Below are 57515 nucleotides of genomic sequence, written 5' to 3'. Positions count from 1 at the left end.
GAACAAGGGAACGCCGTCGCGAACCATCGGATGCGCGCGAATGAGCGTTGCGTGCCCGCCGCCGAACTGCGCGATGAGGCGGCGCACGGCCTCCGCTTCCGGATAGGCCTCCATGCGCAGCCAGATCAGGCCGCCCTGCCAGTCGTAAAAGGCATCGACGGCTGCTTCCATGCGCAGCGCCATCACCATGCGGTGGCCTTCCGACGGCGTCATCGACACCCGCCAGACAGGGCGCGGGGTGCCGTCGGCGAAGGGCCGGCAGTCGCGGATCTCGCGCCAGAGTTTTCGCGACTCATCACCATCGATGCGCCCTTGCGTGCCCCTGCCCTGCAGGAGGGCGGCCAGGCGCTCGAAACGGTAGTCGACCGAGGGGCCAAAGCCTTCGAGGCGCAGCAGGGTCGAGCCCTTGCCGCGCAAGGCGCCGTCGAGCACGCGGCCGGTGACGCTTTCGGGCAGATGCGCGACGGACGCGACCTCGCCGCTCGAGCCCATCGCGATCGACATCGCTTCCGCCGCCTGTTCTTCGGCCAGGCCGCGCAGGACGAGCGTTGCTTCCGTCTCCGCGCGAGGCATGACCTTGAAGGTGACGTCGGTGACGACGGCAAGCGTGCCCCAGGAACCTGCCATGGCCTTGGAAAGATCATAGCCGGTGACGTTCTTGACGACGCGCCCGCCCGACTTGAACGCTTCGCCTCGACCGGAGACGGCATGAATGCCGAGGATGTGGTCGCGCGCGGCACCCGCCTTCAGCCGGCGCGGGCCGGAAAGGTTGGCCGCCAGCACGCCACCGATCGTACCGCGGCCCTCAGCCTCGCCGAGCAGCGGGCCGTAGTCGAGCGGCTCGAACTGGAGCTCCTGGTTGTGCTCGGCCAGCAGCGCCTCGATCTCGGCGAGCGGCGTTCCGGCGCGCGCCGAAAGCACCAGTTCCTCCGGCTCATAGAGCGTGACACCTGTCAGCTTCGACAGGTCGATCTGGTGCTCGGTCTGGGTGACATGGCCGATCCCGCGCTTCGACCCGTGCCCCAGCACCTCGACGGGTGTTTCCTCTGCGGCCGCCCAGCGGACGGTCTCGAGCACTTCTTCCGGTGTGGTTGGCGTGAAACGGGTCATCAGAATCTCGGAATGTCCGGAAAGGCGATCTGGCCGCGATGCACGTGCATGCGGCCAAGCTCGGCGCAGCGGTGCAGCTGCGGGAACACCTTGCCGGGGTTGAGCAGATGGTTGGGGTCGAAGGCGCACTTGACCCGGATCTGCTGGTTGAGGTCGTCCTCGGAAAACATTTCTGGCATCAGGTCGCGCTTTTCGACGCCAACGCCGTGCTCGCCAGTCAGAACACCGCCGACCTTCACGCAGAGCCGCAGGATGTCGGCGCCAAACGCCTCGGCACGCTCCAACTCGTCGTCCTTGTTGGCGTCGTAGAGGATCAGCGGATGCAGATTGCCATCGCCGGCGTGGAAGACGTTGGCGACGCGCAGGCGATGCTTTTCCGAGAGCTCGCGCATACCAGCCAGCACCTTCGGCAGTTCCTTGCGCGGAATGGTGCCGTCCATGCAGAGATAATCGGGCGAGATGCGGCCGACTGCCGGGAACGCGGCCTTGCGGCCGGCCCAGAAGGTCATGCGCTCGGCTTCGGAATTCGAGACGAGACAGGTGGTCGAGCCGTTCGCTCTGGCAAGCGTTTCGACGCGCTGGATCAGGTGGTCGACCTCGGCCGCCGGGCCGTCGAGCTCGACGATCAGCAGCGCCTCGACATCGAGCGGATAGCCGGCGTGAACAAAGTCTTCGGCCGCGTGGATCGCGGGCCGGTCCATCATCTCCATGCCGCCGGGAATGATGCCCGCGCCGATGATGTCGGCAACGCACTGGCCGGCCTGCTCACTCGACGGAAAGCCGAGCAGCACGGCGCGCGCCGTCTCCGGCTTCTTGAGGATACGGACCGTGACCTCGGTGACGACGCCAAGCAGGCCTTCCGAGCCGGTCATGATGCCGAGAAGGTCATAGCCCTCCGCGTCGAGATGCTTGCCGCCAATGCGCACCACCTCGCCGTTCATCAACACCATCTCAATGCCGAGCACGTTGTTGGCGGTGAGGCCGTATTTCAGCGAGTGCACGCCGCCGGAATTTTCGGCGATGTTGCCGCCGATCGAGCAGGCGATCTGCGACGACGGGTCCGGCGCGTAGTAGAAGCCCTCGTGCTGGACGGAATTGGTGATGCCGAGATTGGTCACGCCCGGCTGCGCGGTCACCGTGCGGTTGGCGTAGTCGATGTCGAGGATGCGGTTGAAGCGGGTCATCACCAGCAGCACCGCGTCGCCCAGCGGCAGCGCACCGCCCGACAGCGACGTGCCCGAGCCGCGCGGCACGACGCGGATATTGCGGTCGTGGCAATATTTCAGGATGCGCGAGACCTGCTGTACCGTCTCCGGCAGGACAACGACCAGCGGCATCTGGCGGTAAGCGGTCAGCGCGTCCGTCTCGAACGGGCGCATGCCGTTCTCGGTGTGAACGACGCCCTCGCCCGGGACGATGATCTTCATGTCGGCGATGATTTCATCGCGGCGGGCGATTGTCTGCGCGTTGAGCGCGGGCATGACGAGACCGGACATCGGCAAACTCCGAAAGTGGTAAAATCTCTTTACCAGTGTGCGCCGCAGACGGCAATCCACGAACGCATTCATGCACCGCGACGCCGTGACGCTTCGCCAACCGGATAATAAATTTGACCGGTCGGCACCCACTTCTTATACTTGGCCACAAAGAACGGGCCTCATAAGCCGTGAACGAGATATTCTCCCGCGTTACCCACTCCCGCACCGCCGACGACGTGATCGGCCAGGTCGAGATGCTGATTCTCGAGGGCGTCGTGCGCCCCGGCGACAAGCTGCCGGGCGAGCGCGAGCTGGCGCGGCAGTTTGACGTGTCGCGGCCCATTGTACGCGATGCGCTCAAGGAACTCGAACAACGCGGGCTGGTTGTGACGCGGCCGGGCGGCGGCACCCACGTCGCTGACGTCATCGGCGAGGTGTTCGCGCCGCCGGTGATGGACCTCATTGCCGGCAATCGCAAGGCCGCGGCCGATTATCTCGAATACCGCCGGGAAATCGAAGGCGTCGCAGCCGAGTTCGCCGCGCGCCGTGCAACCGAGGACGACCGTGCCCTGCTTGCACGCATCATGCAGCGGATGGAGGAGGCCAACGCCAGCGGCAATTTCGAGGACGAGGTTGCCATCGACGTCGAGTTCCACAACGCGGTCGGCGAGTGCGCGCACAACATCATTCTCCTCCACACGCTGCGCTCCTGCTACCGGCTGCTGGCCGACGGCGTCTTTCTCAGCCGCACCTTGATCTACAAGACCCCGGCGACGCAGGAGGTGCTGCTTGCCCAGCACCGAGCGATCTACGACGCCATCGTCGCCGGCGATCCCGATGCCGCGCGCGCGGCGGCGCGGGCGCATATCGACTATGTCGAGCGGGCAATGAATGAAGCCGAGCGGAGTGGCGAATGGCAGCGCGTCTCGCGCCTGCGCCTTCGCCAGCGCGGCGGTTAGGCGAGCGGCAATGGGGCTATCAGAAAACCTTCGTCCGCGCGTGGGCCTGTTCACCACGTGCCTGGTCGAGTCGTTCCGGCCGGCCGTTGGCTACGCCGCGATCAGGCTGTTGCAAGAGGCCGGTTGCCGGGTTGAAGTGCCAGAGGCGCAGCACTGCTGCGGCCGCCCTGCCCTGCGAGCGGATGACCTCGACGATTTGCGTGGCCATGCCGAACGGGTGATCGACACCTTCGACGGCTATGATTTCGTCGTTGCGCCTTCCCCCTCCTGCGCGAGCGTTTTGAAGCGCTATGCCGCGCTCCTTGCCGATGAGCCGGAATGGGCGGAACGCGCCGCACGCTTCTCCGAAAAGGCCTATGAGCTGACGGCGTTCCTCGCCGACGTGATGCAGGCTGAACCCGGCTCGACACGCGTCGATGCAAGCATTGCGCTGCACGACAGCTGCACGGCACTCGGAGAACTCGGCATCCGCGAACAACCGCGCGCGCTGCTTTCGGCAGTCGAGGGCGTCGCGCTCCGGGAGCTTCCCGGCGCCGCAAAATGCTGCGGCTTCGGCGCCAGCGCCTGCTCATCCTCTTCCGCCGCGCTCACCGACGACATTCGTGACGCAGGCGCCGGCATGCTGGTTTCCAGCGAACTCGGCTGCCTGCTTGGCATTGCCCGCAAGCTCAAGCGGGATGGTTCGGCAATCGAGGTTCGGCACATTGCCGAAGTTCTTGCCGGCATGAACGAGACACCGCCGATCGGCGGCGCGACCAGACAAATCCGAACATGAATGAGGCAAGGATGGACAAGTACCTGACTATCGCCGACCTGAAGGAGTGCGCGCGCCGCCGTGTGCCGAAGATGTTCTTCGACTACGCCGACTCGGGCGCATGGACGGAAGGCACCTACCGGGCCAACGAGGAAGATTTTCAGAAGATCAAGCTGCGTCAGCGCGTACTGGTCGACATGACCAACCGCTCGCTGAAGACGACCATGGTCGGCCAGGAAGTTTCGATGCCGGTCGCGCTCGCGCCGACGGGCCTCACAGGCATGCAGCACGCCGACGGTGAGATGCTCGCGGCCCGGGCCGCTGAGGAGTTCGGCGTGCCGTTCACGCTGTCGACCATGAGCATCTGCTCGATCGAAGACGTCGCCTCGGTCACGAAGAAGCCGTTCTGGTTCCAGCTCTACGTGATGCGCGACCGCGACTTCGTGGCCGACCTGATCGACCGCGCCAAGGCGGCGAAATGCTCTGCGCTGGTGCTCACCGCCGACCTGCAGATCCTCGGCCAGCGCCACAAGGATTTGCGCAACGGCCTGTCCGCGCCGCCCAAGTTCACGCCCAGGCACATCTGGCAGATGGCGACCCGCCCAGCCTGGTGCATGGGCATGCTCGGCACCAGCCGCCGCACCTTCCGCAACATCGCCGGCCACGTGAAGAACGTGACGGACCTGTCCTCTCTTTCATCGTGGACCGCCGAGCAGTTCGATCCGCAGCTGTCGTGGAAGGACGTTGCCTGGATCAAGGAACGCTGGGGCGGCAAGCTGATCATCAAGGGCATCCTCGACGTCGAGGACGCGAAGATGGCGGCCAACACGGGCGCCGACGCGATCATCGTCTCCAACCATGGCGGCCGCCAGCTGGACGGCGCGCCGTCGTCGATCTCGGTGCTGCCGGAGATCGTCGATGCGGTCGGCGACCGCATCGAGGTCCATATCGACGGCGGTATTCGCTCCGGCCAGGACGTGCTCAAGGCGCTGTGCCTCGGCGCGAAGGGCACTTTCATCGGCCGCCCGTTCCTCTATGGCCTCGGCGCCGGGGGCAAGGCGGGCGTCACGCGCGCGCTCGAGATCATCCGTCGCGAGCTCGACATCACGCTGGCACTCTGTGGCAAACGCGACATCCGCGATGCAGGACCAGACATGCTCTACAAGCCGAGGGAACGCGGCTAGACTGGGGGCATGAACCTCGGCAAGGGCATCGACTATACGAACGCGACAGGTCCCGATGGCATACGCATCTATGCCATCGGCGACGTGCATGGCCGCTTCGATTGCCTGAGCCGGATGCACGAGATGATCGCGGACGAGATCGCCCGCGATCACATCGCTGACTGGCGCATCATCCATCTTGGCGACTATGCGGACCGTGGGCCGCAGTCACGCGAAGTGCTGGATTTCCTGGCGAGGGCTTCAGCGCGCGACGAGCGGATCATTGCCCTCTGCGGCAATCACGATGAGGGCTTCCTCGACTTCCTCGCCAATCCGCAGGACGCCTATCTCTTCATCGACTATGGCGGATTCGACACGGCCGCGTCCTACGGCGTGGAGCTAAGAACGATGCGGCGCGACGAGCTCTTCGAGAGCCATTGCCAGCTTCTTTCGGCGATGCCGGACTCGCACCTGCAGTTCCTGCGCGACCTGAAGCACTCCGTCACGTTCGGCGACTTCTTCTTCTGCCATGCGGGTGTGCGGCCGGGCGTCGCGCTCGACTCGCAGTCGACGCACGATCTGTGCTGGATCCGGGGCGAGTTCCACAACCACCGCGGCCTGTACGACAAGGTCATCGTGCACGGGCACACGCCGTGCCGCGAGCCGGAGGTGCTGCCCAGCCGCGTCAACGTCGACACGAAGGCATTCGCCACCGGCAGGCTGACGGCACTGGTGATAGACGGAAAGGAAAAGCGCTTTATCGCGACCGATCTCGGCCGCTAGCCAGGCTCAGCGATCAGCGGGCTTCCGCGACCCCGTAGCCATCGACCACGCGGTGGCCGCTTGCGGCATCTGCGGAATAAATGGCTGCGCCCCACATCAGAATGCCGGACAGCATGAACACGGACAAAAATGCGGCTTTCACGGGGGTCATCTCGGTTGCTTCTCAGCGGAGTTTTAGGGCGCCTTGGTTACGATCCGGTTAGGACGTGGCGCGAGGTTGGGGGGCTCATAATCCTGCTTTGAGGCAAACTCCATAGCCCCCGCTTTGGTTTCATCTGGATATTTTGCAGAGTTGCTGAAATGCAACTGCGTCCTCTCCTTGCCGCTCTTCCTCTTATCGGGTAGGAAACCGGCGCTCATTCGGCACAAGATCTCCAACACAGAACGGACGGAATACGGCGATGGCTGAGAAGGCGGAAAAGATGAAGGCGCGGCTCCCGCGGGGCTTCGTCGATCGCCATTCGGCCGACATCCGCGCGGTCGACGCCATGACCGCGAAAATCCGTGCGGTCTACGAGCTCTACGGCTTCGAGCCGATCGAGCAGCCGATGATCGAATACACCGACGCGCTCGGCAAGTTCCTGCCCGACCAGGACCGCCCCAACGAAGGCGTCTTCTCTTTCCAGGACGATGACGAGCAGTGGCTGTCGCTGCGCTACGACCTGACCGCGCCGATGGCGCGCTTCGTCGCCGAAAACTTCGAGTCGATCCCGAAGCCGTTCCGCTCCTACCGCTCCGGCTACGTGTTCCGCAACGAGAAGCCGGGCCCGGGCCGCTTCCGCCAGTTCATGCAGTTCGACGCCGACATCGTCGGAACGCCGGGCCTCGCCGCTGACGCCGAAATGGCGATGATGATGGCAGACACGCTCGAGGCGGTCGGCATCAAGCGCGGCGACTACGTGATCCGCATCAACAACCGCAAGGTGCTCGACGGCGTGCTCGAGTCGATTGGCCTCGGCGGCGACGAGAACGCAGGCCGCCGCCTGACCGTCCTGCGCGCCATCGACAAGCTCGACAAGTTCGGGCCGGAAGGCGTGCGCCTGCTCCTCGGCAAGGGCCGCCTCGACGAAAGCGGCGACTTTACCAAGGGCGCCCAGCTCGACGACGACGCCATCTCCAAGGTGCTCGCCTATATCGAAACCGGCGAGGTTGCCGGCAACGAGGGCGTTGAGGAACTCGCCCAGATCCGCGAGCTGATCGCGGCTGCCGGCTATGATGACGGCCGCATCAAGATCGACCCGTCGGTCGTGCGCGGCCTCGAATACTACACCGGCCCGGTCTACGAGGCCGAGCTGCTGTTCGAGGTGCCGAACGACCAGGGCGAGATCGTCCGCTTCGGCTCGGTCGCCGGCGGCGGCCGCTATGACGGCCTCGTCTCGCGCTTCCGCGGCGAGCCCGTCCCGGCCACCGGTTTCTCGATCGGCGTGTCGCGCCTGACGGCCGCGCTCAAGAACCTCGGCAAGCTCGAAAACACCGATGTGACCGCTCCGGTCGTTGTCCTCGTCATGGACAAGGACACCGAGTCGCTTGGCCGCTACCAGAAGATGGTGTCGGCGCTGCGCCAGGCGGGCATCCGCGCCGAGATGTATCTCGGCGGCTCGGGTATGAAGGCGCAGATGAAGTACGCCGACCGTCGCGGCGCGCCGTGCGTCGTCATCCAGGGCGGCGACGAGCGCGCAAATGGCGAAGTGCAGATCAAGGACCTTGTTGCCGGCGCCAAGGCCGCGGCCAAAATCACCGACAACACCGAATGGCGCGCCAGCCGCCCGGCCCAGTTCTCCGTCAAGGAAGAGGAGCTGGTCGCCGCAGTCCGGGGCGTTCTCGAAGCGCAGAAGGCCGAGCAAAGCGGGGCGCAATGATCCAGCGCCTGCCACCCTTTGCCGCCGACATCCTCGCTCTGTTCGATGAACGCGGCGCGACCCGCACCGAGGTCGCCGTGCTGCAGCCGGCAGACCCCTTTCTCGACATGGCGGGCGAGGACCTGCGCCGCCGCATCTTCCTGACCGAAAGCGAGACCGGGCAGACGCTCTGCCTGCGTCCGGAATTCACCATTCCGGTCTGCCTCGACCACATTGCCTCGCAGGCCGGCACCCCGCGCCGTTATGCCTATCTCGGCAACGTGTTCCGCCAGCGCCGCGACGGCGAGGCGGAATTCCTGCAGGCCGGGATCGAGGATCTCGGCGAGACGGACATTGCCAAAGCAGACGCCCGTTCCGTTGCCGACGCGCACGCGCTGATCTCGCGCACGCTTCCCGGCGTGCCGCTGAAGATCACGCTTGGCGACCAGCGCGTGTTCGAAGCGGTGCTTGCTGCTCTTGGGCTGCCGCGCGGCTGGCAGAAGCGCCTTGCGCGCGCCTTCGGTTCGGCACCGCAGCTTGCCAGCGCGCTCGAAGACCTTGCGAACCCGTCGCACTCGGCGACCACCGACCAGAAGGCGGCGGAACTGATCGCCATGGGCGACCACGACGGGCTGGTGCGCTATGTGACCGAGCGAATGGAGGAAGCAGGGCTTTCCGCCTCCGCCGGCCGCACGCCGCAGGAAATCGCCCAGCGCCTCACCGAAAAGCAGCAGCTGCGCAGCGTGCGCCTGTCGAAGGAAGCGCTCGACGCGCTGAAGACCTTCCTCGCCATCCGCGCGCCGCTGGAGCAGGCGACCGACGCGCTCGAAGCCTTCGCGAAGGACACCGGCGTGTCGCTGGGCTCGGCGATGGAGCTGTTCTGCGCCCGCGCGGCGGCGATCGCCGCGCATGAGTTGCCGCAAGGGCTGGTCGTCTACGACGCCGCCTTCGGCCGCCCGCTCGACTACTACACCGGCCTCGTCTTCGAGATCACCTCGGGCGACGGACGCCCGCTGATCGGCGGCGGCCGCTACGACCGCCTGCTCACCATGCTGGGCGCGAAGGAGCCGATCCCCGGCGTCGGCTTCTCGGTGTGGCTCGACCGCATCGCCAACCTCAGGGGAGACGCGGCATGACGATCACGATCGCCCTCCCCTCCAAGGGCCGCCTCAAGGACGAGTCGATCGCCTCGCTCGAACGTGCGGGGCTGAAGGTCAACGCGCCGACCGATGCACGCAGCTACCGCGCCACGGTCGAGGGCCGCAGCGACGTTGAGATCGCCTTCATGTCGGCCTCGGAGATCGCGCGCGAGCTTGGCGCCGGCACGATCGACCTCGGCGTTACCGGCGAGGACCTGGTGCAGGAAACCATCGCCGACTGGGAGAACCGCGTCGCCATCGGCGCACGGCTCGGTTTTGGCCGTGCCGACGTCATCGTTGCGGTGCCGGAAGCCTGGCTCGACGTCGACACAATGGCCGACCTCGATGACGTGGCAGCAGAATTCCGCCAGCGGCATGGCCGCCGGCTGCGGATTGCGACGAAGTACTGGCGGCTGACGCAAAGGTTTTTCTCCAGCCAGCACGGAATCCAGGTCTATCGCATCGTCGAAAGCCTCGGCGCGACCGAGGGCGCCCCGGCGGCAGGCTCGGCAGACGTCATCGTCGACATCACCTCGACCGGCTCGACGCTGCGCGCGAACAAGCTGAAGATTCTCGAGGATGGCGTCATTCTGCGCTCGGAAGCCTGCCTGGTGCAGTCGCTCAAGCCGCGCAACGCCGAGGACGAGGCAACGATCACCTCGGTCTTCGCGGCGCTGAACGGCAGGTAGTCTCCACCGCTTCGTTCTACGGCAAACGTTCCGGCATGGATCCTCGGCTCAAGGCCGAGGATGACGAAGGCTGAGATCTGGCGCGCAAAAGCCGTGAGATGAGCGCACCCCTCTCCACTACCGACCTTCACGCCTGCCTCTCCTTCTTCGTCATGCCCCGGCTCGACCGGGGCATCCAGGCCTGAACCTCTCCACTCGCAACGCGTCCGAAGCCAGGCGCAAATCAGACCCGCGCCCACAGACAAAAAAGGCCCGGATCGCTCCGGGCCTTTCGTGTTCAGTGCTGCAGCCGCCTAGCGCTTGTCGACCGACAGCGCGCCGGGGCCTGCGGCGATAAGGGCGAGGAAGCCGCCGGCAACGGCAATGTTCTTCCAGAACACCGTCATTTCCGCCGGGAAGTGGCCGATGAAGGCGGTGGCGACACAGAAGGCGATGAACGCCCACGAGACGAGGCGCGTCTGGAAGCCGATGACGAGGGCAATGCCGCCGAGGACCTTGAGGGCGATGACCAGCCAGGTCACGACCAGCGGCATCGGCATGCCGAGGCTGCCGAGGTAGCCGGCAAATCCAGCCGCACCGAAGATCATCGGGAAGCCCGAGACGAGGAACATCAGCGCCAGCAGAATGCGGGCAGCAAGAAGAAGAATATCGTTGGCGTTGGACATGCAAAGGCTCTCCGTTTGGTCCCGCCGGAAATAAAGCTTTCCGACGCAACAACAAGCCAGCTAATGCCGAACTCATCGTTCACAAAAAGAGAACGGCAGGTAAACGGTCGTTCACAGATTTTTGTGTTGCTCAGCCCGGACGAGTCATCGCCTCCGGGCGCACGATCGCGTCATACTCTTCCGCCGTCACCAGCCCGGTCGCCAGCGCTTCCTCGCGCAGCGTGGTGCCATTCTTGTGCGCGGTCTTGGCGATCTTTGCCGCATTGTCGTAGCCGATCTTCGGCGCCAGCGCCGTGACCAGCATCAGCGAGCGCTCGACGCCTGCCCGGATGTTGTCCTCGCGCGGCTCTATGCCAACCACGCAATTATCGGTGAAGGAGACGGCCGCGTCGGCCATCAGCCGCACCGACTGCAGGAAGTTGTAGGCCATCACCGGGTTGTAGACGTTGAGCTCGAAATGGCCCTGGCTGCCGGCGAAGGTGAGCGCGGCGTGATTGCCGAAGATCTGCACACAGACCTGCGTCATCGCCTCGCACTGGGTGGGGTTCACCTTGCCCGGCATGATCGACGAGCCCGGCTCGTTTTCCGGTAGCGCCAGCTCGCCGAGACCCGCGCGCGGGCCGGAGCCGAGGAAGCGGATGTCGTTGGCGATCTTGAACAGCGAGGCCGCGACCGTGTTGATCGCGCCGTGCGAGAACACCATCGCGTCGTGTGCCGCCAGCGCCTCGAACTTGTTCGGCGCCGAGGTGAACGGCAGGCCGGTGATCGACGCGATCCGTTCCGCCACCTTCTCGGCAAAGCCGATCGGCGCGTTGAGGCCGGTGCCGACAGCGGTGCCGCCCTGCGCGAGCTGCATCAGGCCGGGAAGCGTAGATTCGATGCGGGCGATGCCGTTCGCGACCTGCGCCGCGTAGCCCGAAAACTCCTGGCCGAGCGTCAGCGGGGTCGCGTCCTGCGTGTGGGTGCGGCCGATCTTGATGATGTGGTTCCAGGCCTGCGCCTTGGCGTCGAGCGCGGCGTGCAGCTTCTTCAGCGCCGGCAGCAGGCGGTGAACGATCTCCTCAGCACAGGCAACATGCATCGCTGTCGGATAGGTGTCGTTCGAAGACTGGCTCATGTTGACGTGGTCGTTGGGATGGACCGGCTTCTTCGAGCCCTTCTCGCCGCCAAGCATCTCGATCGCGCGGTTCGAGATCACCTCGTTGGCGTTCATGTTCGACTGCGTGCCCGAACCGGTCTGCCAGACGACCAGCGGGAAATGATCGTCGAGCTTGCCGTCGATTACCTCCTGCGCCGCGGCGATGATGGCGTCGGCAAGTTGTGCGTCCAGCTTGCTGAGCTCGCGGTTGGCTTCGGCGGCGGCGCGCTTGACGATGCCGAGCGCACGGATGACCGGCTGCGGCTGCTTTTCCCAGCCGATCTTGAAATTGCCCAGCGAACGCTGCGCCTGCGCGCCCCAGTAGCGATCGGCGGGAACCTCAATCGGGCCAAAGGTATCTGTTTCGGTGCGGGTACTGCTCATGTCGGTCTCCAGTTCAGAGCCGTCCTTGGCTTGCTCGTCCGTTGGCTGGCGAGGCCGGCAGTGGGTGGTCAAATCTGGTCGATCAGCCACAGTACTGCTGCATACCGCGCCGTCTTGGCGATTGCCACCACCAAAAGAAACACCGGAAACGGCGTGCGCAGAAGGCCGGCAACCACGGTCAATGGATCACCTATGACCGGAAGCCAGGAAAACAACAGGCTCGGCCAGCCGTAGCGGCGGTACCAGCCACTCGCGCGTTCCAACTGGGCGGGCGAAACCGGGAACCAGCGGCGGTCCGAAAAACGGGAGAGATAGCGGCCTAGGAGCCAGTTAATGCACGAGCCGGTGATGTTCCCGATGCTGGCTACGGCAAGCAGCATCCCCGCAGGCCGCACTTCGGCGGCATGCATTGCCGCCAGCACCGCCTCCGACGCCCCGGGCAGGATCGTCGCCGAGGTGAAGGCGGAAAGCGCAAGGCCAATAAGGGAAGCGTCGGTGAACACCGGACGTGGTTAGCTGGCAGGCAGCAGCAGGTCCACCGCGAAATGTAAAAAGGAGCGAACCGTTAGGATCGCTCCTCAGTTTACGTTGCCTGAGTGGGACGCCTCAGAGCGCCTTCTTAACCTTGTCCTTGACGTCGCCGTAAGCCTTCTGCGCCTTGCCAGCGACCTGATCTACCTTGCCTTCAGCTTCCATCTTGCGGGAGCCGGTCGCCTTGCCGGCTGCTTCCTTCACCGCACCTTTGGCCTGCTTGGCCACACCTTTGACCTGATCTGTATTGGGCATGATTTCCATCCTTCATAACAGCCGATCGCGGCCGTGCAGGAAAACGGACTCATGTCGCTTTGGTTGCGCGCGGGCACAAAAAAACGGGGCGGCATTGCTGCCGCCCCGCTGATAACTGGCTGGTAGCCGGACTTATTAGAAGTCCATGCCGCCCATGCCACCCATACCGCCCGGCATTGCCGGAGCCGGGGAGTCCTTCTTCGGAGCCTCGGCGATCATCGCCTCGGTGGTGATCAGCAGGCCGGCAACCGAAGCAGCGTCCTGCAGAGCGGTACGGACAACCTTGGTCGGGTCGACGATACCGGCAGCGATCATGTCGCCGAACTCGCCGGTCTGGGCGTTGTAGCCGAAGGTGGACGACGCGTTCTCGAGGATCTTGCCGACAACGACCGAAGCCTCGTCACCAGCGTTCGTGGCGATCTGGCGAGCCGGAGCCTGCAGAGCGCGACGGATGATGTTGATGCCGGCTTCCTGGTCAGCGTTGGCGCCCTTGGCCGAGAGGTTGGCCGAAGCGCGCAGGAGCGCGGTGCCACCACCCGGAACGATACCCTCTTCCACAGCGGCGCGGGTTGCGTTCAGAGCGTCGTCGACGCGGTCCTTCTTCTCCTTGACCTCAACCTCGGTCGCACCGCCGACGCGGATGACGGCAACGCCGCCAGCGAGCTTGGCGAGACGCTCCTGGAGCTTCTCACGGTCGTAGTCCGAAGTGGTCTCTTCGATCTGCTGCTTGATCTGGGCAACGCGGCCCTCGATCTCGGCCTTCTGGCCGGCGCCGTCGACGATGGTGGTGTTCTCCTTGGAGATCTGCACCTTCTTCGCACGGCCGAGCATGTCGAGCGTGACGTTCTCGAGCTTGATGCCGAGGTCTTCCGAGATCACCTGGCCGCCGGTGAGGATCGCGATGTCCTCGAGCATGGCCTTGCGGCGGTCGCCGAAGCCCGGAGCCTTGACGGCAGCGATCTTGAGGCCGCCGCGCAGCTTGTTGACGACGAGCGTGGCCAGAGCCTCGCCCTCGACGTCCTCAGCGATGATAACCAGCGGCTTCGAGGTCTGAACGACAGCCTCGAGGACCGGCAGCATCGACTGCAGGTTGGAGAGCTTCTTCTCGTGCAGGAGGATGTAGGCATCCTCGAGATCGGCGACCATCTTCTCCGGGTTGGTCACGAAGTACGGCGACAGGTAGCCGCGGTCGAACTGCATGCCCTCGACGACCTCGAGCTCGGTCTCGGCGGTCTTGGCTTCCTCGACGGTGATGACGCCCTCATTGCCGACCTTCTGCATGGCCGACGCGATCATCTCGCCGATTTCCTTCTCGCCGTTAGCCGAGATGGTGCCGACCTGAGCAACCTCTTCCGAGGTGTTGATCTTCTTCGTGGCAGCGGCCAGCTGTGCGACGACGTCAGCGACAGCGAGGTCGATACCGCGCTTCAGGTCCATCGGGTTCATGCCGGCTGCGACAGCCTTGTGGCCTTCCTGGACGATTGCCTGGGCGAGAACGGTCGCGGTGGTGGTGCCGTCACCAGCGAGGTCGTTGGTCTTCGAAGCGACTTCGCGGACCAGCTGGGCGCCCATGTTCTCGAACTTGTCCTCAAGCTCGATTTCCTTGGCAACCGAAACGCCGTCCTTGGTGATGCGCGGAGCGCCGAACGACTTGTCGATGACGACGTTGCGGCCCTTCGGGCCGAGGGTAACCTTCACCGCATCGGCGAGGATGTTGACGCCGCGCAGCATGCGCTCACGAGCATCACGGGAGAAACGTACTTCTTTAGCAGCCATATTCAGCTCCAGTTTTCACGGCCGTGCGCGAAGCGAACCAGCCGGAATGAGAAATGAGAATTCGAGAGGGATCGGCCTGAAATCAGCCGATGATGCCCATGATGTCGGATTCCTTCATGATCAGGAGGTCCTGACCATTGAGCTTGACCTCGGTGCCCGACCACTTGCCGAACAGGACGCGGTCACCAACCTTGACGTCCAGCGGAAGCAGCTTGCCGGTCTCGTCGCGAGCGCCCGAGCCAACCGCGATGACTTCGCCTTCCTGCGGCTTTTCCTTGGCGGTGTCCGGAATGATGATGCCGCCAGCAGTCCGCTCCTCGGACTCAACCCGGCGCACAACGACACGGTCATGGAGCGGGCGGAAATTCGTATTTGCCATCTCTTGGTTCCTCAACAGGATAAAGGTTCCCTCTTCCGGCAGGGCGCCGGACGTTTAGCACTCACCGAGGGAGAGTGCTAACATGCCGCGAGAGATAGTGAGGGGCCCAAGGGGAGTCAATATCGAGGGCAACGTTTTGGTTACCGGGCGGAAGAACGCCTGATCGTCGCCACCCAGTTGCGGGCGATCTTCAGGCCCACCGCATCGGCAGCCGGGCCGAAACGCGCGGCATCCTGCGGGTGGCGCTCGGGCCAGTCGGGCTGCTTCTCCGCAATCCAGTCTGCGAAGTCGGCGCTCCACTGCTCGACGACCTTACGGTCAGCCTCGAAGTGAAACTGGATGCCATATGTGGCGCGGCCAAGGCGGAACGCCTGATTGTGCACCTTGATCGAGCCGGCAAGGCGGGTCGCACCGCGCGGCAGGATGAAGGTGTCATCGTGCCACTGGAAGATCGGGAAGGACGGGTCGACGCCCCTGAAGATCGGATCGGCCTCGCCCTCGTCATTCAGCTCGATGTTCTGCCAGCCGAATTCGGTCGCGCCGCCGATGATGTTTTCGGCGTTGTAGGCACGGGCGACCAGCTGGCTGCCGAGGCAGATGCCCAGCACCGAGCGACCCGCGTCGGTGAACTTGCGGATAAGCTTGAGCAGGTCCGGGAAGTAGGGATGGGTGTCGTCCGCAAGCGCATTCTGGCCGCCGCCGAGCACGATCAGCGCATCATGCGCCGAGGCATCCTTCGGCAACGGGTCGCCGAGATACGGGAAAATCGTCTCTACTTGCGCATTGGCTTCATCCAGTGCTGTTCCGAGAAGACCAAGACCAGTGCCCTGGAAATTCTGGACGACAAGGACGCGCATCAAAGCCTCTTCTTCATGTGGTGCAAAAAGCGCTGCGAGCGATAGCATGAGGCTCGCGCGACAGAAAGAGAGATGGCCTGTGCCACTGCAAAATCGGGTGGATCCGTACGGACAAATTCATGCGACACACGCGCGCGGGATATTCACCGGCAACCGAGGCGTCATCCACGATCCAGAAACCCGCACGTTGCTTCGGCGGCGATGGACGACGAAGGCCTGGATCATCTGTTCGCTCGAACATCCGCAAGGCATCCGCCGCGAGCCGATGGGCAGGAACTCGCCTTCCGGCGGCGCGGGCTGGACCGAGCTTTTCTTTCTCGACGAGCCGACTGCCCTTGCTGCCGGGCATCGCCCTTGCTTCTACTGCCGGCGCGAGGCGGCGAAGCAGTTTCGTCAGTGCTTTTCCGGCTCGCCGTCCGCGCCGGAAATGGACGCCATCCTCCATGCGGAACGACTCGCAAGCGGCGGCACTGCGCAGCAGCTTTCGACCGCCGAGGTCGCCGCTCTGCCGGAGGGTGCATTCGTTGCGGACAGCGAAAGAGCATTTGCTGTTCGCTCCGGCCAGCTGCTTCCGTGGAGCTTCGGCGGGTACGGCGGCCCGATGCCTGTTGCGAAGAATGCTGACTACCAGCTTCTCACACCATCGGCGACCGTCACCGCCCTGAAGAACGGTTACACTCCTAATTGGCACTCCAGTGCGGCTGGAGCCCCCTGACCAATCGACGCAATTTTCAACCAATGGTAAAAGACGCACACAAATTCCGTGTTTGGGGGGAGCCTGATGCGCATTCGCATACTCCGCGCGCTTTTGTTCGCCGGTTCGATCGTCCTTTCCGCTTCGCAGCCATCCTTTTCCGACGCCACCATCCCGACCGACGATACGCCGGGCTCCGCGGACCATCCGCTTTCCAAGCGCTACGAGGGCTCGTTCATCGTCTCGTACGAGCAGCAAGCCTACACCGACTTCAGCGTGCCGCTGGCACCGCTCAAGCGCAGCGACAATCCCGACGAGCGCGACAAGAAGAACAACTCCGTGTTCCGTCCCGAGCGCAGCGTCGACGTCGAGGGCGCGCTCACCCGCCTCGTCTACGTCATGCCCGAAGGCCGTTCGCCGCTCGAGGTGCTGCGCAACTATGAGGATGTGGCGGAAACGGCAGGCGGCACGGTCGAGTTCGAGTGCAAGGCAGAGGACTGCGGCGGCGACGCCACCCGCGCAGCCTATGGTGGCGGCAACAAGATGAGCCTCACCCAGCACTTCTTTTACGACACCGACATCAAGGACCCCGAACTTTCGACCGGCTCCTGCGCCGTCACCTCCAAGATTTCCGACCAGCGATTCTTCTCGGCGCGAATTCCGCAGGAAGCGGGCGATGCGTGGATCACCGTCCAGACCTACACCGTAGTGCCGGGCAACTACTGCACGGCGCTGAAGGACCGCACCGTCGCGATCGTCCATGTGCTGGAGCCGATGGAACGCGACAAGAAGATGGTACTGGTCGAGGCGAAGGAAATGCAGAACGCCATCGATCTCGACGGCAGCATCGCGCTCTATGGCATCTATTTCGACACCGACAAGACAGACCTGAAGCCCGAGTCAGATCCGACGCTAAAGGAGATCGCCGCGCTGCTCAGTAACAATCCAAACCTTGCCATCCTCGTCGTCGGCCACACCGACAGCCAGGGCAAGTTCGACTACAACCTTGACCTCTCCGCCCGCCGCGCCACTGCGGTGAAGAACGCACTTATCTCGAAGCACGGCGCGGATGGCAAGCGCATCGCAACTGCAGGCGCCGGGATGATGGCGCCCGTCGCCACTAACGACACCGAGGAGGGCCGTGCCAAGAACCGTCGCGTCGTACTCGTCAAGGCGAACTAATCGCTGCATGCGCGCCGGGACTTGACCCGGCCGCGCGCGCGCCGCATCACCAGCCGATGCGTGCAAACTATCGTCTTCAGCGGCTGTTCGTGCCGCATGACCTCGCTGCCGGTGTTTTCTTCGACGCCGACAAGAGCCAGAGCCACTACCTCGCTCACGTCCTTCGCATGGCCGAAGGCGCGGAGCTTTTGGTATTCAACGGCCGCGACGGCGAGTGGAAGGCTAGCGTCAAGGCGGTGGGCAAGAAGGCGGTACAGCTTTCCGTCGAGGAGCAGACCCGCCCGCAGCCCGAAACGCCGGACCTCATCTACGCCTTCGCGCCGCTAAAGGTGGGCCGCCTCGACTATCTCGTACAGAAGGCGGTTGAGATGGGCGCGGGCGTTTTGCAGCCGACGCTGACCCAGCACACGCAGGCGCCGAAAGTGCCGGTCGAGAAATACGAGGCCAACGTCATCGAGGCAGCCGAACAGTGCGGCGTGCTGGCAGTCCCGGCAGTGCGCCAGCCGGTGAAGCTGGAGCGGCTGCTCGCCGAATGGGAAAAAGACCGGCGGCTGATCTTCTGCGACGAAAGCGCAGCGGGCGACAATCCGCTGCCGATTCTGCAGACCATAGAGGAAAGGAAACTCGGCCTGCTGGTCGGCCCTGAAGGCGGATTTTCGGAGGAGGAGCGGAAGATGCTGACCGCCCTGCCCTTCGTGACGGCGATCCCGCTCGGGCCGCGCATCCTGCGCGCCGATACGGCAGCGGTTGCGGCGATGGCGGTTGTGCAGGCGATGCTGGGCGACTGGCGATAGAGGATCAGGATCAACTTCCTGTCATCGGACGCTCAGGATTTTTCACTTGATCGCCAGCCTCTCTTGCGGTCAACACTCGCCTCGCTGCCGTGTATTGAGGGCGGCCCCACGAGTTGAGGAAACGAAATGGCGCGTGACACGACCGATTTTCGGCCGATTGAGGGGTTTGACGAACTCGTTTCCTACCTCGCAGCCGGCAACAAGCCCAAGGAAGAGTGGCGAATCGGCACCGAGCACGAGAAGTTCCCATTCTACGTCGACGGCAACCGGCCGGTCCCCTATGGCGGGGACAAGGGCATCCGTGCCCTGCTCGAAGGCATGCAGCGCCTGCTCGGCTGGGAGCCGATCATCGATGCCGGCCACATCATCGGCCTTGTCGAGCCGACCGGCCAGGGGGCGATCAGCCTCGAGCCCGGCGGCCAGTTCGAGCTGTCCGGCGCACCGCTGAAGACGATCCACCAGACCTGCCGCGAGGGCAACGCCCACCTCGCGCAGCTGCGCGAGATCGCCGAGCCGCTCGGCATCCGTTTCCTCGGCCTCGGCGGCAGCCCCAAATGGACGCTGGCGGAAACGCCGCGCATGCCGAAATCGCGCTACGACATCATGACTGCCTACATGCCGAAGGTCGGCACCAAGGGCCTCGACATGATGTACCGCACCTGCACGATCCAGGTGAATCTCGACTTCTCGTCGGAAGCCGACATGCGCCACAAGATGCAGACCTCGCTGAAGCTGCAGCCGCTTGCGACGGCGCTGTTTGCAAGCTCGCCCTTCACTGAGGGCACGACGAATGGCCTGCAGAGCTGGCGCGGCGACATCTGGCGCGACACCGACAATGCGCGGGCCGGCATCAAGGAGTTCTTCCTCGCGCCGAACTTCGGCTTTGCCGACTATGTCGAGTGGGCGCTCGACGTGCCGATGTATTTCATCATCCGCGAGGGCCGCTATTTCGACGCCACCCACGTTACCTTCCGCCAGTTCATGAATGGCGCGCTGAAGGACGAAATCCCGAACGGCGTCCCGACCATGGGCGACTGGGCGAACCACCTGTCGACCCTGTTCCCGGATGTGCGCCTGAAGCGCTTCCTCGAGATGCGCGGCGCGGACGGCGGCCCGTGGCGGCGCATCTGCGCGCTGCCTGCCTTCTGGGTCGGCCTGCTCTACGACGACGCCGCACTCGATGCCGCCGAGACGCTGACGAGCGACTGGACCTACGAAGAGGTCATCCAGATGCGCGACGAGGTGCCGGCCCAGGGGCTCGCCACCAAGCTGCGCAACCGCACGCTGCGCGAAGTCGCCCGCGAGGTTCTGGAAATTTCCCGTTCGGGCCTTGCCGCCCGCAACCAGAAGAACCGCGAGGGCTACGACGAGACCGGCTATCTCGCCCCGCTTGAGGAAATCGTCGCGCGCGGCACCACCAGCGCCGAGGAAATGGTCAAGGCCTTCCACACGCGCTGGGGCGGTTCGATCGAGCCGGTGTTCCTCGAATTCGCCTATTGAGTCCGGCGCGATTGCGCTACGCTCCCTCGGATCGACAACGAGGGAGAGTGCCATGTCGTCACTATTCGACATGCTGACCAGCGCGCAGAACGGCCAGGCCATCCAGCAGATGGCCCGCCAGTTCGGCCTTTCGCAACAGCAGGTTGAGGCCGCGCTGGAAGCGTTGCTGCCTGCTTTCAGTCAGGGGCTGAAGCGCAACGCGTCAAACCCCTACGACCTCGGCTCCTTCCTCCAGGCGCTCGCCTCCGGCCAGCACGCCAGGTACTTCGAGGACGCGACCAACGCTTTCTCGCCGCAGGGCGTCGCCGAGGGCAACGGCATCCTCAGCCACCTGTTCGGGTCCAAGGACCTTTCGCGCGCAGTTGCCGCGCAGGCTTCCCAGATGACCGGCATCGGCCAGGAAATCCTAAAGCAGATGCTGCCCGCGCTCGCCACCATGATCATGGGCGGACTGTTCAAGCAGACCGCCGGCCAGACGCAGGCGGCGGCCGGCTTTGGCGGTCAAGGCAATCCGCTGCAGGAAATCATCGAGCAGATGATGCGCCAGGCAGGCGGCGGGGCATCTCCCCAACAGCAGCGCCGCGCGCCGGAGCCGGAACCCGAACAACAGGCTTCCCCCTTCGACAATCCGCTTGGCAAGATTCTTGAGGGCATGTTCGGCGGCGGCCAGACCAGCGAGCCGCAGCCGCGGACGACGCGGACGCAGCCGCAGGACCCGTTCGCCGACAATCCGCTCGGCAAGATTTTCAGCGACATGCTGCGCGGCCGGCAGGCCGAGGAAGACGAGCCCGAGCCTGCGCCGCGCCAGACGACGCAGCGCGCCCAGCCGCGCGCGAACCCCAGCGGGCGCCAGCGCAGTCCTTACGACGACCTGTTCGGCGACATGTTCGAGGCCGGCCGCAAGACGCGCGACGACTACGAGAAGAATGTCGGCTCGATCTTCGACCAGTTCCTGCAGGGCATGAGGCGCAACTAGGCTTCAATAAAAAAGCCCGGCCATCTTGCGACGGCCGGGCAGGCTGCAGGCATTCCGAAGGGGACATCGGGGCTTGGGAGCTCTGTGCCTGCGTAAACCTTTGTCAGCAGACATGCCGTGCGGCGGCCATGATCTGCGCGCGCTCGTGTGCGAGGCGGCCAAGCTGGGTTGTCGGATCGACATGCAGCGGCATGTTCATTGCCGCGCGCAGGTCTTCGCGGTCCAGGCCGATGTCCTCGAGCTGAATATCCGTCATGTCATTGAGTTCGCTGAGATGACGACGATTGATGAGCGCACGCATAATGGCGCGCAGGCCGTTGAATACCTGCTCCCAGGTCGTAACCGGACGCGCAGGTGCGGCGGCTACCTTCGGGACGGATTCCAGGGCGATCATCGTCTTTCTCCTCTTTGACGAAGGCACGATCAGAGCCGTTCTCCGGGACCATCCCGCAGCGCTGAAAAAACTCTCTCAATGCCAGCTATTGTGCGAATTATGGATCGCACAGGCGCATTGATTAATCCAACGAATGTTTTTAATGTTTGGGGTCAGCATTTTTGATGGATTGCTCAAATGCCCGCGCCGCTCGACCTCGACCAGTTGCAGACATTCGTCGCCATTGCCGACTCCGGCAGCTTCACCAAAGCTGCGGAAGAGGTTCACCGCACCCAGTCGGCCGTCTCGATGCAGATGCGCCGGCTCGAGGAGCGGATCGGCAAGGACCTCTTCGTCAAGGAGGGACGCACCAACCGTCTTACCGAAGAAGGCGAGCGTCTGCTGACCTATGCGCGACGCCTTTTGCGCCTCAACCGCGAAATCCTTGCCGCCTTCGATGACACCAGCCTGGAGGGCAGCATCCGCATCGGCACGCCGGACGACTATGCCGACCGGTTCCTCCCCGAGATCATGGCGAGATTTGCCCGCTCCAATCCTCGCGTCGAACTTTCGGTGACCTGCGAGCCGACGATCAACCTGCAGGAGCAGATCCGGCGCGGCCAGCTCGACATCGCCATAGTGACGCATGACAACGACCGCGGCACGTCCGAGGTCGTCCGGCGCGAGCCGCTGCTGTGGGTCACCTCGGCGAACCATTCGATCCATAAGGAAGAGGTTCTGCCCATCGCGGTCGGGCGCACCACCTGCATGTGGCGTCGCGCTGCCTGCGACATGCTCGACGCGATGGGGCGCGACTACCGCATCCTCTTCACCAGCTGGTCGGCGACGGTCATCATCGCCGCCGTGCTGTCCGGCCAGGCGGTCTCGGTGCTGCCGGAATGCGCGCTCCGTCCCGGCATGCGCGTGCTTGGCGAGGCAGACGGCTTCGGCCAGCTGCCCGACGTGCGCATCGGCATCATGCGCGGCCACACCAGCCAGCCGGAGCTGGTCGACGCGCTTGCGCGCCACATCGCCGAAAGCCTCGACAACATCTCGCTGCCGCAGGTCGACGAGGCAGGCCAGTTCGACTTCGCCGGCGTTACCTATGGCCGGGGAAAACGCCTGCGCCCCAGCCACATATTGCCGGGATGGTGACTTGACCTCACGTGCCCCGCTCTGCCCAATCAGCGGATGAGCGATTTCTTCCCCGGCAACGATTCGCCGACCAACGCTGCCGAATACACGGTCAGCGAGATCTCCGGCGCGCTGAAGCGCACCGTCGAGGACACGTTTGGCAATGTACGGGTCCGCGGCGAAATCTCCGGCTATCGCGGCCCACACTCATCGGGCCACGCCTATTTTGCGCTGAAGGACGAGCGTGCCCGCCTTGAGGCGGTGATCTGGAAGGGCAGCTTCGCCCGCCTGAAATTTCGGCCCGAAGAGGGCATGGAGGTCATCGCTCACGGCAAGCTGACCACCTATCCGGGCTCTTCAAAATACCAGATCGTCATTGAAAGCCTCGAGCCCGCCGGCGCCGGCGCGCTGATGGCGCTCATCGAAGAGCGCCGCCGCAAGCTTGCCGCCGAGGGCCTGTTCGACGACACCCGCAAGCGGCGGCTGCCATTCATGCCGATGGTCGTCGGCGTGGTGACCTCGCCGACGGGCGCCGTCATCCGCGACATCATCCACCGCATCTCCGACCGCTTCCCGCTGCACGTCATCGTCTGGCCGGTGCCCGTGCAGGGCGAGACGACCGGCGCGGAAGTCTCCGCGGCTGTTGCCGGCTTCAACGCGCTCGACCCGAACGGGCCGATCCCGCGCCCCGACGTGCTGATCGTGGCGCGCGGCGGCGGCAGCCTTGAGGATCTTTGGGGTTTCAATGATGAGGCGGTGGTGCGGGCAGTCGCTGCGTCTGCCATCCCCGTTATTTCCGCGGTGGGTCACGAAACCGACTGGACCCTGATCGACCACGCTGCCGATGTGCGTGCACCGACACCGACGGGTGCGGCCGAGCTTGCGGTCCCGGTGAAAGCAGAACTCGAAGCTACGGTGGCGAGCCTTGCGGCGCGTCTCAAAGGCGCGATCTCCCGCTGCACCGACCGCAAGCGGCAATCCCTGCGCGCTGCCGCGCGCGCCCTGCCCTCGCCCGACCAGTTGCTTGCTCTGCCGCGCCGCCGCTTCGACGAAGCGTCGAGCCGGCTGGAACGCGCACTTGTCGCGAACACCGAGGCCAAGCGTCTGCAGCTGCGCGGCCTGCGGCTTTCACCGGCTATCCTCGACCGCCGCGTTCGGGAAGCGCGTCGCCGCTTTGACCGCGACGCGGCCCGGGTTTCGCCGGCAGCGCTGTCACGACGACTTTCCCAGCACGCACAGTCGCTTTCCCTGCTGACGCGCCGGGGCGACGCCTGCCTCGAGCGCCGTCTGGAACGCTCTGCCGAGCGCCTGCATCGCGCATCGCTGCGACTGCGCATCGAACCCATCGAAGTCCAGCTGCGCGAACGCCGCCGCCGGCTTGAACAGGCCGGACGCCTGCTGCGCAGCGTTTCCTACCAGTCGATCCTCGACCGTGGCTTTGCGCTGGTGACAACCCCTTCCGGCGAACTCGTCCGCCGCGCCGCGAATGTTTCGCGCGGCGACGAGCTGGCGCTCGAATTCTGCGACGGCAAGGTCGCGGTCATCGCCTCCGGCGGCGGCCAGCCCCCAAAGCCGAAGGTAAAACCCGCCGCAAAAGCGCCAGGTGGCGAGCAGGGTTCGCTGTTCTAGGCGGAGCTATCCCTTATCCGGGCAGTTCTCGGCCTGATCTGCGGCCTTGGCTGCCGCGGTTTCCTCGCCTTCCTGCTGCGCTTCCACGTCCTGCTGCGAGGTGGCGATGTCGGTGTTGCCGCCACCTTCTTGAGAGGCCAACGGCATGGTGCCGCCGTCCTTCTGGGCCGATTCTTCCTGAGCGGGCGGATTTGCGGTCGTGGTGGAGTTGCTGGTTGCCTCGGTTTCGAGCGGCGCGGTCGAGCCGTCCTTGGCGACCGGTGCCGTCTTCGGCTGGTCTGAGGTGCTGGCGCTGGTGGTTGGATCGACACAGTCGGCCATCGCCATGCCCATTGGCAAAGCCGTGAGCGCAGCTGCGAGCGTCATCGTCTTAAAAAGTTTCATGTCGGAGCCCTTTCATCCTGGGAGCACCGAACAGACTAGCGCCGCCTAATGTTCCTCGCCTTGCCCTTCCGCTCCACGGCGGGATCACCACGGAGGTGGGACGCGAACGACCAAAGGCAGGAAATGCCTTGGAAAACTGAATGTCCGGGGGAAGAGATGGTACGGTTGGCTGGGATCGAACCAGCGACCTCCGGATCCACAATCCGGCGCTCTAACCAGCTGAGCTACAACCGCACACGGCAGCCTCACGGGCTGGCTGGCTATTACGGGCTATCGGATCAGATTTCAAGCCCGTTCCGCACGAAGTTTGTAGAGAAATAGAAAAAGGCCGGGGGGAGGAGGACCCGGCCTTTCTCTGTGAGAGACCGGCGGGAGGAGGAGCCGGCCTTCTATCCTGCGATCGGGAGGGAGGAGGATCCGTCTCGCAGGGAACTTGTCGAACTAATGCCTCAGGCGAACTTAAGTTCCGCCAGGGTGGTGTCGAAAGCGTCCTTCATTGGCTTGGAGACGTCCGCCGCGGCTTTCTGGGTCAGCGACTGGAACTCCTTGGCCTGCTCGGCAACCGATTCGGCCGCCTTGCGGAAGTACGAAGTCTGCAGCTCGATCACTTCCGAGAACGTGCGGGCCTTCGCCAGCGCCTCGAGATGCGAGAAACCGGCCTCGGTGTTGGCGCGGGCGGCAGCAATCGACTTCAGCGAAATCTCGGTGCCGGCGTTACGGGCGGTCTCGAAGGTCGATTCGAAGGCCTTCTGTGCGGTCTCGACGCCGGACTTGAACTTGGCGTAGGCTTCCTTCGACTGTTCGACGCTCTGCTCGGTGAAGGCACGGAACTGTTCCGTGGTCCTGGCGGCATCAAAGGTCGGGAATTCGATAGTCTCGGCGGTATTGGCAGTGGCTTTATTCATAGCTCTGTCCTTCAAACTCTCTGTGTCAACAGCAGGATAGGCGCCGCAGAACATGTTGAATGCTATATAGGACATTCTTTGCTGCATTGCAACAATGATGTTGCGACGCACAAAGCAACAACCTCGCCTGCGTTAACCAACACGCGAGAATTGAAGGCGCACAACAGCGCGTTTTCTGGACGTTGGGGCTTGGGCCCTTTATTAACAATCAGTTAAGTGTCGGGGCCCTGCGGCCCGAGCAGTTCAGGTTCGTGAATGGCGTCTGGTGCAGTCTCGTTTATCGACATCGCCGTCCTGGAAGATGTACGGGCGCGCTTTGCTGCGGGCGATGCGCTGGCGATTCTGTCGATCGACCTTGAGGAGGTGATCTGGGCCAATGGCCCCGGCGCCGCGCTGCTCGGCTACCCCGACATCGAAACGGTGATGGGCGCTTCGCCCGGTCTCACTCTCGCCGCACGTCGGCAGATCGAGGCAACGCCCGGCTTCCCGCGAATCGGCCGCAACCGGCCTGTTGCCGTGCGCCTTGCCAGCGGCACCGGCAGCCGGCTCGTGCCCTTCCTTGCAAGCGGCATCACCCTTCCTGACGGAACACCGGTGATCCTGCTGGCGGAGCCCGCCAAGGTCAGCACCTCGCTCGACGAATCGGAAGCGGCTGCGCGGGCGATCCAGGGTTTTGGCGAGGCCGGCTATTTCGCCGCGATGCTGGATGCATCCGGCAGGCTGTCAGCCTCGTCCCCCGGCTTCGGCGAGCTCGGTATTTCACCCGCGACGCTGGAGACGCTGGTCGCCGACGTCGCGCAGGAGCGCGACCGGCTGGTCAAGCGTCTCATCCCAGCTAGGGGCGGGATGATTCCGGCGGGTCTTGCCCGCCTCACCGACGAGCCGGCGACTCACCTGTTGATCACGGCACAGACGCCGGTGGAGACGGAGGCGGAGATCCCCGCCCCCGCGCAGGAAGCGGCAGCCGCGCCGGTCGAGCCGGTTTCCGAATCAGAGCCGGCGGACGATCTTCCCCTCCCTTCCGATGCCGACCTTCCCGATCTCGTTGCAGAGGCTGCACCGGCTCCGGAAGCGCCGCGTTTGGAAGCTGCGGCCCCCGGCGAACCCGACGACTGGTACTTTGCCGGCGACAAGCAGGGAGCGGAACCGGACGCTGAAGCGGACGACACCGTCAGTTCTTCGCCCGCCCCTGCCCCGGCAAAGCCGGACCCGGTCCGCTTCGTCTGGCGCACGGACGCGAACGACGCGTTCAGCTCTATATCCGATGAGTTCGTGCAGGCAGTCGGCCCCGAGGCGGCGAACGTGATCGGCCGCCCGTTCGGGGAAGTGTCCGAACAGCTGGCGCTGGACCCGTCGGGCGAGATCATCAAGCTCTTGCAGCGGCGCGATACCTGGTCGGGCCGCACGGTGCTGTGGCCAATTGCCGGCACTGACCGCGCCGCACCCGTCGATCTCGCCGCACTGCCGGTCTACAACCGCGACCGGGTGTTCGAAGGCTTTCGCGGGTTTGGCGTCGTGCGTATCGGCGATGCCGTGGAGGATCCGGCAGCGCGCGGCCTGAAACTTCGCCCCCCGGCGTTCGAGGTCCCGCAAACAGCCGAGGAGGAGCCGCCGGCCGAATCGGAGCAGCCTGCGGTTACGGCCGACGCTGCGCCTGAAGAAACAGCGGCACCGCCGGTTGGGAAGACCAACGACAACAAGGTGATCCGCCTCGCCGAGCACCGCTCGCAGCAGCGGCATGAACGCCGTCTGTCGCCCTCTGACCGCTCGGCGTTTGAGGAAATCCGCGCGCGGCTGCAGCAGGATTTTCTTGCCAGCGAGGCCGAGAAAAAGGCTGAGCAGGAGGCCGCGAAAGAAGCTGAGGCTTCGGCTGAGGAACCAGAGGCCGGGGCGATCGCCGAGCTTCCCGAGGAAATCCGGCTTGAGACTTCCGCGCCGCAGGAAGAGCACACCGAGCCCGTCAATCACGTGACCGAAATGGACGGCGGCTCCGACGCGGAGGTCACTGAGGAGCCTCAGTCGCCAGAACATGCAGACGAGCCAGTCGAGGCCGAGAACGCCGAAGAGCCAGCCGAAACCGTAAGAGCCGAGGAACCGGCCCAGCCAGCGCTCGAGCCAGTTCGGCCGCAACCTGTTGAGGCCGAGACGCCGACGCCACCAACGCTTCAGGGCCTGATGCCCTCAGCCTTCGCCCGCAGTGGCGGACGTCCGAGCGTCGATCCCGAGCTGATCGCCGGGCTGCCGATCCCGCTGCTGATCCACGCCGGCGACGAGCTCTATTTCGCCAACCGCGAGTTCCTGTCGCTGACGGGCTACGCCAGCCTCGACCAGATCCGTCGCGAGGGCGGGCTCGACCGGCTGTTCGTCGATTGCAATGGCGAGGAGCGCGAGGGCCACGCCGGTCGCGTCACCGTTCGCACCCTCGGCGGCGAGGAAATCCCCGTCGACGCGCACCTGCAGTCGGTGCGCTGGTACGGCCGCTCGGCGCTGCTTTTGTCGCTGCGCCGCAAGGAGCCGGAACAGGTGATCGTGCAGCAGCCCGAGCCGGTGCGCACGGCGGAACTGCTGCAGGAAGACATCGACCGCGATGTCGCTATGCTGCGCACCATCATCGACACGGCCACCGACGGCGTCGTGCTCATCAATCCGGACGCCACCATCCGCTCGATCTCGAAGCCGGCCGAGGCCCTGTTCGGCTTCGACAGCGCGCAGGTGGAAGGCAAGCCATTCCACACGCTGTTTGCCATCGAAAGCCGCAAGGCGGCGCAGGACTACCTCGCCGGCCTCTACGGCAACGGCGTTGCCAGCATCCTCAATGACGGGCGCGAGGTGATTGGCCGCGAGGCGCAGGGCCGGTTCATCCCGCTGTTCATGACCATCGGCAAGCTGCCGGAAGACAGCGGCTACTGCGCGGTTCTGCGCGACATCACCCAGTGGAAGCGCGCCGAGGAGCAGCTGACGCAGGCCCGGGCTCAGGCCGAGCGCGCCTCGTCGCAGAAGACGGAATTCCTCGCGCGCGTCAGCCACGAGATCCGCACGCCGCTGAACGCCATCATCGGCTTCTCCGAGCTGATGATGGACGAAAAGTTCGGGCCGATCGGCTCCGACCGCTACCGCGACTACCTGCGCGACATCAACCGCTCGGGCAATCACGTGCTCGACCTCGTCAACGACCTCCTCGACATCTCCAAGATCGAGGCAGGCGAGCAGGAGATGCACTACGAGGCAGTGTCTCTGAACGACTCGCTCGCCGAGACGGTGGCGATGATGCAGCCGCAGGCCAATCGCGAGCGCGTCATCATCCGCTCCTCGCTCGCCTCGAACCTGCCGGAAGTGGTGGCGGACCTGCGCAGCGTGCGCCAGATCGCGCTGAACCTTCTGTCCAACGCGATCCGCTACACGCAGGCGGGCGGCCAGGTGATCGTCTCCACCTCCTACGAGCCGTCGGGCGATGTGGTGATGCGGGTGCGCGACACCGGCATCGGCATGACGCTCGCCGAGATCGACCAGGCGCTGAAGCCGTTCAAGCAGATCAATGCGCTCAAGCGCGGCCGCCGCGACGGGACCGGCCTCGGGCTGCCGCTGACGAAGGCCATGGTGGAAGCCAACCGCGCCCGGTTCTCGATCACCTCGACGCCGGGCGAAGGCACGATGGTGGAAGTCGTCTTCCCGTCGACCCGCGTCCTCGCAGAATAGTGAGCCTATCTGCGGCCTTCGTGGCGCAGGATCAGCCCTACGAACAGGCTGGAGAACAGCACGATCATCAGCGCGTGCGGAGCCGCCTCCGCCATCATGCCTTCCGACGTGCGGGAGAACACGGTCGTCGCCAGCGTGCTGTAGCCGATCGGCGCGAGCAGGAAGGTGATCGGCAGTTCCTTCACGATCATGATGAAGACCAGCAGCGCGCCGGACAGCATCGAGGTGCGCAGCAGCGGGAAGGTCGTCAGCATGAAGGACGCGAAGGGGCCGTGGCCCAGCGAGCGCGACACCTCCTCATAGCGCGGGCCGATCTGCAGCAGGCGGCTGCGCACCGGGCCGATCGCGAGCGCAAGAAACGTCATCACATAGGCAAAGATCAGCAGCGTCGCGGTCTGGTAGAGCCAGGGTGCGGCGCGCAGCGCGAAGAACGCCATCGACAGCGCAAAGGCGAGCGGCGGGACCGCGTAGCCGAGATAGACCAGCCGGTCGAGCGCGGAGGAGGCTGCCGACGGGAAGCGGACGGTGAGGTACACCACCGGCACCGCGAGCGAGATTGCAATCAGTGCCGCCGGCACGGCGACCAGCGCGGTCCGGTAGAAGGCGGTCGCGACCTCGACCGGGTCGACGAGCGGGCCGGCGCGCCAGATCCAGTAGCTCAGCACCATCAGCGGCAGGCCGATCGAGGCAATGTAGACTGAAGTGAGGAACAGCCAGACCAGCGGTCGCGCCCGGCCGAGGGGAATCGGTGCAGCCTGTCGCGCCGCGCCCTTGCCGGTGCGGACATAGCGACGGCCACGCAGCCTCGCCTCGATCATGATGAAGGAGAGCGTCACCGCCATCAGCATCAGTGACAGCCAGGCCGCATAGACACGGTCGAAGGCGCCGGAATACTGCGTGTAGATGGCGTAGCTGAACACCTCGTAGCGCATCAGCGCGATGACACCGAAGTCGCCGAGGACATAGAGGCCGATGACCAGCCAGCCGGAAAGCAGCGCTGGCACAAGGTGCGGCACGACCACCGCGAAGAAGGTCTGCCACGGCGTGCGGCCGAGGCTGCGCGCGGTTTCCTCCAGGCCCGGGTCGAGACCGAGCAGCGAGGCGCGCAGGTTCAGAAACAGATAAGGAAAGGTGTAGAGGGACAGCGCCAGCACCGAGCCCGTCAGGCCCTCCGGGCGCGGCAGGCGGATGCCGAAGAAGTGGCTCGCAAAGCCATAGTAGCCCGACAGGCCGATGAGCGCATAGGCCATGACGTAGCCGGGCACCGCCAGCGGCAGCACGCCCATGATGGCGTGGAACTTCTTGAACTTCAGGTCGCTGCGCACGACGAGCCAGGCAAGCGGAAGCGCGATGAAGGTGGTCGCCAACAGGACGCCGAGCGTGAGCGCCAGCGTGTTGCGCAGGAGAAGCAGATTGCGCTCGCGGAAGACAATCTCGGCAAGCGTCGCGGCGTCGGCCTCGAGTGAGCGGGCAACGAGGTAGACGAAGGGCAAAAGCATCCCCGCTGCTACAATCACGGCAGGGACCAGCAGAAACAGATGCGGGCGCCGCTTCTGCGACGCCCGCAAGGATGCAAGCATGGTTGTCAGAGCAGGCCTACTTCACGCAGCAGAGCCAGCGTTCCTTCAAGGTCGCTGATCTGGTCGATGTCGATCTTGGGGCTGATTTCCTGCACGGTCGCGAAGGATTCCAGCGTCGTGTTGACGATGAGGCCCGGGATCACCGGATACTCGTTGCCCTGCAGCGTGATGTACTGCTGCGCGACCGGCGACAGGAGATATTCGAGGAATTTCTTCGCGTTCTCCTGGTTGTCGCTCGCCTTGACGATGCCGGCACCGGCGACGTTCAAAAGGTTGCCGATGTCACCCGCCTTGAAGTGCGTCATCGCCACCGGATAGTCCGGATCCGTCGCAAGGTAGCGGCCAAGGTAGTAGTTGTTCACCAGCCCGAAATCGACTTCGCCATTGGCGATGCCCTCGATCTGCGCGCCGTTGTTCTTGTAGACCTTGGCCTCGTTGGCGATCATGCCTTCGAGCCACTTCTTGGCGGCATCATCGCCATGGGCGACGCGGTAGGCGGTCACGAACGCCTGGAACGAACCATTGGTCGGCGCCCAGGCAACCTTGCCCTTGTACTTAGGGTCGGTCAGGTCATCGATCGAGGCCGGGAGATCGGCCTCTTGCACGCGCTCCTTCGAGTAGACGAGCACGCGCGAGCGGCCGCTGGTCGGAACCCACTTGTTGTTGACGTTCCTGAAGGCCTCGGCCACGCCCTGGCTCATCTCGGGCGGAAGGTCAGCAAACAGCGGGGCAATGGCACCAAGCGCGCCGCCATCCTGCGCCCAGAACACGTCGGCCGGCGACTGATCGCCCTCTTCCTGCAGAAGCGTCGCGAGCTCGGCCGTGCCGGCATAGCGGACGTTGGCCTTGATGCCGGTATCTTCCTCGAACTTCTTGATGACAGGGCCGATCAGCGCCTCGCCGCGACCGGAATAGATCGTCAGTTCCTGCGCCTGTACAGCAGCCGGAATACTTAGCGCCAGCGCAATAAAACCTGCGATAAGGCTCCTCATGCTCATGCTCCAGTTCAAGGTTGAACAGATGACATTGGGAGCATCACGGCGGGACAACCATCCTCTCCTTTAGATGCCCTGAAAGACCGGTACATTAGATGAGCGAGAAGTTCAAGTTTTATTCGGAACGGCCCATTCTGCTACCAGAACTACTTGCTTAACCCGCTAAGCAATAAAAAAAAGCGCTCCCGAAGGAGCGCCTGAAAAGTTTTCTCAGAAAGGCTGTCACACAAGGGCTTGAGCGACCCTTCGCCGGAGCGACGGACAACAATGTCCCTCAAGTTGTGTGCGACTATCGGGCCGCCGGAGTTAACAAATCCTTGCCGGGGTCCTGACAGTTTTACCGATCGATAGTCTCCCTGAAATCTAGGTAAATTCCGGGGCAAGGAACCGTTAACCCTTAGTTCTGCAGTTCCGGCAGGTCGCGGAAAAGCTCCAGCGCCTCGGGATTTGCCAGCGCCTCCTTGTTCTTCACTTCGCGGCCGTGAACGACGTCACGTACCGCCAGCTCAGTGATCTTGCCGGACTTGGTGCGAGGAATGTCGGCGACGGTAACGATCTTCGCCGGCACGTGGCGGGGGCTCGCCCCGGTGCGGATTTTCGTGCGGATCTTCTGCTCGAGTGCCGCATCGAGCGTCACGCCCGGCGCCAGCCGCACGAACAGGACGACGCGCACGTCGCCCTCCCAGTCCTGACCGATGCAGATCGCCTCGAGGACCTCGTCGAGCTGCTCGACCTGGTTGTAGATTTCCGCCGTTCCGATGCGCACACCGCCCGGATTGAGCGTCGCGTCCGAGCGTCCATGGATGATCATGCCGTCGTGCTCGGTCCATTCGGCGAAGTCGCCATGGCACCAGACATTGTCGAAGCGCTCGAAGTAGGCCGACCGGTACTTTTTCCCCTCCGGGTCGTTCCAGAACATCACCGGCATCGACGGGAACGCCTTCGTGCAAACGAGCTCGCCCTTCTCCAGGCGCACCGGCTTGCCGTCGTCATTCCACACGTCCACCGCCATGCCGAGGCCCGGCCCCTGGATCTCGCCGATCCACACGGGCAGCGTTGGCACGCCGAGCACGAAGCAGGAGACGATGTCGGTGCCGCCCGAGATCGAGGCAATATGCACGTCTTCCTTGATGCCTTCGTAAACAAAGCGGAAGCACTCGGGCGCAAGCGGCGAGCCCGTCGACGAGATGACGCGAACCGACGAAAGGTCGTGCGTGTCGATCGGGCGCAGGCCCGCCTTACGTACGCTGTCAATGAACTTCGCCGAGGTGCCGAAGTAGGTCATCTTCCAGTCGCGGGCGTAGTCGAAGATGACATTGCCATCCGGATGGAAAGGCGAACCGTCGTAGAGCAGCAGCGTCGCGCCGGAGGCAAGGCCGGTGACCAGCCAGTTCCACATCATCCAGCCGCAGGTGGTGAAGTAGAAGAAGCGGTCGCCGTCGCGAATCCCGGCGTGCAGCCGGTGCTCCTTCACATGCTGCAGCAGCGTGCCGCCGGCCGAATGGACGATGCACTTCGGCACGCCGGTCGTACCCGACGAAAACAGGATGTAAAGCGGGTGGCTGAACGGCAGCCGCTCGAAGGTAAGTTCCGCAGGCTGATAAGGTGCAAGCGCCGCCTCAAGCGCCTCGGCCTTGTCGATTTTCGCAGCAACGCTTGCCGCCTCTCCCAGATAGTCGACGACAAATGCCGCGCGCGCCGTCGGCAGCTTGTCGAGCACCGCCGCAATCTTGGCGCCGACTTCGATGCGTTTGCCGGCATACCAGTAGCCATCGGGCGCAATGAACAGCACCGGCTCGATCTGGCCGAAGCGGTCAAGCACACCCTGCTCGCCAAAGTCGGGCGAACAGGACGACCAGATCGCCCCCAGCGATGCAGCCGCCAGCATGCCCGCAACCGTCTCCGGCATGTTCGGCATCATCGCCGCGATGCGGTCGCCCGCCTTGACCCCATGAGCGCGGAACAGCTGCTGCATGCGCGAGACCAGCGCGCGCAGCTCGTCCCACGACAGTACGCGTTCAACCTTGTCCTCACCGCGGAAGACGATCGCCTCCGCGCTGCCGCTCTTCTTCAAGAGGTTTTCCGCGAAGTTCAGCTTCGCGTCGGGGAAGAACTTTGCGCCCGGCATCTTGTCGCCGTCGACCAGCACCCGCTCGCCACGCTCGCCGACGATGCCGCAATAATCCCAAATGAGCGACCAGAAGGCCTCGCGCTCGTTGATCGACCAGTCGTGGAGGGCCCGGTAGCTGTCCAGCTTCGTGCCGCTTAGCTGTTCTGCCCGCCTTGCAAAATGGCTGATCGCGGCGCTTGCGATAGCCTCGGGTGACGGACTCCAGAGCGGGGATGCTTGCGACATATGCCTTCCTCCAAATGCATGTCGCGTCGGACTAAGCACAGGCCGAACGGACTACGCAAGCACCCGACCGGCAGATGTCCTGTTGGAAAACGCCACCTCGGGGCCACAAAAGGTTGAAATTGCCTATAGGTGGGAACGAAAGGGCGTAATACGCTCCACGCTCAGGGTGAATGCGAGGTCGGATGGGCTTGTCTACGGTCAAGAAGGGTATCGCTGCGCTCGCACTGCTCCTTCTGCTCGCGTTGCTATTCGTGACTATCCTGCCATGGATCGCGTCGACACAGATCGTGCGCGACCGCATCGCCTATGAGCTCTCCCTCTGGAGCGGTTATCGCGTCGCGCTCGGCGAGGCGCCGCAGCTTGAGGTGTGGCCTGCCTTCCGCGCGACCCTGCGCGACGTCTCGTTCCACGAATGGTCGGGCGAATCGCAGGCGGTCCTCGAAGCTGACCGGCTCGTCGTGTCGCTGTCGCCGCTTGCGGCGGTACGCGGGCGCATCGAGATGTCCGCGATCTCGATGTACCGCCCGTCGCTGCGGCTTACGCGTACCGAGACCTCACTGGAGCTCCCCGCTTCCCCCGGCGGCGGCCGCATTGTTCAGGCGATCCAGGCGGCCAAACGGCTGATCACCGCGGATCCGAAGAACCCGGATGTCACCTCCCTCCCCTCTGACGCCTTCGGCACCGTGGAATTCTCTGACGGCAGGATCGCCCTAGTTGACGGCGACAGTGTCGAGAGCCTGACGAACCTCAGCGGCAAGATCACCTGGCCGGCGCTCAACCGCACGCTGCGCGTCACCGCGAACGGCGTCTGGCGGGGGGAATCCGTCAATGTCGAAGCGTCGGCGGCGACGCCGCTGATCTTGATGGGCGGCGGCAGCGGCGACGTGACAGCGTCGCTCAAATCTGCGCTGGTCGAAGCCTCGTTCGAGGGCAAGGTCAACTTCAGCGGCGAGCGCTTCTTCGAAGGCAACGGGCAGATCAACACGCCAGCGCTGCGGCGCATGCTTGATTGGGCGCAGATACCGATCACGCCGAGCGGCACCATCGGCCCGGTTACGCTGACCAGCAACATCCGGGGCAACGCCCAGCGCGTGCGTCTTGAATCTGTGGCGCTCAACTTCGGCGGCAATAACGGCACCGGTGTCATCGACATCGCCTTTGCCGATCCCGTTCCCGCGATCTCCGGCACGCTCGCCTTCGACAAGCTGGACCTTCGCACCTACCTCGCCGGCTTCACCTCCATCGCAACCGGCAGGGGCAGCCTGTCGCAACCGCTTGAGACCGGCATCGCCCACCAGATGGCCCTCGACCTGCGGCTGTCTGCGGCAACGGCCACGCTCGGCAACGCCGAGCTCACCGACGTCGCCGCCTCGACGCAGGTCAAGGGGCCGCTGATGGCGCTCGACCTGTCGCACGCCAACGGCTTCGGCGGCGAGTTGCAGGCGGGCCTTCGCATCGACAAGGCCGACGACAAGAAGACAGTCGAGATCCGAATGATAGCCACCGAGGTGGAGGCGCTGCAGCTTGCAAAGGCGGCGGGAGCAGAAAAGCTGCTGCCGCAGGGCCGTACCAATATTTCCGTCATGCTCAAGGGCACCGGAGATGACTGGAACGCCGTGCTTGGCTCGGCGGAAGGCTCCGTCACCACAACCCTTGGCCAGGGCTCACTCGGCGGCCTCGACCTCGCCAAGTTCCGCAACCGCTGGGCGGCCGGCGGCTTCTTCGCGCTGTCGGAAGTGGCGGGCGGTCCCATCGCCCTCAAGGGTGCCGACTTCAAGGCCAAGGTGACCGGTGGCGTTGCGCGGATCGAGAAGGCGGACGTCTTCCTCGACGACCAGCGCGTCTTCTCCTTTACTGGCATCATCCCCTATTTCGGGCGCGCGCTTGCAATCTCAGGCAAGCTCGAGCCGATCCTGCCGGACGGCACGCGCGGCCTTGCCGAGCTGCCGTTCTTCATCGGTGGGGCTTGGGATTCGCCTTATGTCGCGCCGGTCGTTCCCTCTGAGCAGCAGGAAGAGGCCCGGCCACAACCGCAGGCAGAACAGCAGCAGTAGAGCGCAGGCCTAGTTTGCCTGCGCCGCCGCCTGCTCGTCGCGCTGGCGCTGGATGTCGCGCCGCTTGTTGACGATCGCCGCCGCCAGCACGCCGATCGTCACCACCCCGATCAGCAGCGTGCAGACCGCATTGATTTCCGGCGTCACGCCGAGGCGGACCTGGCTGTAGATGCGCATCGGCAGCGTGGTTGCGCCTGGACCCGAGGTGAAGCTCGCGATCACCAGGTCGTCGAGCGACAGGGTGAAGGCCAGCATCCAGCCGGAAACGACCGCAGGCAGGATCACCGGCAGCGTGACATGGATGAAGGTCCTGAACGGCGTGGCGCCAAGGTCCATCGCCGCTTCCTCGAGCGAACGGTCGAAGCTCATCAGGCGCGACTGCACCACCACCGCCACGAAGCACATGGTGAATGTGATGTGCGCGAGAACGATGGTCAGGAACCCGCGATCGAGGCCGACTGCCACGAACAGCAGCAGCAGCGACAGGCCGGTGATCACCTCCGGCATCACCAGCGGCGCGAATACCATGCCGGAGAACAGGAAACGGCCGCGGAAGCGTGTGTAGCGCACGAGCGCAAGGGCCGCGAGCGTGCCGAGCACCGTGGCAACCGTCGCCGAGATGAAGGCGACGCGCGCCGTAACCCATGCCGCATCCAGCAGAAGGTGGTTCGACAGCAGCGAGGCGTACCACCTCGTCGAGAACCCTCCCCAGACCGTGACCAGCTTGGAGTCGTTGAACGAATAGATCACCAGCAGCACGATCGGCAGGTAAAGGAAGGCAAAGCCGAGGACGAGCGCGGTGATGTTGAAGCGGCTGAGCTTGCCCTGCATGTCAGCGCTCCTGTTCCTGAGAACGCGCCTGGGCACGCTGGAAGAACATCATTGGCACCACCAGGATCAAAAGCAGGACCACCGCCACCGCCGATGCCACGGGCCAGTCGCGGTTGCCGAAGAACTCGTTCCACAGCGTCTTGCCGATCATCAGCGTCTGCGAGCCGCCGAGTAGGTCGGGGATGACGAACTCGCCGACAGCCGGGATGAACACCAGCAGGCAGCCCGCGACGACGCCCGGCAGCGACAGCGGGAAAGTGATCTTCCAGAAGGCGGAGATCGGCGGACAGCCGAGGTCCTGCGCCGCCTCGATCAGCGAGAAGTCCATCTTCTCGAGCGTAGCGTAGAGCGGCAGCACCATGAACGGCAGGTACGAATAGACGATGCCGATGTAGATCGCCGTGTGCGTGTTCATGATCTGCAGCGGCGAGTCGATGACGCCGGCCCACATCAGGAACTGGTTGAGGAGGCCCTCCGGCTTGAGGATGCCGATCCAGGCGTAGACGCGGATCAGGAAGCTCGTCCAGAACGGCAGGATGACCAGCATCAGCAGCACCATGCGGATCGAGCTCGGCGCGCGCGCCATAGCATAGGCCATCGGATAGCCGACCAATAACGCAAGGAAGGTCGAGATCGCGGCGATGACGACGCTGGAGATGTAGGCGTTGAAGTAGAGCGGATCGTCAACCAGCCACAGATAGTTGGCGAAGGACAGCTCCTTCACGTTCTCCCAGAAACCCGAAAGCCCGTCCTCCCAGCTGAACACCGGGAAATACGGCGGCATGGAGATCGCCGTCTCCGACAGCGAAATCTTGAAGACGATCGCGAAGGGCGCGAGGAAGAAGACCAGCAGCCAGAGATAGGGGACGACGATCACCAGCCGGCTGAGGATAGCCGACAGGACGATTCCGCCCGGCCCGTGCGAAGCACTTGCCTCGCTCGCCGGTCGGGTCACTGCGCTCGCCTGGGACATGTCATCTACTCCAGGCTAGCGGGTCAGAACCACGCCGGCATCCGGCGCGAAGGAAATCCATGCCCGATCGGACCAGGTCAGCGGGTCCTCGCTGACGCGGGCGCTGTTAAGCGCGCTCGCCTTCACGACCTGACCGTCGCCGAGCTTGATGTGGTAGACCGTCATGTCGCCGAGATAGGCGATATCCCAGACCTCGCCTTCCATCGCGTTGGCGGCGGTCTCCGGCCGCTTGGACGTGACCCTGATCTTTTCCGGACGGATCGCAAACGCGACGTCCGCGCCGGGGGCGGCGTCGCCGGCGTTCTCGACCGAAATCTGCGCGCCGCTGTTACCCTTGATGACGACGCTGTTGCCGTTGCGGCTGGTGACGGTTCCTTCCAGCATGTTCACGCTGCCGACGAAATCGGCGACGAAGCGCGAGCTCGGCGCTTCGTAGATTTCGGCGGGCGTTGCGACCTGCATCACCTTGCCCTTGTCCATGATGGCGATGCGGTCGGCCATGGTCATGGCCTCCTCCTGGTCGTGCGTGACGACGACGAAGGTAAGGCCCAGATCCTGCTGCAGGTCCATGAGTTCGAACTGGGTTGCCTCGCGCAGCTTCTTGTCGAGCGCGCCGAGGGGTTCGTCGAGGAGCAGCACCTTCGGGCGCTTGGCGACCGAGCGGGCAAGCGCGACGCGCTGGCGCTGGCCGCCCGACAGCTGATGTGGCTTGCGCTTGGCGAACTGCTCGAGCCGGACGAGCTTGAGCATTTCGGCGACACGTTCGGCAATCTGAGCCTTCGGCATGCCGTCCTGCTTGAGGCCGAAGGCGATATTGGCTTCCACGGTCATATGCGGGAAAAGCGCATAGGACTGGAACATCATGTTGACCGGCCGCTTGTAGGGTGGAATGCCGGCAAGGTCCTGGCCGTCGAGCAGGATGCGACCCGAAGTCGGCGTCTCGAAGCCGGCCAGCATGCGCAGCAGCGTGGACTTGCCGCAGCCGGACGCGCCGAGCAGCGCAAAGAACTCGCGTTCGTAGATGTCCAGCGACAGGTCGTTGACCGCGGTGAAGTCGCCAAAACGCTTGGTCACATTCTGGAACGAGATGTAGGGCCGCGCCTGTGGATCATTCCAGGGTGCGAAGCTCCTGCGGATGCTACCAAGCGATTTCATTGTCGAGGTTCCCCGTCCCGATCATTGCGCTGGCAAGGCAGCGCCGGCAGCTTGTGCCGGCGCCGCGCTATGTTGCTTACTGGCCGGTGACGACCTTGGTCCACAGGCGCGTCACCAGACGCTGCGTGCGGCTGTCATACGGCAGGTGCGTGAAGAGCGTCTTCTTCGCCTCGTCGTCCGGATAGATCGCCGTGTCTTCGAGGACTTCCTCGTCGATGAATTCCTGCGAGGCGAGGTTGCCGTTCGCGAAGTAGACGTAGTTGGTCGCCTTGGCGATGACTTCCGGCTCCATGATGAAGTTCAGGAACTCGTGCGCTTCCTCGATGTGCGGCGCGTCGGCCGGGATCGCCATCTGGTCGAACCACATCTGGGTTCCTTCCTTCGGCGCCACATAGGCGACGGTCACGCCCTGGTCGGCCTCGGCGGCACGGTCGCGCGCCTGCAGCACGTCACCCGACCAGCCGACGGCCAGGCAGATGTCGCCATTGGCGAGCGCGTTGATGTATTCCGACGAGTGGAACTTGCGGATGTGCGGACGGATCGACAGCAGCACTTCCTCGGCCTTGGCCAGGTCCTCGGCCTCATGGCTGTTCGGATCGATGCCGAGATACTGCAGCACGATCGGCACCATGTCGCTCGGGGAATCCAGCATGTAGACGCCGCAGTCGGCGAACTTCGCCGCGTTCTCCGGCTTGAAGAGGACGTCCCACGAGTCGATCTTGTCGGTGCCCATGATCTCGGTCATCTTCTGGACGTTGTAGCCCAGACCGATCGTGCCCCACATGTAGTTGATCGAGTAGTCGCCGCCCGGATCGTACTTGTCGGTCTGCTGGCTGACGAAGTCCCACATGTGCTTGAGGTTCGGCAGCTTGTCCTTCTGCAGCTTCTGGAACACGCCCGCCTGAATCTGGCGCGAGAGGAAGTTGCCGGTCGGCACGACGACGTCATAGCCCGAGCCGCCCGACAGAAGCTTGGTTTCCAGAAGCTCGTTGGAATCGAACACGTCGTAGACGACGCGGATGCCGGTCTTCTCCTGGAACTCGCTGATGATGGAATCGTCGATGTAGTCGGACCAGTTGTAGACGTTGACGACGCGGTCCTGTGCCTGAGCTGCCGCCGAAAAAGCCACAGCGGCGAGTGCAGCCGACGAAAGCAACAGCGCTTTGCGGATCATGATGTTCTCCTCTGAAAAGTGTTTTTGCCCCGGGCCGACACCCTGCCCTCCCGCTGCATTTTGTGGAAAGCCTATTGACGTTTTTGCAGTGCGACAAGCGGGAAAAACGTCATTCAACTTCAAAGATAAGTTGTTCGTTCCAGCGGAGTGATTTCGCCCCAAAATGCCATGATTTCCGCACGCTTAAGGTCCTTGTACACCTTGGCTAGCAGCGGCCCGAGAGCCCGTTCGGCAAAGTCTCCCTTCTCCATCAGCTGAAGCGCTTCGTCCATGTCGTCGGGCAGATGCAGGCCTTCGTCGTCATAGGCATTGCCCTGGATCGGCGGCGGCGGGACCTGCTTGTTCTCGATGCCTTCGATCATGCCCTGGATGACCGCGGCCATGACGAGATAGGGGTTGGCATCCGCACCGGCGATGCGGTGCTCGACACGCCGGTTCTCGTCGTTCGACACTGGAATGCGCAGCGCGACCGACCGGTTGTTCTCGGCCCAGACTGCACGGGTCGGCGCATACGAGCCGGGGGTGATGCGGCGGAAGCCGTTCCACGTGTTGATGAAGAGAAGCAGCGACTCCGGCATGGTCTTGAGGAGCCCGGCAACCGCCGACTCCAGCACGGGGCGCCCTTCCTTGCCGGCGAAGATGTTCTTGCCTTCGGCATCGAGGATCGAAGCGTGCACATGCATGCCGTTACCGGCATATTCCAGGAAAGGCTTCGCCATGAACGTCGCGGTCAGCCCATGCGCGCGGGCGCAGCCCATCACGATGCGGCGCAGCAGGATGACGTCATCGGCCGCCTTGAGCGGATCGGCGCGGTGCTTGAGATTGACCTCGAACTGGCCGGGAGCCGCCTCCTTGATGATCGTGTCGATCGGCAGTTTTTGCGCCTGGGCCGCGTCGCGGATCATCTCGAACAGGTCGGCATGCTCGGCGAGATCGTCGAGGCCGTACATGCGCAACCGGTCCGGGCCTGCCATCGCGCCCACCGGCGCCGGCATGCCGTCGTCCCAGTCGGTTTCCGGATCGAGGAGATAAAATTCGAGCTCGAAGGCGACGACCGGGTAAAAACCCTTGGCGTTCACCTCGGCAACCTTCTTCTTGAGCACCTGGCGCGGGTCGGCCAGGAACGGCTCGCCCTCGGGCGTGAAGGTCTGGAGAAGGACCTGAGCAGTCTTGCGCTTGGCCCAGGGAACGATGGCGAGGGTGTCTCGCGTGGCACGGCAGTAGCCGTCCTGGTCGCCAGTCTCGATATGAAGCCCTGTTTCGGTAACTTCGCGGCCCCAGACGTCGAGGCCATGCAGCGACATCGGGAAATTAACGCCCTCCCGGAAGGCCTTCTTGAGCGCGTCTGCGGGCGCCCATTTCCCCCGCATGACCCCGTTCGGGTCAACGAGCAGAAATTCTACCGCCTCAAGGTCAGGATGTTCCTGCATGAAGGCGTGATATTCGTGCTCATGTTCGCACATACCCGGACCGCTTGAGCCGCCGGGATCGACGGTTTTGGTATTTTCTAGTTCAGGGGCTTTTCTCTCTATTTCCGCAAGTTTCAGACTCCCGCTTCCAGGAGCCCCAGCTAAAGTTTCTCGCAAGATAAACCTGTATCGTTGTTGCCGATTATAGCAGGGTGCCCGTGCGTCTTGCGGCTGTCAACGGGGCAAACCTTTGCTACTTCGGCCCCGCAATACCGGTTACGCCGGGACGTTGCGGACGAGACATTCGCGCGAACTGAAGCAGGATATGCGACATGAGTGCGCCGAGCACGATCGCGCCGCCGATCAGCGTGCGCGTCGCCGGCACCTCGCCATGGACCAGCCAGACCCACACGGGACCAAGCAGCGTCTCGAAGGTGCCAAGCAGCGCGGCATAGGAGGCAGCGATCATGCGCGCGCCCGTGGCGAACAGGGCAAGGCCGAGGCCAAGCGTCACCGCGCCGAAGGCGAACAGGAAGCCCATGTCCTGGCCGGATACCGCAAGTCCTGACGCCTGGCTCGCTGCAAACGCGCCCGCCAGCGCCGTTCCGAGGCACATCGCCGGGGTCATGCGCACGTTGGAGAAGCGGCGCGTCAGCACGGTCACGATGGCGAACATGATGACGATCAGGACCGCAAGCCCGTTGCCGATCAGCGAAGTGTCGGAGCCGAGCGAGTCCGATACCATGACGCCAACGCCGAAGATCACGGCGAAGATCGCGATCCAGGTCGAAAGCGAGATACGCTCGCCAAGGAAAATGAACGAGAGCAGCGCGGCAACCAGCGGTGTGCCAGCCTGGATGAGAAGGATGTTGGCGACCGTGGTATGGCCAAGCGCCACCACGAACGAGGAAGTGCAGACGGCAAGGCACGCCGCCACCGCGACGCCGACGAGCCCCATGCCGCGAAACAGGCTGAGCGTGCCGCGCAGACCGTCGCGCCAGACCATGAAGCCGAACAGGAAGGAAGCAGCCCAGAAAGAGCGCCAGAAGATCACGGTCCAGGAGTCACCCGTCTCGATGAAGCGAGCCACCGTGCCGCCGAAGCTCCAGCACAACGCCGAAAGGAAGACGAGGACGAACCCCAGCCGCTCATCCTGAGTGGCAGGCGCCGGTGTCGGGGAGACTACGCTGGTCATCGGAGGGGCCCGGATCGAGAACTATCGGGACGATCGCTAGCGAGTTCCACGGTCGCCTTGGTGGTCCAAAAGCGACCGGCGGATTGGCACACGCGACGGGGCCGAAAATTCCCTGCTGCGGGCCACTCGCCCGCTTAGTCGGAAATGCGGACGAGGAGGCTCTCGATGACGGGCTGCAGGCGTTCGGGCGTGATCGGCTTCACCACGACGGCGTCGAAGATGGTGTCATTGTCCGCGGCGCGCGGACAGTGCGGCGAGGTGCAGAGGATGATCACATAGGGAAGCTTTTGTGCTCGCTCGCGCCGGCGTTCGGCCAGCGGGGTCAGAAGATGCTCCCATTCCTTTTCGTCTTGACCGGCGTCAATTATGACGAAGCCTGGCTCCTTTGCCGGAAGAACAAGCCGCGCCTTGTCAGGTGATTCGCTCAGTACTTTCAGACCCGCGCGCTCGGCGATCTTGGCGACGACGATCTGATTTACCCGCGAAGACCCGACGATAAGCGCGAGCTTCGTATCTGGCAGAGGAAAACGCGGTTCCTTTATATCGGAACCGGCCATGTTTTGGTTCGGCATGAGACTGCCACCACTTCTTCTGAAGTCGTGATTGGGATTCTACTCAGACGGAATGGCGGCATTGTTTTCACGGGTGACGTAAAGTCAACCGTTCGTATTTGCGAATATGAACATTACTTAACAATAAACAGGCAAGAGCAGCATGGATGACATGCCGCTCCTTGGGTGCTCCTCATACCCTACCTGCCGGCAATGGTGCCGGGACGCATGTGCACAGGCCGTTTTCAGGCCGCGTTGCGCGATTGGGTTACGATCACCGGGATCAGAAGATCTCCCCAGTTGCCTTCGCCGCTGTGATGACGGGCGGAGCGCACCAGCTCGACGGACACCCCGGCTTCCACCGCCTTCATCACCGACTGGTTCAGGCGATGGAGGTCGTTTGCCACCATGCGGATGACCACCTGCTGGTCCTCGTTCATGGCCGAGGCCTGTTCCTCCGCCCTTTCCCTGACGCGTGTCCTGGGTGTCGTGTTCATGATGCTCTCCTTCCTGGAGCTTGTTACTCCGCCGCCGGGCGGAACTGTTCGTGTTCGGTGGATTCCTTCATCGCCGTGGTCGAGGACTGACCGCCGGTGATGGCGAGCGAAACGGCGTCGAAGTAGCCGGTGCCAACCTCGCGCTGGTGCTTGGTCGCGGTGTAGCCATAGGCCTCGGCCGCGAACTCGGCTTCCTGCAGTTCGGAGTAGGCCGCCATCTGGCGCTCCTTGTAGCCCTTGGCCAGCTCGAACATGCCATAGTTCAGCTGGTGGAAGCCGGCGAGCGTGATGAACTGGAACTTGTAGCCCATCGCGCCCAGCTCCCGCTGGAACTTGGCGATCGTCGCGTCGTCGAGGTTCTTCTTCCAGTTGAACGACGGCGAGCAGTTGTAGGCGAGCTTCTTGCCCGGATGCACCTTGTGCACGGCCTCGGCGAACTTGCGCGCCTGCTCGAGATCCGGCTTGCCGGTCTCCATCCAGATCATGTCGCAGTGCGGCGCGTAGGCGATGGCGCGGGCGATGCACGGCTCGAGACCGTTCTTCACCTGGTAGAAGCCTTCGACCGTGCGGCCGGCATCGTAGTCCACGAACGGACGGTCGCGCTCATCGATGTCCGAGGTCAGCAGCTTCGCCGCTTCCGCATCGGTGCGCGCAATGATCAGCGTCGGCACACCCATCACATCAGCCGCAAGACGCGCCGCGTTGAGGTTGCGGATGTGCGCCGCGGTCGGGATCAGCACCTTGCCACCGAGGTGGCCGCACTTCTTTTCCGAAGCCAGCTGGTCCTCGAAGTGAACGCCAGCGGCACCGGCCTCGATGAAGGCCTTCATGATCTCAAAGGCATTCAGCGGGCCGCCGAAGCCGGCCTCCGCGTCGGCGACGATTGGCGCGAACCAGGTCTCGACCGACAGGCCCTTGCCCTCCGAAACCTCGATCTGGTCTGCGCGCTGCAGGGTGCGGTTGATGCGCTTCGCCAGCTCAGGAGCCGCGTTCGCCGGATAGAGCGACTGGTCCGGATACATCGCCGACGCGGTGTTGGCGTCAGCAGCGACCTGCCAGCCGGAGAGATAGATCGCCTTGAGGCCGGCGCGAACCATCTGCATCGCCTGGTTGCCCGACAGGGCGCCCAGCGCGTTGACGAAATCTTCCTCGTGAATGAGCTTCCACAGGCGGTTCGCCCCCTGCTCCGCGAGCGTGTACTTGATCTGGACCGAGCCGCGCAGCCGCTCGACATCCGCCGGCGTGTACGGCCGCTCGATGCCGTCGAAGCGGCCTTCAGCTGCACCCGGGATCAAGTTGTAAAAATCAGTCATGATGAAATTACTCCGTCGCTGGCGTTCGTCGTCGGAAGCGCCCTTGCCCGCGCCTCTCTCGTGCCTTGATTTACATTGCGGTGCGAAAACCAACGAGGAAAATGCGATTTCGGCTCCGAAAATTCGGGTGAACTTGTATTGCGGTTCACAGATGCCGGTTGTAAATTTGTGAAAACTGTAAAACATGAGCATCAGCCGCAGCTGTAAAACGCTCATACAAAAGGCGTCGTTATGGCCGAGCAGAAGATCTTCGCGGGCCCCCGCATCCGCCGCGTGCGCCTCGCCAAGGGGCTGACCCAGACGGCGATGGCCGAGGGGCTGGGCATCTCGCCCTCTTATCTCAACCTCATCGAGCGCAACCAGCGGCCGCTCACCGTGCAGCTGCTGCTGAAACTCTCCTCCGTCTACGGCGTCGAACCCGAGGAGCTGCAGGGCGAGGCTGGCGGCACGGTCACGGCGCTGCGCGAGGTGTTCGCCGATCCCCTCCTGGTCGGCGAACTACCCGGCGACCAGGAGCTGATCGAGGTGGCCGACTCGGCACCCAATGCGGCGGCGGCGATGGTGAAGCTCTTTCGCGCCTACAAGGAGCAGGCCGAGCGGCTGTCGGACCTCTCCGAAATGCTTGCGCGCGAGGGCCGCGCGACGTCGCTGATCTCGGCGCGGCTGCCGGTCGACGAGGTGCGCGAGACGTTCGAGCGCCGGCCCAACTATTTCCAGTCGATCGAGGAAGAGGCCGAGGCCTTCGTCCAGCTGCTCGATCCGGGCGATGATTTGTTCGGCGCGCTGAAAGAATGGCTGAAGCGCGAATACGGCATCGTCGTGCGCACGCTCCCAGTCGCCACAATGCCGAACTGGCGTCGCCGCTATGACCGCCACTCGCAGCGCCTGTTCATCTCCGAGCGGCTGTCGCCGTTCGATCAGCTGCGCGAAGTAGCGATGGAAGCGTGCCTCATCCGCATGCAGGTGGCGATCGCCGCCGAACTCAAGGCGCTGAAGCTATCGAGCGATGAAGCACGGCGCCTCGCCCGCTTCGAGCTCGCCCGCTACGCCGCGCATGCGCTGATGATGCCCTACCAGCCGTTCCTCTCCGCTGCCCAGCGCGCCCGCTACGACATCGACGTGCTGCGCTCGCGCTTCGGCGTCTCGTTCGAACAGGCCGCGAACCGGCTGACGACCCTGCAGCGCAAGGGCGCGTCCGGCGTTCCGTTCTTCATGCAGGAGGTCGACAATGCCGGCAACCGCTTTCGCCGCGCCGGCGCGGAGGGCTTTCCGCATGGCCGCTTCGGCGGCGGCTGCCCGAAGCTCGCCGTGCATGCTGCCTTTGCCCAGCCGGGCCAGGTGCTGGTCGAGGTGGTCGAGATGCCGGACGGAGGGAAGTTCCTTACCATCGCCCGCACCCTCGAAGGCCCGCAGGGCGCGTTCAACGAGCGGCCGCGCCGCACCGCGATCCTGATCGGCTGCGAGATCGAGCACTGCGACGAAATCGTCTATGCCGCCGCCCTGCCCTTTGCTTCGCCGCCAACGCCGATCGGCCCGGCCTGCCGGCTGTGCGAGCGTGTCGGCTGCCTTGCCCGCGCGGAACCGCCGGTGACGCGACCGTTGGGGCTTGATGAAATGGTGACGGGACTGAGCGCTTTTGACTTCCAGTAGCGCGGTTTGTCACCCTTCCCTTTCCTCGCATGCCGCGTTTATAGTCGCATCATTCCAACTCTATTGGTGATTGATGTCAGTCAAGAAAAAGGAAATCCGCTCCTCAAATCGCGGTGCCCGTCCGCGCGTCCCGGAATTCGTCGAAAAGCAGCGAGGCGTGAAGAACTGGCAGGAAGCCTCGTCCTGGCTTGAATGGCGGGGCATCGAAGACATCGAGTGCATCACGCCCGATCAGGCCGGTGTGGCCCGCGGCAAGATGATGCCGACGAAGAAGTTCACCTCCAATACCTCGCTGGCGCTTCCTTCGGCGGTCTTTATGACCACGATCTCCGGCCGCTATCCGGAGGATGGCGACGGCTTCGTCTATCCGGAAGACGACGGCGACCTGAAGCTGATGCCGGACCTGTCGACGCTGTCGGTAGTGCCGTGGGAAACGGACCCGACCGCGCAAGTGATCTGCGACCTCGTCCACCAGGACGGCCGCTTCGTCGAATTTACGCCGCGCAATGTGCTGCGCCGCGTAGTCGATGCCTATGCAAAGCGCGGCCTGAAGCCGGTCGTCGCGCCGGAGATTGAATTCTATCTCGTGCGCATGAACCCCGACCCGGACTATCCGCTGGAGCCGCCAGTGGGACGCAGCGGTCGCGCCATCGGTGGCGGACAGGGCTATTCCATCGCCGGCGTCAACGAGTTCGACGAACTGATCGACGACATCTACCACTTCTCGGAAGGCCAGGGCCTCGAGATCGACACGCTCATCCATGAAGAAGGCGCCGGACAGCTCGAGATCAACCTACGCCATGGCGACCCGATCGAGCTCGCCGACCAGGTATTCATGTTCAAGCGCACGATCCGCGAAGCGGCGCTGAAGCACGGCACCTACGCGACCTTCATGGCAAAGCCCATTCAGGGCCAGCCCGGTTCGGCGATGCACATTCACCAGTCGATCGTCGACATCAAGACGGGCCAGAACATCTTCACCGGCCGGAACGGCGAGGAAACCGACGAATTCCGCAACTTCATCGGCGGCATGCAGAAGCATATCCCGAATGCGCTGGTGATGCTGGCTCCGTACGTGAACTCCTACCGCCGCCTCACCCAGGCAGCATCGGCACCGGTCAACACCAAGTGGGGCTACGACAACCGCACGGTCGCCTTCCGCGTGCCGCGTTCGGACCCGGCCGCGCGCCGCGTCGAAAACCGCATCCCGTCGTCGGACGCCAATCCGTATCTGGCGCTCGCGGCATCGCTCGCCTGCGGCCTGATCGGCATGGTGCTGAACGAGGCCTGCGACCAGCCGGTGCAGTCAGCCGCCAACGAGGACGCCATCGACCTGCCGCGCGGCCTGCTCGAAGCGGTCGAACTGTTCGAGAAGGACACGACGCTGCGTGAAATCCTCGGCGACTCGTTCGTCACCACCTACGCCGCGATCAAGAAGGCCGAGTTCGAGACCTTCATGGAGGTCATCAGCCCGTGGGAGAGAGAGTATCTGCTGCTGAACGTGTGATGATTTAGGGGAGTAGGGGCTTAGGGGGCTAGGGGCGTTAGGGAGTGGCTGGAAGCGTCGAGAAGATCAGGTCATACAAGGATCTTCTGGTCTGGCAGCAGGCCATGCAGCTCGCCGCCGACACCTACCGCCTCACTGCCCGCTGGCCGAAGGAAGAACTGTACGGCCTGACCAGCCAGGCCCGGCGAGCAGCAGCTTCAGTTCCGGCCAACATTGCCGAGGGCTTTGGACGGGGGAACCGCGGTTCCTACGTCCAGTTCCTCCGCATTGCGCAGGGATCGCTGAAGGAACTGGAGACACACGTGCTGCTCGCTGTCCGCGTCGAAATTGCTCCTGAGGCCGAAATTGAGCCGCTGCTGGCCCAAACGGAAAGTGTCGGCAAGCTACTACGACTTCTGATCTGGAAACTCGTGCCCGATCAGCCCTAGCTACCTAATTACATAAGTCCCTAAGCACCTACTCACTTATTCACCTAAGCCCCGAAGCACCTAATGTCCCATTCACCCAAGTACCTCTCCCCAATCTCGCCCGGCTATTCCTGGTACGAGGACACCGTCGGCGAGCGGCCGGAATATCCGCCGCTCGACGGCGATGTGACCGCTGACGTCGTCATCATCGGTGGCGGGTTTACCGGACTGTCCGCGGCTGCTCATCTCGCCAGAGCCGGCACAAGTGTCGTCCTCATCGAGGAACATCGCTTCGGCGACGGCGCGTCGGGCCGCAATGGTGGTCAGATGGGCACCGGCCAGCGCGAATGGGCCGAGGATACGGAAGCCGCGCTCGGCTTTACCCGCGCCAAGGCGTTGTTCGACCTTGCTGAGGAAGCCAAGTCGCACCTCCTCTCCTTTGCGCAGAGCAACGGCATCGATATCGACTTCATGCCGGGCCAGCTTTCGGTCGCGCACAAGCCGCGCTACGTGCGCCACTACCGCGAGCATGCCGAAGTCATGGCGACGCGCTACGGCTACCCGCACATTTCCTTCATGGACCAGAAGGAGACGGCGGAGCGGCTGGGCTCGACCCACTACTATGGCGGCATTCGCGACACCGGCACCGGCCATATCCACCCGCTGAAGCTGCTCGTCGGAACGGCCGAGGTGGCCGCGGCGGCCGGCGCGCGGCTGCATGAAAAGACGCGTGCCAACGGTATCACTTCGCAGGGCGGCAAGGTGCGCGTGACGACCGCGCGCGGCACCATCGCTGCGTCAAAGGCGCTGATCGCCGTCAACGCCTACAACGAGAAGCTCGAGCCGATCACCTCCGCGCATGTGATGCCGATCGGCTCCTTCATCGGCGCGACGCCGCCGCTCGGCGACGACAGTCCGATCCTGCCGGGCTTCGAATCCGTCGACGACTCACGCTTCGTCGTCCGCTACTTCCGCCGCTCGAAGGATGGCAGGCTGCTGTTCGGCGGCCGCGAGATCTACGCGCCGGGCGATCCGAAGGACCTGCACGGGCCGATCCGGAGGCAGATCGTCGAGGTCTACCCGCAGCTCAAGGACGTCGAGCTCACTCACACCTGGGGCGGCTATGTCGGCATCACGATGCCGCGCACGCCGTTCGTGCGTGAGGTGATGCCGAACGTCATCTCGGTCGGCGGCTATTCGGGTCACGGCGTGATGCTGTCGAACTTCGTTGGCAAGCTGTTCGCCGAGACGGTGCTGGGCAATCGCGAGCGGCTGAAACTGTTCGAGGAACTGAAGATCCCGCCATTCCCGGGCGGCACGAAGCTGCGCACGCCGCTGCTGTTCCTGGCACTCAACTGGTACGCCCTGCGCGACAGGTTCTGAGCAAAATGGGCCGCGCCTGCAGGCACGGCCCATCGCAATCTTGCAAATTTAGATGCAGCGGCCGCCGTCGACCTCGAGCGCGACGCCGGTGATAAAGGCCGCTTCTTCCGAGGCCAGCCACAGCGCGGCATTTGCGATGTCGAGCGGGGTCGACAGACGGCCAAGCGGGATCGAGGACCTGAACTTCTCGCGAAGCTCCGGCGTGTCGGCGCCCATGAACTGCGCCAGCATGCCGGTCTCGCCCGCCACCGGGCAGAGGCAGTTGACGCGGATGTTCTTCGGGGCGAGCTCCACCGCCATCGACTTGGTCGCGGTAATGACCCACCCCTTGGAGGCGTTGTACCAGGTCAGCCCCGGACGTGGCCGCAGGCCCGCCGTCGAGGCGGTGCTGATGATCGAGCCGCCGCCCTGCTTTTCCAGGATCGGCACCACCGCCAGCGTCGAATAGTAGATCGCCTTCATGTTGACGGCATTGATGAGGTCGAAGGTGTCCTCGCTGACGCCCAGCAGGTCGCCGTTGCGGTGCGTGAAGCCGGCGTTGTTGACCATGATGTCGATGCGGCCGAAGGCGTCCATCGCCTTGGCGACCATCTCGTCGATCTCGGACTTCATGGACACGTCGGTCTGCACCCAGACGGCATTCTCGCCGATTTCCTCGGCCACGCGTTCCGCGCCCTTGGCGTTGAGGTCCGCCACCACCACCTTCGCGCCCTCTTCGGCAAAACGCTTGGCGATCCCCTCTCCGAAGCCGGACGCACCACCAGTGACGATCGCAACCTTGTCTTTCAGACGTGCCATTAATTCCCCCTAGCCGTGGTTGAACACGACCGTCTTGGTCGCGCTCATGTCGTAGAGTGCTTCAAAACCCTTCTCGCGCCCGAAGCCAGACTTCTTGAAGCCGCCGAACGGGAGTTCGATGCCACCGCCCGCGCCGTAGCCATTGACGAAGACCTGTCCCGCGCGCACGCGCTTGGCGACGCGGTGCTGGCGCGCGCCATCCTTCGTCCAGACGCCGGCAACGAGACCATAGTCGGTGCCGTTGGCAAGGCTAACGGCCTCCTCCTCGCCCTCGAACGAGAACAGCGACAGCACCGGCCCGAACACTTCCTCCTGCGCGATTGTCGCGTTCGGATCTACCGAACCGAACAGCACCGCCGGGTGGTAGAAGCCGTCTTCCGGCGCATCCGGATGGATCGACCCTTCGGCGAGCACCGGAATGCCGGCCTCGCGCGCGGCATTCACCATGCCGGCGACGCGGTCGCGCTGCTTGGCGTTGATGAGCGGGCCAAGGTCAAGATCGGCCTCGTGCGGGCCGGCGACGAGCCTGGAAAACCGATCAGCCAACGCCGATGCAACCTGCTCGTAGATCGACTTTTCGATCAGCACGCGGCTGCCTGCCGAGCAGGTCTGGCCGGCGTTCTGGATGATGGCGTTGACGAGCACCGGCAGTGCCGCCTCGATGTCTGCATCGGCAAAGACGATCTGCGCCGACTTGCCGCCGAGCTCCATCGTCGTGCCGCGGTTGTTGACCGCAGCTGCCTGCTGGATCGCCGTGCCGGTCACGGTCGAGCCGGTAAAGGTCACGTAATCGACGAGCGGATGCGAGGAAAGCGCCGCGCCCGCGTCGCGGCCATAGCCGGTAATAACGTTGAACACGCCCTCCGGCACACCGGCTTCGAGCGCCAGCTGGGCGATGCGGATCGCCGTCAGCGAGGCATCCTCGGCCGGCTTCACCACCAGCGTATTGCCCATGGCGAGTGCCGCGCCCGCCACGCGGGCGAGGATCTGCATCGGGTAGTTCCACGGGATGATGCCGGCGACCACGCCGTGCGGCTCGCGCAGCGTCAGCGCCGTATAGCCATCGAGGAACGGTATCGTGTCACCGTGGATCTTGTCGCCCGCGCCCCCATAGAACTCGTAGTAGCGCATGGTGGCTACGACGTCTGCCTTGCCCTGGCGCACCGGCTTGCCGGTGTCGCGGGATTCGAGTGCCGCGAGCTCGTCGCCGTGCTTCTCGACCAGATGGAAAAGCCGCGTCAGGCACCGGCCGCGCTCAACCGCGGGCATCTTGCTCCACGGGCCTTCATAGAACGCCTTGTGCGCGGCCCTGACCGCGCGGTCGACGTCCGCGGCACCGGAGGCCGGGATCGAGGAAAACACCTTGCCGTCTGACGGGCAGATGACGTCGATTCGCTCGCCGGACAATGCGTCGACCGACTTGCCGTCGATGAGGTTCATGAAGGCCACGCCTTCGGCGACGGTCTGCGAAAGGGCTGTACCCATGCCAATATCCTCCCGTTGTCCCTGCCCATAGCGGCTTGAAAGCCGGCGGACCATGGACCAGTTCTTACTCGTGACAAAACCAGCGCACGCCGTAGTGTCAAGAGAAAGGCCGAGACCTAACGCGGTCAGGCAATTCGCTCTGGCCTTATTAAATCGATTAGATTATACCGCATTGCAAATGCGGAAGCAGGATTCACGACCTACATGAGCAGCCAGATCATCCCCGTCGACCCGTTCGACTTCGTCATCTTCGGAGGGACCGGTGACCTCGCCGAACGTAAGCTTCTGCCGGCTCTCTACCAGCGCCAGATGGCAGGCCAGTTCCAGGAACCTACCCGGATCATCGGCGCTTCGCGCTCGCCGCTCAGCGACGACGCCTACAGGGATTTTGCCCGCACCGCCATCACTTCCTTCGTGAAGAAGGAAGAGATCGACAATGGCCAGCTCGAATCCTTCCTCGCAAGGCTGAGCTACCAGCAGGTCGACGCCAGGAGCGGCGAGGGTTTCGACAATCTCAAGCAGGCGCTCGGCACCAGCGAAGCTGTTCGGGTATTCTACCTGGCCGTCGCGCCAAGCCTGTTCGGCGACATCGCGAAGAACCTTGCCGCGCACGAACTCAACCGGGGCAATGTCCGCATCGTCGTCGAAAAGCCGATCGGCCGCGACCTTGAGACCGCCAAGCAGCTGAACGACGCCATCGGCAGCGTCTTCAGCGAGCACCAGATCTTCCGCATCGACCACTATCTCGGCAAGGAGACGGTGCAGAACCTGATGGCGCTGCGCTTTGCCAACGCGCTCTACGAGCCGCTGTGGAACTCGGCGCATATCGACCACGTGCAGATCACGGTCGCCGAAACCGTCGGCCTCGAGGACCGCGTCAGCTACTACGACAAGGCAGGTGCGCTGCGCGACATGGTGCAGAACCACATGCTGCAGCTGCTGTGCCTCACCGCCATGGAGCCGCCGTCCTCGATGGACGCCGATGCCGTGCGCGACGAGAAGCTGAAGATCCTGCGCTCGCTGCGTCGCATCTCCGAGCGTGACGCGGCCAAGCTCACCGTGCGCGGCCAGTACCGCGCCGGCGCTTCCTCCAGCGGCGTGGTCAAGGGTTATGCCGAGGAGCTCGGCGCCCCCAGCGACACCGAAACCTTCGTCGCCATCAAGGCCGAAGTAGGCAACTGGCGCTGGGCGGGTGTGCCGTTCTACCTGCGTACCGGCAAGCGACTTGCCGAGCGCGTCTCGGAAATCTGCATCCAGTTCAAGCCGGTGCCGCACCTCCTCTTCCCGGAAAGCGCCGGGGTGATGCAGGCCAACCAGCTCGTGATCCGCCTGCAGCCGGACGAAGGCGTCAAGCAGTGGATCATGATCAAGGATCCGGGCCCGGGCGGCATGCGCCTGCGCCACGTTCCGCTCGACATGAGCTTCGCCGACGCCTTCGAGGTCCGCAATCCGGATGCCTATGAGCGCCTGATCATGGATGTCGTGCGCGGCAACCAGACGCTGTTCATGCGCCGCGACGAGATCGAGGCGGCGTGGGAGTGGATCGATCCGATCCATGCGGCATGGGCGACCAACCAGCAGAGCGCGCAGGGCTACACCGCCGGCACCTGGGGGCCCTCCTCGTCGATCGCGCTGATCGAGCGCGACGGCCGCACCTGGCATGAGAGTGTCTGAGATGCAGGTGAACTGGCAGACCTATCCGGATTCCGCGGCGCTTGCCGAGGCACTCGCCTCGACCGTCGCCGCGAAGCTCGGCGAGGCCATCGCCACGCGCGGCGGCGCGTTCATCGCCGTCTCGGGCGGCTCGACGCCGAAGAAGTTCTTCGCGGCGCTGTCGCGCAAGCCGCTCGACTGGGCGAAGGTGACCGTCACCCTCGTCGACGAGCGCTTTGTCGATGAAGCGTCCGACCGTTCCAACGCCTCGCTGGTGCGCAGGAACCTTTTGCAGAACGAGGCGGCGGCGGCCCGCTTCATCGGCCTCTACCACAATGCGCGCGACGCGAATTCTGCCGCGCATCAGGCATCCGAGGACCTCGTCGTCCAAAATTGGCCACTCGACGTCGCGATCCTCGGCATGGGCACGGATGGCCACACGGCATCGTTCTTTCCGGACGCGCCAAATCTGGCCGCCTTGCTCGACCCGGCGCGTCCGACGCTGGTGGAAGCGGTCGACACGGTTGCGGGAGGAGAGCCGCGCCTGACCTTGCCGCTTGCCCGGCTGATCGAGGCCGGCTTCGTCGCATTGCATATCGAAGGGGAGGAAAAGCGCAGCGTGCTGGACGCGGCGATGCAGCCAGGATCGGAACTCCCGGTCAGCGCCGTCCTGAGGCACGCACGGGAACCCTTGCCGGTCTACTGGGCCGGCTGAGCAATCGGTGACGCCATGACAGTCAGACAGGAAATCGCAGCGATCACGGCCCGCATTGCCGAGCGCTCGAAGCCAACGCGTGAAGCCTATCTTGCGCGCATCGACGCCGCGATCGAGCAGGGCCCGCATCGCACCACCCTTTCGTGCGGCAACCTCGCCCACGGCTTTGCCGCCTGCGGCGCCGTCGACAAGGCGCTGCTTGCCGCCGACCGCGTGCCCAACCTCGGCATCATCACCGCCTATAACGATATGCTCTCGGCGCACCAGCCGTTCGAGACCTTCCCGGCGCTAATCAAGCAGGCAGCCGCGGAAGCCGGCGGCGTCGCGCAGGTCGCGGGTGGCGTGCCAGCAATGTGCGATGGCGTCACCCAGGGCATGCCGGGCATGGAGCTGTCGCTGTTCTCGCGCGACGTGATCGCGATGGCGGCGGCTGTCGGCCTGTCGCACAACATGTTCGACGCGGCCGTCTTCCTCGGCGTCTGTGACAAGATCGTGCCCGGCCTCGTCATTGCCGCGCTCACCTTCGGCCACCTGCCGGCTGTGTTCATCCCCGCCGGGCCGATGACCTCCGGCCTGCCGAATGACGAGAAGGCGCGCGTGCGCCAGCTTTACGCCGAGGGCAAGGTCGGACGCGCCGAGCTACTCGAGGCCGAGTCGAAGTCCTATCACGGCCCCGGCACCTGCACCTTCTACGGCACGGCCAACTCCAACCAGATGCTGATGGAGATCATGGGCCTGCACACGCCGGGCTCGTCCTTCGTCAACCCGAACACGACTCTGCGCGATGCGCTCACCCGCGAGGCGGCAAAGCGCGCGCTCGCGATCACTGCGCTCGGCAACGAGTTCACGCCTGTCGGTCGCATGATCGACGAGCGCTCGATCGTCAACGGCGTCGTCGGGCTGCACGCCACCGGCGGCTCGACCAACCACACCATCCACCTGATCGCGATGGCGGCTGCTGCTGGCATCCGGCTGACCTGGCAGGACATTTCTGATCTCTCCGACGTCGTACCGCTGCTGGCGCGCGTCTATCCGAACGGCCTTGCCGACGTGAACCACTTCCACGCGGCCGGCGGCATGGGCTTCCTGATCCGCGAATTGCTCGACGCCGGCTACCTGCACGAGGACGTCAAGACCGTCTGGGGCGATGGCCTGCGCGCCTACACGATCGAGCCACATCTTGCCGACGACGGCACCGTCGCCCGCGTGCCGGCACCTGCTGTCAGCGGCGATCCGAAGGTGCTGACGACCGCCAGCGCGCCGTTCCAGCCGACCGGCGGCCTCAAGGTGCTCAAGGGCAATCTGGGCGCCGCGATCATCAAGACGTCGGCCGTGAAGCCGGAGCGCCGCATCATCGAGGCCCCTGCGCGCGTCTTCCATAGCCAGGAAGAGCTCAACGCCGCCTTCAAGGCGGGCGAGCTTACCAGCGACTTCGTCGCGGTGGTGCGCTTCCAGGGCCCTAAGGCGAACGGCATGCCAGAGCTTCACCGCCTGACCACCGTGCTTGGCGTGCTGCAGGATCGCGGCCTCAAGGTCGCGCTCGTCACCGACGGGCGCATGTCGGGCGCCTCCGGCAAGGTCCCGGCGGCGATCCACGTCACGCCCGAGGCGCTCGACGGCGGCCCCATCTCTCGCATCCGCAATGGCGACATCATCCGCCTCGACGCGGAAGCCGGTACGCTGGAAGTGAAGGTCAATGAGGCCGAATTTTCCGCGCGCGAGCCTGCCGTCGCCGACCTTTCCGGCAACAGCTTCGGTTTCGGCCGCGAACTGTTTGCCGGCATGCGCGCCCTTGCCTCCCGCGCCGATCAGGGCGCCTCGGCATTCGGCGAGGCGGCGTGACGAGGGGTAGTGACGTGGCCTGAAAAGCCGTTATGCCGGCGCAGCGGCAATCCGCGAGCTTCGGGTCGCGATCCCGAAAACGCCGCCGCACCGCGGTCATACCTGCCCCGCCGGTTCACCTTTGCCCTTCAGGCATGGGCCCTCGTGTCAAGCCCGAGGGTGACGAGCGGGGAGGAGCTGCAACCCTCATCTGACGCAGCGGGGGAGAAGCCGCAAATGTAGTTTCGGTCGGGAGCCTCTAACCCCTTGACTCCCGAACGCCCATTGGGACGCGCCGACGCTGCCGACTTGTTCCGAAACATTCTTCCTATCGTCACCCTCGGGCTTGACCCGAGGGTCCATGCCGGAACGCTTCGGCAGCGTGCCAGCGTTGCGGGATCGGCTACCGCAGCCCGCGAGTGACAGAGCAGGGAAGGCCCCAAACCCTTATCAAGTTCTCACCCGCTAAACTACCTGATGGAACGCGCCAACGCCGCAGACCTGTTCCGAAACTTTTTTCCCTCGTCACCCTCGGGCTCGACCGGGGGTCCTGTGTGTTTGCGGAGGTGTAGAATGGTTGCGGGAAGGAGGCCGNNGGNATCCTGGTCGCCTCCGCTTGGGAAAGCAGACCGTGGCATGGCCTGGCCCCTTCCCGCAGTGCTGCTTTGAACCTGAACAGTTGCACGAGGCTGCTTACCCAGACCTCGCACCACAGGAACAGGCCCCATGACCTTACACCCAAACTTCATCGGCTGCGACGTCTCCAAGGACACCCTCGATCTCTTCGATCCCGAAAGCAGCCGCTACCGGCGCGTGGCCAACCGCTTCGAGGCGCTGCAGGACTTTGC

The 57515-nt window shown here is 64.3% G+C and carries 50 protein-coding genes and 1 tRNA gene (1 of these 51 running past the window's edge); 23 read left to right on the top strand and 28 right to left on the bottom strand.

The window, feature by feature from the left end; translation table 11 throughout:
* On the bottom strand, positions 1-1110 hold the 5' portion of the coding sequence (gene glcE, locus L630_RS0112765; protein WP_024848642.1) for a glycolate oxidase subunit GlcE. The gene continues 96 nt to the left of window position 1, outside the view; only the first 1110 of its 1206 coding nucleotides appear in the window; the start codon lies at positions 1108-1110; its stop codon lies off the left edge, out of view.
* On the bottom strand, positions 1110-2606 hold the full coding sequence (locus L630_RS0112760) for an FAD-linked oxidase C-terminal domain-containing protein (protein WP_024848641.1): 1497 nt from the start codon (positions 2604-2606) through the stop codon (positions 1110-1112). Before L630_RS0112760 ends, glcE begins: the two co-directional genes overlap by 1 nt.
* Before the next feature lie 170 nt (positions 2607-2776).
* On the opposite strand from L630_RS0112760, the gene L630_RS21430 reads away from it, so the two are divergent.
* Genes L630_RS21430 through L630_RS0112740 form a run of 4 tightly spaced genes read left to right on the top strand, consistent with a single transcriptional unit; the run spans position 2777 to position 6247 of the window.
* Positions 2777-3547 carry an FCD domain-containing protein gene (locus L630_RS21430; protein WP_034330253.1) on the top strand — a complete coding sequence of 257 codons (771 nt, stop codon included), beginning with the start codon at positions 2777-2779 and terminating at the stop codon, positions 3545-3547.
* A 10-nt stretch (positions 3548-3557) separates the two neighbouring features.
* A complete protein-coding gene (locus tag L630_RS0112750; protein WP_024848640.1) occupies positions 3558-4322 on the top strand; it encodes a (Fe-S)-binding protein in 765 nt (254 codons plus the stop codon).
* Between the two features lie 11 nt (positions 4323-4333).
* Positions 4334-5485 (top strand): alpha-hydroxy acid oxidase, encoded by a 1152-nt coding sequence (locus L630_RS0112745; protein WP_024848639.1) that lies wholly within the window; start codon positions 4334-4336, stop codon positions 5483-5485.
* Between the two features lie 9 nt (positions 5486-5494).
* Entirely contained in the window at positions 5495-6247 is a 753-nt protein-coding gene (locus tag L630_RS0112740; RefSeq protein ID WP_024848638.1) for a metallophosphoesterase, read from the top strand.
* A 13-nt stretch (positions 6248-6260) separates the two neighbouring features.
* Here the strand turns inward: L630_RS0112740 and L630_RS23165 are convergent, their stop codons facing one another.
* Positions 6261-6398: a hypothetical protein gene (locus tag L630_RS23165; protein ID WP_186441378.1), complete on the bottom strand. Its 138-nt coding sequence runs from the start codon at positions 6396-6398 to the stop codon at positions 6261-6263.
* Between the two features lie 250 nt (positions 6399-6648).
* On the opposite strand from L630_RS23165, the gene hisS reads away from it, so the two are divergent.
* Genes hisS through hisG form a run of 3 tightly spaced genes read left to right on the top strand, consistent with a single transcriptional unit; the run spans position 6649 to position 9913 of the window.
* The gene (gene hisS, locus L630_RS0112725; protein WP_024848636.1) at positions 6649-8106 is read left to right on the top strand and encodes a histidine--tRNA ligase; all 1458 of its coding nucleotides are present in this window, start codon (positions 6649-6651) and stop codon (positions 8104-8106) included.
* On the top strand, positions 8103-9221 hold the full coding sequence (locus tag L630_RS0112720) for an ATP phosphoribosyltransferase regulatory subunit (RefSeq protein WP_024848635.1): 1119 nt from the start codon (positions 8103-8105) through the stop codon (positions 9219-9221). The genes hisS and L630_RS0112720 overlap by 4 nt, the downstream gene beginning before the upstream one ends.
* Entirely contained in the window at positions 9218-9913 is a 696-nt protein-coding gene (gene hisG, locus L630_RS0112715) for an ATP phosphoribosyltransferase (protein ID WP_024848634.1), read from the top strand. The genes L630_RS0112720 and hisG overlap by 4 nt, the downstream gene beginning before the upstream one ends.
* A gap of 293 nt (positions 9914-10206) precedes the next feature.
* Here hisG and L630_RS21425 read toward each other — a convergent pair whose 3' ends face one another.
* From L630_RS21425 to L630_RS0112680, 7 genes are all read right to left on the bottom strand, one after another.
* Positions 10207-10578, bottom strand: a complete 372-nt coding sequence (locus L630_RS21425; protein ID WP_034330249.1) for a DoxX family protein — start codon at positions 10576-10578, stop codon at positions 10207-10209.
* Between the two features lie 130 nt (positions 10579-10708).
* Complete coding sequence (fumC, locus tag L630_RS0112705; RefSeq protein ID WP_024848633.1) at positions 10709-12100, bottom strand: class II fumarate hydratase; 1392 nt, start codon at positions 12098-12100, stop codon at positions 10709-10711.
* Between the two features lie 68 nt (positions 12101-12168).
* Entirely contained in the window at positions 12169-12603 is a 435-nt protein-coding gene (locus L630_RS0112700; RefSeq protein WP_024848632.1) for a YqaA family protein, read from the bottom strand.
* A 103-nt stretch (positions 12604-12706) separates the two neighbouring features.
* Entirely contained in the window at positions 12707-12895 is a 189-nt protein-coding gene (locus L630_RS0112695; RefSeq protein WP_034330247.1) for a CsbD family protein, read from the bottom strand.
* 126 nt (positions 12896-13021) lie between these two features.
* Complete coding sequence (gene groL, locus L630_RS0112690) at positions 13022-14662, bottom strand: chaperonin GroEL (protein WP_024848630.1); 1641 nt, start codon at positions 14660-14662, stop codon at positions 13022-13024.
* Between the two features lie 82 nt (positions 14663-14744).
* Positions 14745-15041: a co-chaperone GroES gene (gene groES, locus L630_RS0112685; RefSeq protein WP_024848629.1), complete on the bottom strand. Its 297-nt coding sequence runs from the start codon at positions 15039-15041 to the stop codon at positions 14745-14747.
* A 140-nt stretch (positions 15042-15181) separates the two neighbouring features.
* Complete coding sequence (locus L630_RS0112680; protein ID WP_024848628.1) at positions 15182-15898, bottom strand: type 1 glutamine amidotransferase; 717 nt, start codon at positions 15896-15898, stop codon at positions 15182-15184.
* Between the two features lie 187 nt (positions 15899-16085).
* On the opposite strand from L630_RS0112680, the gene L630_RS0112675 reads away from it, so the two are divergent.
* The 5 genes from L630_RS0112675 (at position 16086) to L630_RS0112655 (ending at position 21044) form a co-directional block, all read left to right on the top strand.
* Positions 16086-16613 (top strand): hypothetical protein, encoded by a 528-nt coding sequence (locus L630_RS0112675; RefSeq protein WP_348602064.1) that lies wholly within the window; start codon positions 16086-16088, stop codon positions 16611-16613.
* 66 nt (positions 16614-16679) lie between these two features.
* The gene (locus L630_RS0112670; protein ID WP_024848626.1) at positions 16680-17774 is read left to right on the top strand and encodes an OmpA family protein; all 1095 of its coding nucleotides are present in this window, start codon (positions 16680-16682) and stop codon (positions 17772-17774) included.
* 56 nt (positions 17775-17830) lie between these two features.
* Complete coding sequence (locus L630_RS0112665) at positions 17831-18568, top strand: 16S rRNA (uracil(1498)-N(3))-methyltransferase (protein ID WP_024848625.1); 738 nt, start codon at positions 17831-17833, stop codon at positions 18566-18568.
* A gap of 126 nt (positions 18569-18694) precedes the next feature.
* Positions 18695-20068, top strand: coding sequence for a glutamate--cysteine ligase (locus tag L630_RS0112660; RefSeq protein ID WP_024848624.1), 1374 nt, complete (start codon positions 18695-18697; stop codon positions 20066-20068).
* A 52-nt stretch (positions 20069-20120) separates the two neighbouring features.
* Complete coding sequence (locus L630_RS0112655) at positions 20121-21044, top strand: DUF937 domain-containing protein (RefSeq protein ID WP_024848623.1); 924 nt, start codon at positions 20121-20123, stop codon at positions 21042-21044.
* Between the two features lie 103 nt (positions 21045-21147).
* Here the strand turns inward: L630_RS0112655 and L630_RS22215 are convergent, their stop codons facing one another.
* On the bottom strand, positions 21148-21438 hold the full coding sequence (locus L630_RS22215; RefSeq protein WP_024848622.1) for a DUF1127 domain-containing protein: 291 nt from the start codon (positions 21436-21438) through the stop codon (positions 21148-21150).
* Positions 21439-21615: 177 nt separating this feature from the next.
* On the opposite strand from L630_RS22215, the gene L630_RS0112645 reads away from it, so the two are divergent.
* Together L630_RS0112645 and xseA are read left to right on the top strand one after the other, a co-directional pair.
* Complete coding sequence (locus tag L630_RS0112645) at positions 21616-22572, top strand: LysR substrate-binding domain-containing protein (protein WP_024848621.1); 957 nt, start codon at positions 21616-21618, stop codon at positions 22570-22572.
* A gap of 36 nt (positions 22573-22608) precedes the next feature.
* Positions 22609-24180 (top strand): exodeoxyribonuclease VII large subunit, encoded by a 1572-nt coding sequence (gene xseA, locus L630_RS0112640; RefSeq protein WP_024848620.1) that lies wholly within the window; start codon positions 22609-22611, stop codon positions 24178-24180.
* 6 nt (positions 24181-24186) lie between these two features.
* On the opposite strand, the gene L630_RS0112635 is transcribed toward xseA, so the two are convergent.
* The 3 genes from L630_RS0112635 to L630_RS0112625 form a co-directional block, all read right to left on the bottom strand.
* The gene (locus L630_RS0112635) at positions 24187-24564 is read right to left on the bottom strand and encodes a hypothetical protein (protein WP_024848619.1); all 378 of its coding nucleotides are present in this window, start codon (positions 24562-24564) and stop codon (positions 24187-24189) included.
* Positions 24565-24721: 157 nt separating this feature from the next.
* A tRNA-His gene (locus tag L630_RS0112630) sits at positions 24722-24798 on the bottom strand.
* A gap of 215 nt (positions 24799-25013) precedes the next feature.
* A complete protein-coding gene (locus tag L630_RS0112625; protein WP_024848618.1) occupies positions 25014-25469 on the bottom strand; it encodes a phasin in 456 nt (151 codons plus the stop codon).
* Between the two features lie 255 nt (positions 25470-25724).
* Between L630_RS0112625 and L630_RS0112620 the strand changes: the two genes are divergently transcribed.
* Entirely contained in the window at positions 25725-29165 is a 3441-nt protein-coding gene (locus tag L630_RS0112620) for a histidine kinase dimerization/phospho-acceptor domain-containing protein (protein ID WP_024848617.1), read from the top strand.
* Positions 29166-29170: 5 nt separating this feature from the next.
* Here L630_RS0112620 and L630_RS0112615 read toward each other — a convergent pair whose 3' ends face one another.
* From L630_RS0112615 to L630_RS0112605, 3 genes are all read right to left on the bottom strand, one after another.
* Positions 29171-30664: an iron ABC transporter permease gene (locus L630_RS0112615; protein WP_245263726.1), complete on the bottom strand. Its 1494-nt coding sequence runs from the start codon at positions 30662-30664 to the stop codon at positions 29171-29173.
* An 86-nt stretch (positions 30665-30750) separates the two neighbouring features.
* Positions 30751-31737, bottom strand: coding sequence for an iron ABC transporter substrate-binding protein (locus L630_RS0112610; RefSeq protein WP_024848615.1), 987 nt, complete (start codon positions 31735-31737; stop codon positions 30751-30753).
* Between the two features lie 400 nt (positions 31738-32137).
* Positions 32138-34096 carry an acetoacetate--CoA ligase gene (locus L630_RS0112605; RefSeq protein WP_024848614.1) on the bottom strand — a complete coding sequence of 653 codons (1959 nt, stop codon included), beginning with the start codon at positions 34094-34096 and terminating at the stop codon, positions 32138-32140.
* 188 nt (positions 34097-34284) lie between these two features.
* Here L630_RS0112605 and L630_RS0112600 point away from each other — a divergent pair, with 188 nt between their 5' ends.
* Positions 34285-36150 (top strand): AsmA family protein, encoded by a 1866-nt coding sequence (locus L630_RS0112600; protein ID WP_198019547.1) that lies wholly within the window; start codon positions 34285-34287, stop codon positions 36148-36150.
* Positions 36151-36159: 9 nt separating this feature from the next.
* Here L630_RS0112600 and L630_RS0112595 read toward each other — a convergent pair whose 3' ends face one another.
* The 9 genes from L630_RS0112595 to aceA form a co-directional block, all read right to left on the bottom strand.
* Positions 36160-36981 carry an ABC transporter permease subunit gene (locus tag L630_RS0112595; protein WP_024848612.1) on the bottom strand — a complete coding sequence of 274 codons (822 nt, stop codon included), beginning with the start codon at positions 36979-36981 and terminating at the stop codon, positions 36160-36162.
* 1 nt (position 36982) lies between these two features.
* The gene (locus tag L630_RS0112590; RefSeq protein ID WP_024848611.1) at positions 36983-37954 is read right to left on the bottom strand and encodes an ABC transporter permease subunit; all 972 of its coding nucleotides are present in this window, start codon (positions 37952-37954) and stop codon (positions 36983-36985) included.
* A 15-nt stretch (positions 37955-37969) separates the two neighbouring features.
* The gene (locus L630_RS0112585; RefSeq protein WP_024848610.1) at positions 37970-39109 is read right to left on the bottom strand and encodes an ABC transporter ATP-binding protein; all 1140 of its coding nucleotides are present in this window, start codon (positions 39107-39109) and stop codon (positions 37970-37972) included.
* Between the two features lie 76 nt (positions 39110-39185).
* Positions 39186-40283, bottom strand: coding sequence for a polyamine ABC transporter substrate-binding protein (locus L630_RS0112580; RefSeq protein WP_024848609.1), 1098 nt, complete (start codon positions 40281-40283; stop codon positions 39186-39188).
* A 119-nt stretch (positions 40284-40402) separates the two neighbouring features.
* A complete protein-coding gene (locus L630_RS0112575) occupies positions 40403-41746 on the bottom strand; it encodes a glutamine synthetase family protein (protein WP_024848608.1) in 1344 nt (447 codons plus the stop codon).
* Between the two features lie 199 nt (positions 41747-41945).
* The gene (locus tag L630_RS0112570; RefSeq protein WP_024848607.1) at positions 41946-42887 is read right to left on the bottom strand and encodes a DMT family transporter; all 942 of its coding nucleotides are present in this window, start codon (positions 42885-42887) and stop codon (positions 41946-41948) included.
* A 134-nt stretch (positions 42888-43021) separates the two neighbouring features.
* Positions 43022-43459 carry a hypothetical protein gene (locus L630_RS0112565; protein WP_024848606.1) on the bottom strand — a complete coding sequence of 146 codons (438 nt, stop codon included), beginning with the start codon at positions 43457-43459 and terminating at the stop codon, positions 43022-43024.
* Positions 43460-43683: 224 nt separating this feature from the next.
* Positions 43684-43935 carry a hypothetical protein gene (locus tag L630_RS0112560; protein WP_024848605.1) on the bottom strand — a complete coding sequence of 84 codons (252 nt, stop codon included), beginning with the start codon at positions 43933-43935 and terminating at the stop codon, positions 43684-43686.
* Between the two features lie 23 nt (positions 43936-43958).
* Positions 43959-45248, bottom strand: a complete 1290-nt coding sequence (gene aceA / locus L630_RS0112555) for an isocitrate lyase (protein ID WP_024848604.1) — start codon at positions 45246-45248, stop codon at positions 43959-43961.
* Between the two features lie 231 nt (positions 45249-45479).
* Between aceA and L630_RS0112550 the strand changes: the two genes are divergently transcribed.
* The 4 genes from L630_RS0112550 (at position 45480) to L630_RS0112535 (ending at position 50195) form a co-directional block, all read left to right on the top strand.
* A complete protein-coding gene (locus L630_RS0112550) occupies positions 45480-46898 on the top strand; it encodes a helix-turn-helix domain-containing protein (RefSeq protein ID WP_024848603.1) in 1419 nt (472 codons plus the stop codon).
* A 73-nt stretch (positions 46899-46971) separates the two neighbouring features.
* Positions 46972-48405: a glutamine synthetase family protein gene (locus tag L630_RS0112545; RefSeq protein WP_024848602.1), complete on the top strand. Its 1434-nt coding sequence runs from the start codon at positions 46972-46974 to the stop codon at positions 48403-48405.
* Positions 48406-48449: 44 nt separating this feature from the next.
* Positions 48450-48833, top strand: a complete 384-nt coding sequence (locus L630_RS0112540) for a four helix bundle protein (protein ID WP_034330242.1) — start codon at positions 48450-48452, stop codon at positions 48831-48833.
* A 63-nt stretch (positions 48834-48896) separates the two neighbouring features.
* Complete coding sequence (locus L630_RS0112535) at positions 48897-50195, top strand: FAD-binding oxidoreductase (protein WP_024848600.1); 1299 nt, start codon at positions 48897-48899, stop codon at positions 50193-50195.
* A gap of 48 nt (positions 50196-50243) precedes the next feature.
* On the opposite strand, the gene L630_RS0112530 is transcribed toward L630_RS0112535, so the two are convergent.
* Complete coding sequence (locus L630_RS0112530; RefSeq protein WP_024848599.1) at positions 50244-50993, bottom strand: SDR family oxidoreductase; 750 nt, start codon at positions 50991-50993, stop codon at positions 50244-50246.
* 9 nt (positions 50994-51002) lie between these two features.
* Positions 51003-52478 carry an aldehyde dehydrogenase family protein gene (locus tag L630_RS0112525; RefSeq protein WP_024848598.1) on the bottom strand — a complete coding sequence of 492 codons (1476 nt, stop codon included), beginning with the start codon at positions 52476-52478 and terminating at the stop codon, positions 51003-51005.
* A gap of 204 nt (positions 52479-52682) precedes the next feature.
* Here L630_RS0112525 and zwf point away from each other — a divergent pair, with 204 nt between their 5' ends.
* The 3 genes from zwf to edd are packed head-to-tail and all read left to right on the top strand — an operon-like array spanning position 52683 to position 56688.
* Positions 52683-54152, top strand: a complete 1470-nt coding sequence (gene zwf, locus L630_RS0112520; RefSeq protein WP_024848597.1) for a glucose-6-phosphate dehydrogenase — start codon at positions 52683-52685, stop codon at positions 54150-54152.
* Between the two features lies 1 nt (position 54153).
* A complete protein-coding gene (gene pgl, locus L630_RS0112515; RefSeq protein WP_024848596.1) occupies positions 54154-54846 on the top strand; it encodes a 6-phosphogluconolactonase in 693 nt (230 codons plus the stop codon).
* Positions 54847-54861: 15 nt separating this feature from the next.
* Positions 54862-56688, top strand: coding sequence for a phosphogluconate dehydratase (gene edd, locus L630_RS0112510; RefSeq protein WP_024848595.1), 1827 nt, complete (start codon positions 54862-54864; stop codon positions 56686-56688).
* Positions 56689-57515 lie beyond the last annotated feature (827 nt).

It is taken from the genome of Aminobacter sp. J41 (assembly GCF_000526635.1).
In the GTDB taxonomy this organism is placed as follows: Bacteria; Pseudomonadota; Alphaproteobacteria; order Rhizobiales; family Rhizobiaceae; genus Aerobium.
This window is presented reverse-complemented; position numbering and strand designations above follow the sequence as displayed.

Excerpts from the sequence above, each read along its gene's own strand:
- L630_RS0112760 (WP_024848641.1), bottom strand. The coding sequence starts at position 2,606 with ATGTCCGGTCTCGTCATGCCCGCGCTCAACGCGCAGACAATCGCCCGC.
- L630_RS0112750 (WP_024848640.1), top strand. The coding sequence starts at position 3,558 with ATGGGGCTATCAGAAAACCTTCGTCCGCGCGTGGGCCTGTTCACCACG.
- L630_RS0112745 (WP_024848639.1), top strand. The coding sequence starts at position 4,334 with ATGGACAAGTACCTGACTATCGCCGACCTGAAGGAGTGCGCGCGCCGC.
- L630_RS0112740 (WP_024848638.1), top strand. The coding sequence starts at position 5,495 with ATGAACCTCGGCAAGGGCATCGACTATACGAACGCGACAGGTCCCGAT.
- L630_RS23165 (WP_186441378.1), bottom strand. The coding sequence starts at position 6,398 with ATGACCCCCGTGAAAGCCGCATTTTTGTCCGTGTTCATGCTGTCCGGC.
- hisS (WP_024848636.1), top strand. The coding sequence starts at position 6,649 with ATGGCTGAGAAGGCGGAAAAGATGAAGGCGCGGCTCCCGCGGGGCTTC.
- L630_RS0112720 (WP_024848635.1), top strand. The coding sequence starts at position 8,103 with ATGATCCAGCGCCTGCCACCCTTTGCCGCCGACATCCTCGCTCTGTTC.
- hisG (WP_024848634.1), top strand. The coding sequence starts at position 9,218 with ATGACGATCACGATCGCCCTCCCCTCCAAGGGCCGCCTCAAGGACGAG.
- L630_RS21425 (WP_034330249.1), bottom strand. The coding sequence starts at position 10,578 with ATGTCCAACGCCAACGATATTCTTCTTCTTGCTGCCCGCATTCTGCTG.
- fumC (WP_024848633.1), bottom strand. The coding sequence starts at position 12,100 with ATGAGCAGTACCCGCACCGAAACAGATACCTTTGGCCCGATTGAGGTT.
- L630_RS0112695 (WP_034330247.1), bottom strand. The coding sequence starts at position 12,895 with ATGGAAATCATGCCCAATACAGATCAGGTCAAAGGTGTGGCCAAGCAG.
- groL (WP_024848630.1), bottom strand. The coding sequence starts at position 14,662 with ATGGCTGCTAAAGAAGTACGTTTCTCCCGTGATGCTCGTGAGCGCATG.
- groES (WP_024848629.1), bottom strand. The coding sequence starts at position 15,041 with ATGGCAAATACGAATTTCCGCCCGCTCCATGACCGTGTCGTTGTGCGC.
- L630_RS0112680 (WP_024848628.1), bottom strand. The coding sequence starts at position 15,898 with ATGCGCGTCCTTGTCGTCCAGAATTTCCAGGGCACTGGTCTTGGTCTT.
- L630_RS0112670 (WP_024848626.1), top strand. The coding sequence starts at position 16,680 with ATGCGCATTCGCATACTCCGCGCGCTTTTGTTCGCCGGTTCGATCGTC.
- L630_RS0112665 (WP_024848625.1), top strand. The coding sequence starts at position 17,831 with ATGCGTGCAAACTATCGTCTTCAGCGGCTGTTCGTGCCGCATGACCTC.
- L630_RS0112660 (WP_024848624.1), top strand. The coding sequence starts at position 18,695 with ATGGCGCGTGACACGACCGATTTTCGGCCGATTGAGGGGTTTGACGAA.
- L630_RS0112655 (WP_024848623.1), top strand. The coding sequence starts at position 20,121 with ATGTCGTCACTATTCGACATGCTGACCAGCGCGCAGAACGGCCAGGCC.
- L630_RS22215 (WP_024848622.1), bottom strand. The coding sequence starts at position 21,438 with ATGATCGCCCTGGAATCCGTCCCGAAGGTAGCCGCCGCACCTGCGCGT.
- L630_RS0112645 (WP_024848621.1), top strand. The coding sequence starts at position 21,616 with ATGCCCGCGCCGCTCGACCTCGACCAGTTGCAGACATTCGTCGCCATT.
- xseA (WP_024848620.1), top strand. The coding sequence starts at position 22,609 with ATGAGCGATTTCTTCCCCGGCAACGATTCGCCGACCAACGCTGCCGAA.
- L630_RS0112635 (WP_024848619.1), bottom strand. The coding sequence starts at position 24,564 with ATGAAACTTTTTAAGACGATGACGCTCGCAGCTGCGCTCACGGCTTTG.
- L630_RS0112625 (WP_024848618.1), bottom strand. The coding sequence starts at position 25,469 with ATGAATAAAGCCACTGCCAATACCGCCGAGACTATCGAATTCCCGACC.
- L630_RS0112620 (WP_024848617.1), top strand. The coding sequence starts at position 25,725 with ATGGCGTCTGGTGCAGTCTCGTTTATCGACATCGCCGTCCTGGAAGAT.
- L630_RS0112615 (WP_245263726.1), bottom strand. The coding sequence starts at position 30,664 with ATGCTTTTGCCCTTCGTCTACCTCGTTGCCCGCTCACTCGAGGCCGAC.
- L630_RS0112610 (WP_024848615.1), bottom strand. The coding sequence starts at position 31,737 with ATGAGGAGCCTTATCGCAGGTTTTATTGCGCTGGCGCTAAGTATTCCG.
- L630_RS0112605 (WP_024848614.1), bottom strand. The coding sequence starts at position 34,096 with ATGTCGCAAGCATCCCCGCTCTGGAGTCCGTCACCCGAGGCTATCGCA.
- L630_RS0112595 (WP_024848612.1), bottom strand. The coding sequence starts at position 36,981 with ATGCAGGGCAAGCTCAGCCGCTTCAACATCACCGCGCTCGTCCTCGGC.
- L630_RS0112590 (WP_024848611.1), bottom strand. The coding sequence starts at position 37,954 with ATGTCCCAGGCGAGCGCAGTGACCCGACCGGCGAGCGAGGCAAGTGCT.
- L630_RS0112585 (WP_024848610.1), bottom strand. The coding sequence starts at position 39,109 with ATGAAATCGCTTGGTAGCATCCGCAGGAGCTTCGCACCCTGGAATGAT.
- L630_RS0112580 (WP_024848609.1), bottom strand. The coding sequence starts at position 40,283 with ATGATCCGCAAAGCGCTGTTGCTTTCGTCGGCTGCACTCGCCGCTGTG.
- L630_RS0112575 (WP_024848608.1), bottom strand. The coding sequence starts at position 41,746 with ATGTGCGAACATGAGCACGAATATCACGCCTTCATGCAGGAACATCCT.
- L630_RS0112570 (WP_024848607.1), bottom strand. The coding sequence starts at position 42,887 with ATGACCAGCGTAGTCTCCCCGACACCGGCGCCTGCCACTCAGGATGAG.
- L630_RS0112565 (WP_024848606.1), bottom strand. The coding sequence starts at position 43,459 with ATGCCGAACCAAAACATGGCCGGTTCCGATATAAAGGAACCGCGTTTT.
- L630_RS0112560 (WP_024848605.1), bottom strand. The coding sequence starts at position 43,935 with ATGAACACGACACCCAGGACACGCGTCAGGGAAAGGGCGGAGGAACAG.
- aceA (WP_024848604.1), bottom strand. The coding sequence starts at position 45,248 with ATGACTGATTTTTACAACTTGATCCCGGGTGCAGCTGAAGGCCGCTTC.
- L630_RS0112550 (WP_024848603.1), top strand. The coding sequence starts at position 45,480 with ATGGCCGAGCAGAAGATCTTCGCGGGCCCCCGCATCCGCCGCGTGCGC.
- L630_RS0112545 (WP_024848602.1), top strand. The coding sequence starts at position 46,972 with ATGTCAGTCAAGAAAAAGGAAATCCGCTCCTCAAATCGCGGTGCCCGT.
- L630_RS0112535 (WP_024848600.1), top strand. The coding sequence starts at position 48,897 with ATGTCCCATTCACCCAAGTACCTCTCCCCAATCTCGCCCGGCTATTCC.
- L630_RS0112530 (WP_024848599.1), bottom strand. The coding sequence starts at position 50,993 with ATGGCACGTCTGAAAGACAAGGTTGCGATCGTCACTGGTGGTGCGTCC.
- L630_RS0112525 (WP_024848598.1), bottom strand. The coding sequence starts at position 52,478 with ATGGGTACAGCCCTTTCGCAGACCGTCGCCGAAGGCGTGGCCTTCATG.
- zwf (WP_024848597.1), top strand. The coding sequence starts at position 52,683 with ATGAGCAGCCAGATCATCCCCGTCGACCCGTTCGACTTCGTCATCTTC.
- pgl (WP_024848596.1), top strand. The coding sequence starts at position 54,154 with ATGCAGGTGAACTGGCAGACCTATCCGGATTCCGCGGCGCTTGCCGAG.
- edd (WP_024848595.1), top strand. The coding sequence starts at position 54,862 with ATGACAGTCAGACAGGAAATCGCAGCGATCACGGCCCGCATTGCCGAG.